Source organism: Paraburkholderia sp. UYCP14C (assembly GCF_004197395.1).
Lineage (GTDB): Bacteria > Pseudomonadota > Gammaproteobacteria > Burkholderiales > Burkholderiaceae > Paraburkholderia.
The window spans coordinates 1-55,246 of the sequence record NZ_SELS01000014.1 but is presented as its reverse complement, the minus strand read 5'-3'; the positions used below and the strand labels follow the sequence as shown (position 1 = coordinate 55,246).

Annotated in this window: 55 protein-coding genes, 1 other RNA gene and 1 riboswitch (1 of these 57 cut by a window edge); of the genes, 27 read left to right on the top strand and 29 right to left on the bottom strand. The window is 65.9% G+C overall.

Annotation, left to right across the window (positions count from 1 at the left end; all coding sequences use genetic code 11):
* Together EVC45_RS15200 and EVC45_RS15195 are read right to left on the bottom strand one after the other, a co-directional pair.
* Positions 1 to 2,059: the 5' portion of a translocation/assembly module TamB domain-containing protein gene (locus tag EVC45_RS15200; protein ID WP_129958800.1), read on the bottom strand. It extends 2,405 nt beyond the left edge of the window; 2,059 of the gene's 4,464 nt are visible here — the first part of the coding sequence; its start codon is at positions 2,057 to 2,059; its stop codon lies off the left edge, out of view.
* A gap of 57 nt (positions 2,060 to 2,116) precedes the next feature.
* A complete protein-coding gene (locus EVC45_RS15195; RefSeq protein ID WP_129958799.1) occupies positions 2,117 to 3,964 on the bottom strand; it encodes an autotransporter assembly complex family protein in 1,848 nt (615 codons plus the stop codon).
* 268 nt (positions 3,965 to 4,232) lie between these two features.
* Between EVC45_RS15195 and EVC45_RS15190 the strand changes: the two genes are divergently transcribed.
* The 4 genes from EVC45_RS15190 to panD all read left to right on the top strand — a co-directional run bounded on the left by EVC45_RS15190 (position 4,233) and on the right by panD (position 6,917).
* Positions 4,233 to 4,418 (top strand): DUF3460 family protein, encoded by a 186-nt coding sequence (locus tag EVC45_RS15190; protein ID WP_062126938.1) that lies wholly within the window; start codon positions 4,233 to 4,235, stop codon positions 4,416 to 4,418.
* A gap of 20 nt (positions 4,419 to 4,438) precedes the next feature.
* Positions 4,439 to 5,356: a ScpA family protein gene (locus EVC45_RS15185; RefSeq protein ID WP_129958798.1), complete on the top strand. Its 918-nt coding sequence runs from the start codon at positions 4,439 to 4,441 to the stop codon at positions 5,354 to 5,356.
* Between the two features lie 280 nt (positions 5,357 to 5,636).
* Positions 5,637 to 6,470: a pantoate--beta-alanine ligase gene (gene panC, locus EVC45_RS15180; RefSeq protein WP_129958797.1), complete on the top strand. Its 834-nt coding sequence runs from the start codon at positions 5,637 to 5,639 to the stop codon at positions 6,468 to 6,470.
* A 60-nt stretch (positions 6,471 to 6,530) separates the two neighbouring features.
* Positions 6,531 to 6,917 carry an aspartate 1-decarboxylase gene (gene panD / locus EVC45_RS15175; RefSeq protein WP_008924033.1) on the top strand — a complete coding sequence of 129 codons (387 nt, stop codon included), beginning with the start codon at positions 6,531 to 6,533 and terminating at the stop codon, positions 6,915 to 6,917.
* A 45-nt stretch (positions 6,918 to 6,962) separates the two neighbouring features.
* Here the strand turns inward: panD and EVC45_RS15170 are convergent, their stop codons facing one another.
* On the bottom strand, positions 6,963 to 7,601 hold the full coding sequence (locus tag EVC45_RS15170; RefSeq protein ID WP_129958796.1) for a ParA family protein: 639 nt from the start codon (positions 7,599 to 7,601) through the stop codon (positions 6,963 to 6,965).
* A 241-nt stretch (positions 7,602 to 7,842) separates the two neighbouring features.
* Here EVC45_RS15170 and EVC45_RS15165 point away from each other — a divergent pair, with 241 nt between their 5' ends.
* On the top strand, positions 7,843 to 8,262 hold the full coding sequence (locus tag EVC45_RS15165) for a PaaI family thioesterase (protein ID WP_129958795.1): 420 nt from the start codon (positions 7,843 to 7,845) through the stop codon (positions 8,260 to 8,262).
* 57 nt (positions 8,263 to 8,319) lie between these two features.
* Here EVC45_RS15165 and EVC45_RS15160 read toward each other — a convergent pair whose 3' ends face one another.
* Positions 8,320 to 9,801, bottom strand: a complete 1,482-nt coding sequence (locus EVC45_RS15160; RefSeq protein ID WP_211193422.1) for a cobyric acid synthase — start codon at positions 9,799 to 9,801, stop codon at positions 8,320 to 8,322.
* Positions 9,802 to 9,964: 163 nt separating this feature from the next.
* Here EVC45_RS15160 and cobU point away from each other — a divergent pair, with 163 nt between their 5' ends.
* From cobU to EVC45_RS15140, 4 genes are all read left to right on the top strand, one after another.
* Positions 9,965 to 10,519, top strand: a complete 555-nt coding sequence (gene cobU / locus EVC45_RS15155) for a bifunctional adenosylcobinamide kinase/adenosylcobinamide-phosphate guanylyltransferase (RefSeq protein WP_129958794.1) — start codon at positions 9,965 to 9,967, stop codon at positions 10,517 to 10,519.
* Entirely contained in the window at positions 10,519 to 11,460 is a 942-nt protein-coding gene (gene cbiB / locus EVC45_RS15150) for an adenosylcobinamide-phosphate synthase CbiB (protein ID WP_129958897.1), read from the top strand. The genes cobU and cbiB overlap by 1 nt, the downstream gene beginning before the upstream one ends.
* Before the next feature lie 33 nt (positions 11,461 to 11,493).
* A complete protein-coding gene (gene cobD, locus EVC45_RS15145; protein ID WP_129958793.1) occupies positions 11,494 to 12,570 on the top strand; it encodes a threonine-phosphate decarboxylase CobD in 1,077 nt (358 codons plus the stop codon).
* Between the two features lie 115 nt (positions 12,571 to 12,685).
* Positions 12,686 to 13,645 (top strand): cobalamin-binding protein, encoded by a 960-nt coding sequence (locus tag EVC45_RS15140; RefSeq protein WP_129958792.1) that lies wholly within the window; start codon positions 12,686 to 12,688, stop codon positions 13,643 to 13,645.
* Positions 13,646 to 13,700: 55 nt separating this feature from the next.
* Here the strand turns inward: EVC45_RS15140 and cobC are convergent, their stop codons facing one another.
* From cobC to EVC45_RS15110, 6 genes are all read right to left on the bottom strand, one after another.
* Positions 13,701 to 14,291 (bottom strand): alpha-ribazole phosphatase, encoded by a 591-nt coding sequence (gene cobC / locus EVC45_RS15135; protein ID WP_129958791.1) that lies wholly within the window; start codon positions 14,289 to 14,291, stop codon positions 13,701 to 13,703.
* Positions 14,276 to 15,052, bottom strand: a complete 777-nt coding sequence (locus tag EVC45_RS15130; RefSeq protein ID WP_129958790.1) for an adenosylcobinamide-GDP ribazoletransferase — start codon at positions 15,050 to 15,052, stop codon at positions 14,276 to 14,278. The genes cobC and EVC45_RS15130 overlap by 16 nt, the downstream gene beginning before the upstream one ends.
* A gap of 73 nt (positions 15,053 to 15,125) precedes the next feature.
* Complete coding sequence (cobT, locus tag EVC45_RS15125; protein ID WP_129958789.1) at positions 15,126 to 16,187, bottom strand: nicotinate-nucleotide--dimethylbenzimidazole phosphoribosyltransferase; 1,062 nt, start codon at positions 16,185 to 16,187, stop codon at positions 15,126 to 15,128.
* A gap of 39 nt (positions 16,188 to 16,226) precedes the next feature.
* On the bottom strand, positions 16,227 to 17,048 hold the full coding sequence (locus tag EVC45_RS15120) for an ABC transporter ATP-binding protein (protein WP_248295147.1): 822 nt from the start codon (positions 17,046 to 17,048) through the stop codon (positions 16,227 to 16,229).
* 29 nt (positions 17,049 to 17,077) lie between these two features.
* Positions 17,078 to 18,142: an iron ABC transporter permease gene (locus EVC45_RS15115; protein WP_129958788.1), complete on the bottom strand. Its 1,065-nt coding sequence runs from the start codon at positions 18,140 to 18,142 to the stop codon at positions 17,078 to 17,080.
* Positions 18,143 to 18,181: 39 nt separating this feature from the next.
* Positions 18,182 to 20,119, bottom strand: a complete 1,938-nt coding sequence (locus tag EVC45_RS15110) for a TonB-dependent receptor domain-containing protein (protein ID WP_129958787.1) — start codon at positions 20,117 to 20,119, stop codon at positions 18,182 to 18,184.
* A gap of 89 nt (positions 20,120 to 20,208) precedes the next feature.
* Positions 20,209 to 20,473: riboswitch (cobalamin riboswitch) on the bottom strand.
* A gap of 220 nt (positions 20,474 to 20,693) precedes the next feature.
* On the opposite strand from EVC45_RS15110, the gene EVC45_RS15105 reads away from it, so the two are divergent.
* The 5 genes from EVC45_RS15105 (at position 20,694) to EVC45_RS15085 (ending at position 23,205) form a co-directional block, all read left to right on the top strand.
* A complete protein-coding gene (locus EVC45_RS15105) occupies positions 20,694 to 21,053 on the top strand; it encodes an ATPase (RefSeq protein ID WP_129958786.1) in 360 nt (119 codons plus the stop codon).
* Entirely contained in the window at positions 21,050 to 21,364 is a 315-nt protein-coding gene (locus EVC45_RS15100; protein WP_018419691.1) for a cell division protein ZapA, read from the top strand. Before EVC45_RS15105 ends, EVC45_RS15100 begins: the two co-directional genes overlap by 4 nt.
* 78 nt (positions 21,365 to 21,442) lie before the next feature.
* A non-coding RNA gene (ssrS, locus tag EVC45_RS15095) (6S RNA) lies at positions 21,443 to 21,624 on the top strand.
* A 141-nt stretch (positions 21,625 to 21,765) separates the two neighbouring features.
* Positions 21,766 to 22,224 carry an EVE domain-containing protein gene (locus tag EVC45_RS15090; RefSeq protein ID WP_129958785.1) on the top strand — a complete coding sequence of 153 codons (459 nt, stop codon included), beginning with the start codon at positions 21,766 to 21,768 and terminating at the stop codon, positions 22,222 to 22,224.
* A gap of 255 nt (positions 22,225 to 22,479) precedes the next feature.
* Positions 22,480 to 23,205, top strand: coding sequence for an SIMPL domain-containing protein (locus EVC45_RS15085; RefSeq protein ID WP_129958784.1), 726 nt, complete (start codon positions 22,480 to 22,482; stop codon positions 23,203 to 23,205).
* A 105-nt stretch (positions 23,206 to 23,310) separates the two neighbouring features.
* Here the strand turns inward: EVC45_RS15085 and lgt are convergent, their stop codons facing one another.
* Positions 23,311 to 24,216: a prolipoprotein diacylglyceryl transferase gene (gene lgt / locus EVC45_RS15080; protein ID WP_129958783.1), complete on the bottom strand. Its 906-nt coding sequence runs from the start codon at positions 24,214 to 24,216 to the stop codon at positions 23,311 to 23,313.
* A 164-nt stretch (positions 24,217 to 24,380) separates the two neighbouring features.
* Complete coding sequence (locus tag EVC45_RS15075; protein ID WP_129958782.1) at positions 24,381 to 25,352, bottom strand: LysR family transcriptional regulator; 972 nt, start codon at positions 25,350 to 25,352, stop codon at positions 24,381 to 24,383.
* Between the two features lie 160 nt (positions 25,353 to 25,512).
* On the opposite strand from EVC45_RS15075, the gene ilvD reads away from it, so the two are divergent.
* Positions 25,513 to 27,186, top strand: a complete 1,674-nt coding sequence (ilvD, locus tag EVC45_RS15070) for a dihydroxy-acid dehydratase (protein WP_129958781.1) — start codon at positions 25,513 to 25,515, stop codon at positions 27,184 to 27,186.
* A gap of 113 nt (positions 27,187 to 27,299) precedes the next feature.
* Entirely contained in the window at positions 27,300 to 27,638 is a 339-nt protein-coding gene (locus EVC45_RS15065) for a c-type cytochrome (protein ID WP_129958780.1), read from the top strand.
* 63 nt (positions 27,639 to 27,701) lie between these two features.
* Here EVC45_RS15065 and EVC45_RS15060 read toward each other — a convergent pair whose 3' ends face one another.
* The 3 genes from EVC45_RS15060 to EVC45_RS15050 form a co-directional block, all read right to left on the bottom strand.
* A complete protein-coding gene (locus EVC45_RS15060) occupies positions 27,702 to 28,517 on the bottom strand; it encodes a DUF2486 family protein (RefSeq protein ID WP_129958779.1) in 816 nt (271 codons plus the stop codon).
* Between the two features lie 97 nt (positions 28,518 to 28,614).
* On the bottom strand, positions 28,615 to 29,031 hold the full coding sequence (locus EVC45_RS15055; RefSeq protein WP_129958778.1) for a DNA polymerase III subunit chi: 417 nt from the start codon (positions 29,029 to 29,031) through the stop codon (positions 28,615 to 28,617).
* Positions 29,032 to 29,083: 52 nt separating this feature from the next.
* Positions 29,084 to 30,595 (bottom strand): leucyl aminopeptidase, encoded by a 1,512-nt coding sequence (locus tag EVC45_RS15050; protein ID WP_129958777.1) that lies wholly within the window; start codon positions 30,593 to 30,595, stop codon positions 29,084 to 29,086.
* Positions 30,596 to 30,732: 137 nt separating this feature from the next.
* On the opposite strand from EVC45_RS15050, the gene lptF reads away from it, so the two are divergent.
* The 3 genes from lptF to EVC45_RS15035 are packed head-to-tail and all read left to right on the top strand — an operon-like array spanning position 30,733 to position 33,401.
* Positions 30,733 to 31,830, top strand: a complete 1,098-nt coding sequence (gene lptF, locus EVC45_RS15045; protein ID WP_129958776.1) for an LPS export ABC transporter permease LptF — start codon at positions 30,733 to 30,735, stop codon at positions 31,828 to 31,830.
* A 3-nt stretch (positions 31,831 to 31,833) separates the two neighbouring features.
* Positions 31,834 to 32,982, top strand: a complete 1,149-nt coding sequence (gene lptG / locus EVC45_RS15040) for an LPS export ABC transporter permease LptG (protein ID WP_129958775.1) — start codon at positions 31,834 to 31,836, stop codon at positions 32,980 to 32,982.
* A gap of 38 nt (positions 32,983 to 33,020) precedes the next feature.
* Complete coding sequence (locus EVC45_RS15035) at positions 33,021 to 33,401, top strand: sirohydrochlorin chelatase (RefSeq protein ID WP_129958774.1); 381 nt, start codon at positions 33,021 to 33,023, stop codon at positions 33,399 to 33,401.
* Between the two features lie 43 nt (positions 33,402 to 33,444).
* Here the strand turns inward: EVC45_RS15035 and cobA are convergent, their stop codons facing one another.
* From cobA to EVC45_RS15005, 6 genes are all read right to left on the bottom strand, one after another.
* Positions 33,445 to 34,200: a uroporphyrinogen-III C-methyltransferase gene (cobA, locus tag EVC45_RS15030; RefSeq protein ID WP_129958895.1), complete on the bottom strand. Its 756-nt coding sequence runs from the start codon at positions 34,198 to 34,200 to the stop codon at positions 33,445 to 33,447.
* 31 nt (positions 34,201 to 34,231) lie between these two features.
* The gene (locus EVC45_RS15025; protein WP_129958773.1) at positions 34,232 to 35,548 is read right to left on the bottom strand and encodes a sulfate adenylyltransferase subunit 1; all 1,317 of its coding nucleotides are present in this window, start codon (positions 35,546 to 35,548) and stop codon (positions 34,232 to 34,234) included.
* Between the two features lie 24 nt (positions 35,549 to 35,572).
* Positions 35,573 to 36,535 (bottom strand): sulfate adenylyltransferase subunit CysD, encoded by a 963-nt coding sequence (gene cysD, locus EVC45_RS15020; RefSeq protein ID WP_129958772.1) that lies wholly within the window; start codon positions 36,533 to 36,535, stop codon positions 35,573 to 35,575.
* Between the two features lie 100 nt (positions 36,536 to 36,635).
* The gene (locus EVC45_RS15015; RefSeq protein ID WP_129958771.1) at positions 36,636 to 37,382 is read right to left on the bottom strand and encodes a phosphoadenylyl-sulfate reductase; all 747 of its coding nucleotides are present in this window, start codon (positions 37,380 to 37,382) and stop codon (positions 36,636 to 36,638) included.
* Complete coding sequence (locus EVC45_RS15010; RefSeq protein WP_129958770.1) at positions 37,379 to 37,924, bottom strand: DUF934 domain-containing protein; 546 nt, start codon at positions 37,922 to 37,924, stop codon at positions 37,379 to 37,381. Before EVC45_RS15010 ends, EVC45_RS15015 begins: the two co-directional genes overlap by 4 nt.
* A 22-nt stretch (positions 37,925 to 37,946) precedes the next feature.
* Positions 37,947 to 39,626, bottom strand: coding sequence for a nitrite/sulfite reductase (locus EVC45_RS15005; RefSeq protein ID WP_129958769.1), 1,680 nt, complete (start codon positions 39,624 to 39,626; stop codon positions 37,947 to 37,949).
* Between the two features lie 242 nt (positions 39,627 to 39,868).
* Between EVC45_RS15005 and EVC45_RS15000 the strand changes: the two genes are divergently transcribed.
* From EVC45_RS15000 to EVC45_RS14980, 5 genes are all read left to right on the top strand, one after another.
* Positions 39,869 to 40,810, top strand: coding sequence for a CysB family HTH-type transcriptional regulator (locus tag EVC45_RS15000; protein ID WP_129958768.1), 942 nt, complete (start codon positions 39,869 to 39,871; stop codon positions 40,808 to 40,810).
* 49 nt (positions 40,811 to 40,859) lie between these two features.
* Positions 40,860 to 42,029, top strand: a complete 1,170-nt coding sequence (locus tag EVC45_RS14995; protein ID WP_129958767.1) for an ABC transporter substrate-binding protein — start codon at positions 40,860 to 40,862, stop codon at positions 42,027 to 42,029.
* Positions 42,030 to 42,078: 49 nt separating this feature from the next.
* Entirely contained in the window at positions 42,079 to 42,696 is a 618-nt protein-coding gene (locus tag EVC45_RS14990) for a DUF302 domain-containing protein (RefSeq protein WP_248295146.1), read from the top strand.
* A gap of 73 nt (positions 42,697 to 42,769) precedes the next feature.
* The gene (locus tag EVC45_RS14985) at positions 42,770 to 43,768 is read left to right on the top strand and encodes a zinc-dependent alcohol dehydrogenase family protein (protein WP_129958766.1); all 999 of its coding nucleotides are present in this window, start codon (positions 42,770 to 42,772) and stop codon (positions 43,766 to 43,768) included.
* A 90-nt stretch (positions 43,769 to 43,858) separates the two neighbouring features.
* The gene (locus EVC45_RS14980) at positions 43,859 to 44,629 is read left to right on the top strand and encodes a ParA family protein (RefSeq protein ID WP_129958765.1); all 771 of its coding nucleotides are present in this window, start codon (positions 43,859 to 43,861) and stop codon (positions 44,627 to 44,629) included.
* Between the two features lie 6 nt (positions 44,630 to 44,635).
* Here the strand turns inward: EVC45_RS14980 and EVC45_RS14975 are convergent, their stop codons facing one another.
* Entirely contained in the window at positions 44,636 to 45,400 is a 765-nt protein-coding gene (locus tag EVC45_RS14975; RefSeq protein ID WP_129958764.1) for a hypothetical protein, read from the bottom strand.
* Between the two features lie 55 nt (positions 45,401 to 45,455).
* A complete protein-coding gene (locus EVC45_RS14970) occupies positions 45,456 to 46,139 on the bottom strand; it encodes a bifunctional 2-polyprenyl-6-hydroxyphenol methylase/3-demethylubiquinol 3-O-methyltransferase UbiG (protein ID WP_129958763.1) in 684 nt (227 codons plus the stop codon).
* A 90-nt stretch (positions 46,140 to 46,229) separates the two neighbouring features.
* On the opposite strand from EVC45_RS14970, the gene EVC45_RS14965 reads away from it, so the two are divergent.
* Entirely contained in the window at positions 46,230 to 46,496 is a 267-nt protein-coding gene (locus EVC45_RS14965) for a hypothetical protein (RefSeq protein WP_129958762.1), read from the top strand.
* 42 nt (positions 46,497 to 46,538) lie between these two features.
* On the opposite strand, the gene EVC45_RS14960 is transcribed toward EVC45_RS14965, so the two are convergent.
* The 6 genes from EVC45_RS14960 to EVC45_RS14935 form a co-directional block, all read right to left on the bottom strand.
* Positions 46,539 to 47,690, bottom strand: coding sequence for a Gfo/Idh/MocA family protein (locus EVC45_RS14960; RefSeq protein WP_129958761.1), 1,152 nt, complete (start codon positions 47,688 to 47,690; stop codon positions 46,539 to 46,541).
* 52 nt (positions 47,691 to 47,742) lie between these two features.
* On the bottom strand, positions 47,743 to 48,792 hold the full coding sequence (locus EVC45_RS14955; protein WP_129958760.1) for a sugar phosphate isomerase/epimerase: 1,050 nt from the start codon (positions 48,790 to 48,792) through the stop codon (positions 47,743 to 47,745).
* 65 nt (positions 48,793 to 48,857) lie between these two features.
* Positions 48,858 to 49,820 (bottom strand): substrate-binding domain-containing protein, encoded by a 963-nt coding sequence (locus EVC45_RS14950; RefSeq protein WP_129958759.1) that lies wholly within the window; start codon positions 49,818 to 49,820, stop codon positions 48,858 to 48,860.
* A 100-nt stretch (positions 49,821 to 49,920) separates the two neighbouring features.
* Entirely contained in the window at positions 49,921 to 50,934 is a 1,014-nt protein-coding gene (locus EVC45_RS14945) for an ABC transporter permease (protein WP_129958758.1), read from the bottom strand.
* Positions 50,915 to 52,402: a sugar ABC transporter ATP-binding protein gene (locus EVC45_RS14940; protein WP_129958757.1), complete on the bottom strand. Its 1,488-nt coding sequence runs from the start codon at positions 52,400 to 52,402 to the stop codon at positions 50,915 to 50,917. Before EVC45_RS14940 ends, EVC45_RS14945 begins: the two co-directional genes overlap by 20 nt.
* 3 nt (positions 52,403 to 52,405) lie before the next feature.
* On the bottom strand, positions 52,406 to 53,494 hold the full coding sequence (locus EVC45_RS14935; protein ID WP_129958756.1) for a LacI family DNA-binding transcriptional regulator: 1,089 nt from the start codon (positions 53,492 to 53,494) through the stop codon (positions 52,406 to 52,408).
* Positions 53,495 to 53,781: 287 nt separating this feature from the next.
* On the opposite strand from EVC45_RS14935, the gene EVC45_RS14930 reads away from it, so the two are divergent.
* Entirely contained in the window at positions 53,782 to 54,435 is a 654-nt protein-coding gene (locus EVC45_RS14930; RefSeq protein ID WP_129958755.1) for a protein-L-isoaspartate O-methyltransferase, read from the top strand.
* Positions 54,436 to 54,523: 88 nt separating this feature from the next.
* Positions 54,524 to 54,847, top strand: coding sequence for a rhodanese-like domain-containing protein (locus EVC45_RS14925; RefSeq protein ID WP_013088667.1), 324 nt, complete (start codon positions 54,524 to 54,526; stop codon positions 54,845 to 54,847).
* Positions 54,848 to 55,246 lie beyond the last annotated feature (399 nt).

Sequence of the window (55,246 nt, the reverse complement as noted above, 5' to 3'; positions counted from 1 at the left end):
CGCGCGTCGTGAAGACCGGTGCGAGCACCCCGGCCGCCGTGAGCGTGGCGTTCACGCGTGCCTCGATCCGGCGCGCCGGCGCGGTCGCGTGCGCCGCTGCGCGGGGCGCATGGGCCGCGCGCGGCGCGGGCGGTGACGTCCTGCGCTCGAGCACTTCGGTCTGCACGGCGGCTTTCGCGGCGTTCTTCGCGATGGCCGCGGCCTGATCGCCGGGCGCCGCGCTCTTCGCGCCGGCGGTGCTGCCCGCGAGCGCCGCGGCCTGCGCTTGCCGCTCGCGCTGGCCGCCGCTCGCGGCGGGCGCGCCGGCGGTCGCGACTGGCGTGCGCGCCGGCATCTGCGAGGTCAGCGACAGCGGATCGAAATCGGTCAGCTGCGCCTTCAGGTTGTAGGTCGAGTTCGGATCGTGCTTCAGCGCGCCCGACAGATCGATGCGGCCGCGGCCCGACGTGACGCGCACGTCGTTGAAGCTGATGCGGGCCGGGTCGAACGTGATCTTGCCCTGGGCGCGCAGCGCGGCGGCGGGGTCGGCGAGATCGAGCGTCAAGGTCTGGATGTCGTCGTTCAGGCGGATGCCGATCGGGCCGGACAGTTGCGTCGGCCGCACCGTCGCCTGCAGCGCGTTCAGGTCGAGCCGCGCGACCTTCAGATCGAGCTGGCCGTGCCGGCCGCTCAGCGCGCCGCCGCCGGTGAGCGTCGCGTTGCGCACGAGCCGCACGTTCAGGTTCGAGATGCTTTGCGTGTGCGCGTCGAGGCGCACGTCGGCGTTCGCGTCGATCAGCGGCAGCAGTTTCTGGTCTATCGCACCGGGTTTCGCGTTGACGATCGAGATGTGGCCGGCGACGGCGAAACCCGCCGCCGGTGTGGTCGGCGCGGGGTGGCCGCCGAAGAGGTGGTGCGGATGGCTGGCGGCCGACGGTTTGGCCGCGCTGGCCGTGCTGGCCGTGCTGGCGGGGCTGGCTGGGCTGGCGGGGCTGGCGGGGCTGGCTGGGCTGGCGGGGCTGGCGGGGCTGGCGGGGCTGGCGGGGCTGGCCGTGCTGGCCGCGCCGGGCACGCTGGCCGCTCCGGCCGCGCTCGCCGCGCCGGGCTCCACCGGCTGCAACTCCGCGCGCACCGCCAGGTCGGCCAACGGCGCCCCCGGCGCAAAAGCCTGCGGATTCACATGATCGAAGCTCAGCGTCGCGCGCTGCAACGGCACCGCGGCGAACGGCGCCGCTTCGACCCGCGCGTGACCGGCGAGCTTCATGCCGCTCGCATCGAGTTCGGCGATGAGCTGCTCGAGCGTGCCGCTCAGGTGACCGTCCACCTGCACCGCTTCATCGTTGACCTTGCCCGCATAACCGACTTCGCCACTGAGCGGAAACGGCTGCACGCCATCGAGCTTCGCCGCTGCCGTCAGCGCCCCGAACGGCGTATCGAGCCGATCGATCGCCGCCTCGTGATGACGCCCGTCGCTACGTCCATGAAACGCGAAGCGCGACAGCTCCGTCGTCGATCCGCCCTGGTGCAGCAGCAGCCGCTCGACCTGCACATCGCGGATCTCCAGCTGCATCGGCAGTTGCAGATCCTTCGGCAGTTTCAATGGCTCATTGCTGCTCGACGACGACGGCCCCACGCGCGCGTCGATCGTGCCGACGTGCAGGAAGTCGATCGTGAAGCGCCACGGCTCGCGCGCGAGCGCCCAGCTGCCGGCGATGCGGTCGATCTCGATGTCGGTGCCGCTGCCGTCGAGGCTGCGCCAGCGCACGTCGCGCAGTTGCACGCCGTGCGCGAGCGTGCCGCCGTCGAGCGTGCCGGCGAGCCGGCCGCCGAGCAGCTTCACGGCCGCGTGCCACGCGTACGCGGTGCCGCGCTCGGTCGTCAGCGCGCCGTACAGCAGGCCGAGCGCGAGCGCCGCGAGCAGTATCAGCACGGTCACCGTGCCCGCGACCGTTTTCAGCAGCAGCCAGCCCCAACGCCGCTTCGGCGGCGGCGTGTCGGGCGGCGGCTGCCCGTCCGGCGGCTCGGGCGGCGTGGCGCCGGGCGGCTGCGCGGGGGGCGGGTCGGTGACGTCGGTGGTCATGCGTGAATGCGGTGCCGGATAACGTGGCAATTAAGGTAGCGGGTTATCGTCATCACGTCAGAACGCGATGCCGAGCGTGATATACGGCCGCACGCTGTTATTGCGGATGCCGTAAGCGAGATCGAGATTGACCGGGCCGACCGGGCTGCGCCAACGCGCGCCGACGCCGACGCCCGGATAGAAGATTTTCTCGCCCCAGGTATCGGTCGCGGTGCCGATGTCGAAGAACGTGGCCGCGCCCCAGTTGTGCGAGAACCAGTGCTGGTATTCGATCGAGCTCGTCACCAGGTATTTGGTCGGCAGGATCGAGCCGGCGACGTCATTACCGATGCTCTGGAAGCCGTAGCCGCGCACCGAATTCGAGCCGCCCGCGCGGAACAGCAGCGATGCCGGAACGCCGCTCGAGCTACCGCTCGTGAAGACGCCGCCGAGCTCCGCGCGGAACACCACGATGTCGTCGACGCCGATCGGGAAATACTGCTGACCGCGCGCGTAGCCGCGAATGAACGACTGGTCGGCGAGCACCCCCTTGACCGCGAAGCCCGCCTCGACGTGGACCAGGTTGCCGCGGCGCGGGAACAACGGGTCGTCGGTGTCGCGTCGCGTCCACGACCAGCCCGGCACCAACGCGTGCGCGCGGCTCGGCGGCGCCGCGTTCTGGTTGAGCTGGTCGTTGTAGAACAGCAGCGAGTAGCTGTAGTCGAGAAACTGCGACGTGCGCGAGCGCTGTATGCCGCCGCGAATGCTGTAGATGCGCGTGTCCGAGACGTCGGTGGTGGTGTACGACGCGAGCACGCTGTTGGTCCAGCCGCGCGGACCCGGCGGCATCGACAGCTGGACCTGCCCCCATTGCTGAATCTGGTCGGCGCGTCCCTCGATCGTGAACGGCCACGCCGCACCGAAGGTGTTCAGATAGGTGTAGCCGCCCTGCACGAGCGCGCCGTTGTCGGTCGAATAGCCGACGCCGCCGCGGAAGCTGTGATACGGAAACTCGGACACCTTCACATGCACGGGTGTGTCGAGCGGTTTGGTCGGGTCGTTGTCAAGGTCGATCGCGACGCTCGCGAAGTACGGCGTGTTCTGCAACTGCCGCTGCAGCTCGGCGACGGTGCGGGTGTCGTAGATGTCGCCCGGCGAGATCGGATTGACGTTATGGACGATGCGTTCCGGATAGCGCTGTGTGCCCTGCACGTCGAGTTGGCCCATCGTGAAGGTCGGCCCGCTGTCGTAGACCACCGACAGCTTCGCCGTGTGCGTGCGCGGATCGATCAGCGCCTCGGAGTGGTAGATCTTCGCGGCGAGATAGCGGCGCGATTGCAGCTCGCGCAGCGACGCGTTCTTCGCGTCGTCCCAGTCGCCCTGCGAGAACGGCTGGCCTTCGTGCAGCGAGAACGCGAAGCGCGTCGCGTTCTCGCGCGACGGGTCTTCGGTCAGCACCGCGCCGCGAAACGACAGATCGACCGACGTGACCTTGGTCTGCGCGCCCGGCTCGACGCGCACGGTGACCTGCCGCACGTTGTTGACGGTGCGCACGTCGGTGCTGACGAGCGGCGAGAAATAGCCCTGCGTCGCGGCGAGATCGCGCACCTGCTGCGGTGTCGCGGTGATCAGGAACGAGAACTGGTCGTCGGTGACGTCGGACCGCTTCGCGAAACGTGAGATATCGAGGTGCTGTTCGAGCAGCCGGCGCAGCGCGCGCGGCTCGGCAACCACCTCGACCTTGTAGCTCGGTGCCTTGCTGGCCGCGTGAGCCTCACCCACGGCGAGCAGCAACATCAGGAGGCCGAAGGCGAGCGACACGCGTAGCCAGCACCGCGCGAGCGCCTCGCGCTCACGCGCGCGCCCGTGCGTCTGGCCGGTCTCGCCGCGCCACGCACGCGGCTTGTCGATCGTACCTCCCGCCAAACAGGACCTCCGGCCTCAATGAGTGAATTCTGGCGCCCCGGCCGCGTTGCGCGATCGAGGCATGCTATTTGACCACAACGCGACCCTGATCGGCCCCTCTCATGCCCTCGGCGAAGCCCCACGCTACATCTCGAAAATGGGCGCCGCGCGGCGATTTTCGACCGCGCGCGACGCATGCGGTAAAATCGCGGACGACGGCGCCGTCCTCGCGGCACCGCGCAGCGGCCAGCCCGAGAGCCGCCACCTTACCCACCACGGACGTCGAGCCATGTATCAATCGGACATCACCCAGTTCCTGAACCAGCTCAAGCAACAGAAGCCCAGTCTGGAGGCCGAGCAACGCAAAGGCCGCGCACTGCTGTGGGACAAACAGCCGATCGATCTGGAAGAGCGCGCCGAGCAGAAAGCTTCGCGCGTGGAACAGACGCCTTACTCGTACTACCAGAACTTCTAAGCGCCCCAGTCACGCCGACGATGAGTCACGCCGACGAGGTACATGGTCCGCTTCACGGTCCGCTTCACGGCCCAGTCCACGGCCCGGTCCACGGCCCGGCACCGTCCGACACTGCGCTTTCCACGCCTGCCACCGACTCGACGCCCGACACGGTCGACGGCGTCGCTTTCGCGCGTCTGTACGGCGAGCCGCTATTCAAGCTGCCGAACGACCTGTACATCCCACCGGACGCGCTCGAGGTGTTCCTCGAGACTTTCGAGGGACCGCTCGACCTGCTGCTGTACCTGATCCGCAAGCAGAACTTCAACGTGCTCGACATCCCGATGGCGGATGTCACCGAGCAATATCTCGGCTACGTCGAACAACTGCGCAAGACCAATCTCGAACTCGCGTCCGAGTATCTGCTGATGGCCGCGATGCTGATCGAGATCAAGTCGCGCATGCTGCTGCCGGTGAAAAAAGCCGACACCGGCGAGGAAGCCGAAGACCCGCGCGCCGAACTGGTGCGCCGCCTGCTCGAATACGAGCAGATGAAGCTCGCCGCGCAACGCATCGACCAGTTGCCGCAGCTCGGGCGCGATTTCCTGCGCGCCGAGGTCTACATCGAGCAGAGCGTCACGCCGCGTTTCCCGGACGTGAACAGCGACGACCTGCGCGCCGCGTGGGCCGACGTGATCAAGCGCGCGAAGCTGGTTCAGCATCACAAGATTTCGCGCGAGGAGCTGTCGGTGCGCGAGCACATGAGCCTGATCCTGCGGCAGTTGCAGAACGCGCGCTTCATCGAGTTTTCCGATCTGTTCGACACGAGCCGCGGCGTGCCGGTCGTGGTCGTGAACTTCATCGCCGTGCTCGAGCTGTGCCGTGAATCGCTGGTCGAAATCACCCAGGCGGAACCGTTCGCGCCGATTTACGTGCGGCTCGCGTATCTGCCGGCTTGAGGGCCGGACCACCGGTTTCCGACGGCCTTACCACGGCCGGACCGTGGGAAAATCGCTACAAACTGCCTCAACGAAGCCTGGCGGGCGTCACCGGGAAGTCCGTGGCAACTGCACGGCGCGCCGCTCTAAACTGACGCCTCGTTTCGGTGCGTCCGCTGCCCAAATCCACTACAATCCGCGCTCCCAACCCGTCATTTGCCGGTGAAGCAATGGCCCGCGCGATTCCGCAGGTCTTGCGCCAACCGGATCGCGCGCCGCGCGAGCCTATCCCTGTCCGATCATGAAAGTCATCAGCTCGATCCATGAATTGCGCGACCAGTTGCGCGGCCAGAATCGCACGGCCTTTGTGCCGACGATGGGCAACCTGCACGAGGGTCATCTGTCGCTGATGCGCCTCGCGCGCCAGCACGGCGACCCGGTGGTGGCGAGCATCTTCGTCAACCGTCTGCAGTTTGGCCCGAACGAGGATTTCGACAAATACCCGCGCACGCTCGAAGCCGACATCGAGAAGCTGCAGAAGGAAGGCGTCTACGTGCTGTTCGCGCCGACCGAACGGGACATGTATCCGGAGCCGCAGGAGTATCGCGTGCATCCGCCGCACGATCTCGGCGACATCCTCGAGGGCGAATTCCGCCCCGGCTTCTTCCACGGCGTCTGTACCGTCGTGATGAAGCTGATGTCGTGCGTGCAGCCGCGCGTCGCGGTGTTCGGCAAGAAGGATTACCAGCAGCTGATGATCGTCCGCCAGATGTGCCACCAGTTCGCGCTGCCGACCGACATCGTCGCCGCCGAAACCGTGCGCGACACCGACGGCCTCGCGCTGAGCTCGCGCAACCGCTTTCTGTCGGCCGCCGAGCGCGCCGAGGCGCCGACGCTGGCCGCCGAACTCAATAGAGTGCGCGACGCCGTGCTCGCGGGCGAGCGCGACTTCGCGAAGCTCGAAGAGGCGGCCAAAGCTACGCTGGCGACACGCGGCTGGAATCCCGATTACATCGCGATCCGCAAGCGCTCGAACCTGATCGCGCCGGGCGCGCAGGACGCCGACGCACCGCTCGTCGTGCTGGCCGCCGCGAAGCTCGGCGCGACCCGGCTCATCGACAACCTCGAAATCTGACGCCGCAACCGCCCGCGCAAACACAGTTACACTGCGCAGTCACACAGGATTGGATTGATCATGCAACGCAATATGCTGAAGTCGAAGATTCACCGTGTCGCGGTCACGCACTGCGAGCTCCACTACGAGGGCTCGTGCGCGATCGACGAAGACCTGCTCGAAGCGGCGAACATCGTCGAAAACGAACGGATCGACATCTGGAACATCAACAACGGCGAGCGCTTCTCGACCTACGCGATCAAGGGCGAGCGCGGCAGCGGCATGATTTCGCTGAACGGCTCGGCCGCGCGTCGCGCGCAGCTCGGCGATCTGGTCATCATCGCGGCGTTCGCGGTGGTCGACGAGGCGGAGCTGAAGGCGGGCTGGAAGCCGGACCTCGTGTTCGTCGATGAAAACAACAAGATCAAGGGCAGCCGCGACCACGTGCCCACCCAAGCCTGGAACTGAGCGACGCCCGGCTCGACGCCTGACTGATGGCGGGCGGCCTCCGCCTCAGCCCTTCTTCCCCGTGCCGTTCGTCCAGTCGACGATCGGCTGCCACTGCTCCAGATCCTTCTCCACGCGGCTTTTCGCGACGTCCCACAGCGTCAGGCCGTGCGCCGCGAGCTGCACGTAGTTCTGCGTGTCGCGCAGAAAGCCCAGCACCGGCAGCTTCAATCCCTCGACGAAACGATGCAGCTGCTCGGCCGAGCGGGTGCGAGCATCGACGCGCATGCCGACCACGCCGACCTCGATCGCGCCCTTCCTGACCGCCTTTTCCTTCGCGAGCCGCTCGAGAAATTCCTGGGTCGCGAGAATATCGAACAGCGACGGCTGCAGCGGCACGATCACCTTGTCGGCGAGATCGAGCGCGATGTTCAGGCGATTGCCGTGCAGGCCCGCCGGCGTATCGACGACCGCGTGCTCGAGGCCCTTCGGCGGCTTGGCCGGCGTGTCGGGATTGACTTCCCAGCTCTCGATGGCCGGCAGCGTGTCGGGCCGCAACTCGAGCCACGCGTGCGCGGAGTGCTGCTTGTCGAGGTCGGCCAGCGCGACCCATTCGCCCGCCGCGGCGAAATAGCCGGCCAGATTGGTCGATAGCGTGCTCTTGCCCACGCCGCCCTTCGGATTCGCCACCACGATCACCGACATGAAATCTCCCGGAAAGAAGGCTGGCCAACGCCAGCCGGTTTGCCGCGCAATTGCACCGTTGCCGCCGGTCCACCATGACCGGCGCCGGCGGGCTCCAATCGCTGCCGTTCGAAGTGCGGTCTCCAGGTACGCCCACCGGTTCAGCCGTTGATAATATCGGCAAATCAGCGCGGCCGAAGCCCCCGCATCGCGAATCGGCCGCTCCAACCCGCCGTTTTTTTCCGACAAGGACCTGAATCTCATGAGCAAACTGCGCCCGGAATTTACCGTCGAACGCCTGCAGGAGCGCCAGAAGGGCAAGCTGCCGGACCTGCTGGGCCTGCGCGTGCTGAGCGTCGACGAGGGCACGCTGGTGGCCGAGCTGACCGTGCGCGAGGAGCTGCTCGCGCCGAACGGCTTCCTGCACGCGGCCACCGTGATCGGCCTCGCCGACACCGCCTGCGGCTACGCGTGCATCGCGCATCTGCCCGAAAACTCGCGCAACTTCACGACCATCGAGCTGAAGAGCAACTTCCTCGGCACCGCGACGCAGGGCACGATCCGCGCGGTCGCGAAGGGTGTGCACCTTGGGCGCAGCACGCAGGTCTGGGACGCGACGGTCACCGGTCCGGATGGCAAAACCATCGCGCTGTTTCGTTGCACGCAGATGGTGCTGTACTGAGCGCACCGCCCGTGCGGCAACTGCTTTCAAGCCGGTGAAATAATCCGGCGCAAAGCGTCACCCCAGCGCGGCGAACAGCCTGCGCATATCGACGTGCCCGGCGAGCGTATCGGCCAGCCGTTCCAGCGACGCCTCGCGCAACGCCGGATAGTCGAGCGCTTCGGCATCGCTCAAACCCGCCCACGCGAGTAGCGCCGCGCACGCGGCCGGCGTGTCGAACAGCCCGTGCACGTAGGTCGCGAGAATCTGGCCATCGGCGGACAACGCGCCGTCGGGACGGCCAGAGTCCGCATCACCCTGATGCGAGCCAGCACGCTCGAGTCGCAGCGCCGGCGTGTCCAATGCAGGTCCGCGCGTCTCGCCCATATGAATCTCGTAGCCGGCCACGTCCGGCGCGCCGGGCAGCGCGAGGCGCCCGCTCACGTTCTTCAGCGTCTTGTCGCGCGTGAGCACCGTCGCGAAGTCCAGCCAGCCGAAGCCCGCAAAGGTGCCGGGTGCGCCCTCGACGCCATGGGGATCGGCGATCTCGCGGCCCAGCATCTGCATGCCGCCGCAAATGCCGATCACCCGGCCGCCGTAGCGCAGATGCCGCGCGAGCACGTCGTCCCAGCCCTGCGCGCGCAGAAACGCGAGGTCGTCCGGCACGTTCTTCGAACCCGGCAGGATGATCAGATCGGCGGCCGGCGGCGGCGTGCCGGCGCGCACATAGTGAAAATCGACCTGCGGATGCGCGCGCAACGCGTCGAAGTCGGTGTGATTGCTGATGTGCGGCAGCACCGGCACGACCACCCGCAGCAGCCGGCGCGAAGCACCGCTCGCCGCCGCGCGCAGCTCGGGCGGCAGCATGTCCTCGGCGTCGAGCGTCAGGCCATGCAGATACGGCACGACGCCGAGCACCGGCTTGCCGGTCTTCGCTTCGAGCCAGTCGAGCCCGGGCTTCAGCAGGCCGATGTCGCCGCGAAAGCGGTTGATGATGAAACCACGCACGCGCGCCTGCTCGCTGTCGGACAGACACGCGAGCGTGCCCGTCAGATGCGCGAACACGCCGCCGCGATCGATGTCGGCGACCAGCACGACCGGGCAATCGACCGCCTCCGCGAAACCCATATTGGCGATGTCGCGCTCGCGCAGATTGATCTCGGCCGGACTGCCCGCGCCTTCGACGAAGATCGTGTCATACGCCGCGCGCAGCCGCGCATACGACTCCAGCACCGCCTCGAACGCCACCGGCTTGTAGTCGTGATACGCGCGCGCGTCGAGATTCATGCGCGCCTTGCCGTGGATGATCACCTGCGCGCCGCGATCGCTGGTCGGCTTCAGCAGCACCGGGTTCAGATCGGTGTGCGCGTCGATGCCCGCGGCGAGCGCCTGCAAGGCCTGCGCGCGGCCGATCTCGCCGCCGTCGACCGTCACCGCGCTGTTCAACGCCATGTTCTGCGGCTTGAACGGCGCGACCCGCGCGCCCGCGCGCCGCGCGAGCCGGCACAGTCCCGCGACCAGCGTGCTTTTGCCCGCGTCGGACGTGGTGCCCTGGATCATCAGCGTGCCGCGCGGCACGGGCAAAGCGTCGGAGGGAGTGGGCGTTCGGGTCACGGGGATGCGGGTGGAAGGTGGAGAGTGACGTTGCCATGCCGCGCGCAGCGAGCCGCGCCATGCGATGCAATCGAGCGGCATTATCCCATCGCGCCGGTACAATCACACGATGACTCCCCGCGACCTCACCTTCGTCCTCGGCGGCGCCCGCTCGGGCAAGAGCGCGCATGCCGAGCGGCTCGCCAGCGACAGCGCGCTGCCCGTCACCTACATCGCCACTGCCCGCATCACCGACGACGCCGAATTCAGCGCGCGCATCGCGCATCATCGCGAGCGGCGGCCCGCGCATTGGGGGCTCGTCGAAGCGGGCGACGACCTCGCGGGCGCGCTCGCGCAACACGACGCGCCGGGCCAGTGTCTGCTGATCGACTGCCTGACGCTGTGGCTCGCGAACCTGCTGTGCCCCGCCGACGGCACGGCGCCGCCGCTGTCGCACTACTACGAGCACGCCGCCGCGCTCGAAGCGGCGCTCGCCGGCGCGCGCGGCAAGATAATCGTCGTCAGCAACGAGATCGGCCTCGGCGTGGTGCCGCTCGGCGAAGCCACGCGTCTTTACGTCGACGAACTCGGACGCCTCAATCAGCGCATCGCCGCGTTGAGCAGCGCGGCCACGCTGATGGTCGCAGGATTGCCGCTCGCGCTGAAAAGCGCGAGCCGCGCGTGATGCCGCCGCTCACGATGCCGCTGATCGCGACGCTCGCGGTCGCGGGCGTCGCCGTCGATCGCTGGTTCGGCGAGCCGAGCCGCCGGCATCCGCTGGTCGGCTTCGGCAAGTTGGCAACCCGCCTCGAGGCACGCTTCAATCATGACCGGCGTCTGCGGCTCAAGGGCCTCGCCGCGTGGGCGCTCGCGGTGCTGCCGCCGGTGCTGATCGCGTGGTGGCTCGTCGCCGTGCTGCCGTTGTTCGCGGCCTGCGCGCTGCATGTCGCGCTGCTGTGGTTCGCGCTCGGCGCGCGCAGCCTGCGCGATCACATCGCGCCGATCGGGCATGCGCTTGGGCAACATGATCTCCCCGCCGCTCGCGAGTTGACCGCGCGGATCGTGTCGCGCGACACCTCGCAGTCCGACGAACCCGCGCTCGCGCGCGCCGCGGTCGAATCGGCGCTCGAAAACGGCAACGACGCGATCTTCGGCGCGCTGTTCTGGTTCGCGCTCGCAGGCGGCCCGGGCGCGCTCGGCTTTCGCCTCGCCAACACGCTCGACGCGATGTGGGGTTATCGTACGCCGCGCTATCTGCGCTTCGGCTGGGCCGCCGCGCGCATCGACGACGTGCTGAACTGGATTCCCGCCCGGCTGACCGCCACGAGCTACGCGCTGCTCGGCGACACGCTGGCCGCCTGGCGCTGTTGGCGCGAGCAGGCGCCGCGCTGGGACAGCCCGAACGCCGGCCCGGTGATGGCGTCCGGCGCCGGCAGCCTGAACGTGCTGATCGGCGGGCCGGCCGTGTATCACGGCACGCTCGAACATCGGCCCACGTTGGGCTTCGGTCATCCCGCCGAGGCGCGTCACGTGGGCGCCGCGTTGATGCTGGTCGAGCGCACGGTGATTCTCTGGCTGGCCGTGCTGATCGTGCTGGCCTTGTTGAGCGTGCCGTTTCATGGTTGAGCGCAACCACGCGCGTGAGGATGGGATGGGCGTATGACCGACCCGACACAACCGCGCGAGCACGCCGCAGGCGCGCCGATCACACACGGCGGCAACCTGCACGAAGCCGCGGCACGCTACGGCATTCCGTACGCGCAGTGGCTCGATCTGTCGACGGGCATCAATCCGCACGGCTATCCGGTGCCGCCGCTGCCCGCCGATGCGTGGCGCCGTTTGCCCGACGAAGGCGACGGCTTTGCCGGGCGTGCCGCGCGCTATTACGGCGCGCCCGATGCCGCGCACGTGCTGCCGGTCGCCGGCAGCCAGGCGGCGATTCGCGCGCTACCGGCGTTGCTGCCGCCCGCGACGGTCGGCATCGCGCCGCTGACCTACGGCGAGTACGCGCCCGCGTTCGCGCGCGCCGGACACGAGGTCGTGCCGTTCGACGCGCATCGCGACACGTTGCCCGCCGCGCTCATGCACGTCGCGATCGTCAACCCCGACAATCCGACCGCCACGCATCTCGATGCCGCCAGGCTGCTGCACTGGCACGCGCAGTTGCGCGAACGCGGCGGCACGCTGCTCGTCGACGAAGCGTTCGCCGATACGCTGCCGGCCGCGCGCGCCGCGTCGCTGGCGGCGCATACGCATCTTGTCGGGCTCGTCGTGTTGCGCTCGCCCGGCAAGTTCTTCGGGCTCGCGGGGGTGCGCGCGGGGTTCGTGCTGGGCGCGCCCGCATTGCTCGCCGCGTTGCGTGACAGGTTGGGCGCGTGGACCGTCAGCGGTCCCGCGCGTCATGCGGTGAGCGCCGCGTTCGCCGATGCCGCGTGGCAAACGCGGATGCGCGAGCGGCTGATCGACGAAAGCGCGCGGCTTGCCGGGCTGTTGCATGCGCACGGTTTCGGGACGCGCGGCACGCCGCTTTTCGCATGGACCGACGATGCGCGCGCCGCCGCACTGCATGAAGCGCTCGCGCGGCGCGGCGTGTGGACGCGACTCTTTCCGCCATCGCTTCGGGTGCCATCCGCCAGCGTGCGCTTCGGGCTGCCGGGCGACGCAGCCGAATGGAGCCGCTTCGAACAACAGTTGCAACAGGCGGTCCGCTCGCTCGATGCTGCACCGACCCGATAGCGCGACCAGCCGGCCGCGTGGAAGTGAAGCGACTTTGCGGCGCGTTCACGCATTCCGCTTCGCGAGCGTTATTCACGCTCTGTGCTCTGAACGCTTCAAGAACCGCCCTCACCCGATGACCCGCACCGCTCGCACCATCAGCCTTGCCGCGCACGCGCGCCGCCCGATCCGCTGGTTCAGCACCGCATCGCTCGCGCTGATCGCACTGTGCGCACAGATCGCGCACGCCGCGATCACCGTCACCGACGACACCGGCGCAACCGTAACGCTCGCCGCGCCCGCGCAGCGCGTGATCAGCCTCGCCCCGCACGTGACCGAATTGCTGTACGCGGCGGGCGGCGGCCCGAAGATGGTCGGCGCGGTGTCGTACAGCGACTATCCGCCCGAAGCGAAGCAGCTGCCGCGCGTCGGCGACAACAAGTCGCTCGACCTCGAACGCATCGTCGCGCTGAAGCCGGACCTCATCGTCGTGTGGCGGCATGGCAATGCGCAGCGTCAGCTCGAGCGCTTGCGCGAGCTGCATGTGCCGCTCTTTTTCAGCGAGCCGCGCCGTCTCGACGATATCGCCGTGTCGCTGACGAAGCTCGGCCGGCTGCTCGGCACCTCGGCGAGCGCGGACGCGGCGGCGGCCGCCTATCGCGACGATATCGCCCGTCTACGCGCGCAGTATGCGAACCGCCCCGCCGTCAGCGTGTTTTACCAGGTATGGGACCGGCCGCTGATGACGCTCAACGGCGAGCACATGATCAGCGACGTGATCACGCTATGCGGCGGCCGTAACGTCTTCGCGGACCTGCAGCCGCTGGTGCCGACCGTGTCGACCGAAGCGGTGCTGGCGGCGAATCCGCAGGCGATCGTCACCGCCGCGCCCGGCGCGACGCGGCCCGACACGACGCTGCCGCAACTCGACACATGGCGCGCGTGGCCGGGTCTCGCGGCCGTTGCGAACCACAATCTGTTCGCGATCGACGGCGATCTGATCAACCGTCCCGCCCCGCGCATTGCGCAAGGCGCGCGGCAACTGTGCGACGACCTCGAGCTGGCGCGCTCACGCACCAGACAGCCCGCGCCATGACGCGCCGCGTAATACGCCCCAAAAAAAAGATCAGTTCTCCAGATGACCACGCGGGTCACGCATTCCATCGCACCAGCGACCATTGCAGCGTCTCGTCGTCACGCCGCAACCAGACGATCCCCGTCATATCGAGCGACCATTGCAGGCAACGCGCGAACGGCACCTCCAGCACCCACGACGCGATCGCGCGCATCACGCCCGCGTGCGTGACCACGTAGGCGGGCGATAGCTCGCGCGTCAGCGCGAACGCATCGAACCACGCTCGCACGCGCGCGACGAATTGCGCGACGCTCTCACCGCCATGCGCGCGCGCATGTTCGAAATTGGCGGCCCAGTCGTCGAGCAGCGCGCGATCGATCGTGTCCCAGCGCTGCGCTTCCCAGTCGCCGAAATCCATTTCCTTCAGACGCTCGTCGTGGCTGACCACGCAGCCGAAGTCGTGCGCGATCTCGGCCGCGAGCGCGGCGCAGCGCGTGAGCGGGCTCGTGATCAGCACGCGTGGCGCCGGCACCTGCAAGTTCGCGAGCTTCAACGCCAACGCATTGGACGTAACCTCGGCATTTTCCGCCAACGCGACGTCGCTATGGCCGTAACAGATACCCGCATCGAGCGCGACAGCGGGATGGCGAATCAGGACGATATCCATGCAAGCCCCACCAGATAGATGCTCAATTCGAAGATCTGCTGCGCGAAGCCGAGGCAGTCGCCGGTATATCCGCCGATGCGTCTGACGAAATAACGGCCGATCGCGAAGCGCAGCGCGGATAGCACGAAACACGTAAGCGCGGCAAAACGCCAGTCGGGCGCACCAGGGCCGTTCGGCCACAGCAGCCACGGCAGCCCGAACAGCGCCGCGCACGACAGCGCCGGCCCGCTCAGACGCTGCGCAACCGGCTTCGCCTTGCCAGCGGCGCGCACGTAGTCGAGCGTGGCCAGATAACTGATCGCGCATGCGCGGCTCGCGCCGTGCGCCGCAATCATCAGGCTTGCGGCGCGCAGCGGCGGCAACGCCGCGAGCGTTTGCCACTTGATCGTCAAAGCAATCACGAGCGCGATGGCACCGAAAGCACCGATGCGCGAGTCTTGCATGATGCGCAACGCATCATCTCGCGTATAGGCGCCACCGAACGCATCGACACAATCGGCCAGACCGTCCTCGTGGAACGCGCCCGTCACCAGCAGCGACGCGGCCATCGACAGCAGCACCGCGACGCCCGCCGGAAACACGCGCAGCGCGGCCAGATAGACGAGCGCGCTGAAGCCGCCGACCAACGCGCCGACGAGCGGAAAATAGCGCGCCGCGGCGTTCAGATAATGCGGCTCGAAGCCGACCCAGCGCGGCACCGGCACGCGTGTGAAATAGCCGAGCGCCGTGAAGAAATAGCGAAGTTCCGCGAGCGGGTTCATGCGCGTGTCGAGTGCATGTTCACAGCGATACGGGCCGAGCTTCGCGTGATCGCGAAGCGTGTGCTCATGCGCGTCACGGTTCGCGATCCGCAACGCCCGCCGAATCGAAGCTGGCCATCTCGTTGACGAAACCCACCGCCGCGCGCAGCAGCGGCACCGCGAGCGCGGCGCCCGTGCCCTCGCCGAGCCGCATGTCGAGCGACAGCAGCGGCTGCGCGCCGAAATGATCGAGCATGCGCCGATGCCCGGCCTCGTTCGACGCATGCGCGAACACGCAGTACTCGCGCACGTCGGGCGACAACGCATCGGCGACCAGCAGCGCGGACGTCGCGATGAAGCCGTCGACGAGGATCGTCATGCGTGCCTCGGCGGCCGCCAGATACGCGCCCGCCATCATCGCGATCTCGAAGCCGCCGAAGGTCGCGAGCACGTCGAGCGGCGCGGATGCGTCGGCATGGCGCGCGAGCGCCGACGCGAGCACGTTGCGCTTCTTCGCGAGCCCGGCATTGTCCAGACCGGTGCCGCGGCCGACGCAATCGTCGATCGGCACGCCGCACAGGCGGCTCATCAGACACGCGGCCGCCGACGTGTTGGCGATGCCCATCTCGCCGAAGCCGATCACGTTGGTGCCAAGCGCCGCGTGATGACGCACGCGCGCGGCGCCCGCCTGCATCGCGGCGAGCGCTTCGGCGTGCGTCATCGCGGCTTCGTGCGCGAAGTTGCGCGTGCCGGGTCCGACCGGAATGTCGATGAGCCCGTCCGTGGACGGCAACGGCGTCGCGATACCCGCGTTGACCACTTCGAGTTCGAGACCCGCGACGCGACTGAGCGCGTTGATCGCCGCGCCGCCCGCGATGAAGTTCGCGACCATCTGCGCGGTCACCGCTTGCGGATACGGGCTCACGCCTTCGGCGGCGATACCGTGATCGCCCGCGAACACGATCATCGCGGGACGCTGCACGGTGGGACGCGTACTGCGCTGGATCAGGCCCATCTGGCGCGCGAGCGTTTCGAGCCGGCCGAGGCTGCCGGGCGGTTTGGTGCGCGTATCGATGATCCGTTGCAGCTCGGCGCGTAGCGTCTGATCGAGCGGCGCGACTTCGGGCAAACCGGCCGGGAGTGGGGTGCGAGTCATAGGTGTGATCGGAACAAGGTAAATGGTCGGGGTAAATAGTCAGCCTGACTGTCCGTTATGACCGGCAGGCGATTCGTGGCGCACGCGCGGCGCGGGAATCAGCGCCTCGTGCTCGCCGTCGCGAATCAGAATCAGCGGATAGCCGAACGCGCGGCTCGTCAACGCGGGCGTCAGCACCTCGCGCACCGGCCCCGCATGCGCGCCGCCGGCGCCGTCGAGCAGCAACGCGTGCGTCGCGAAGCGGCGCGCGAGGTTCAGGTCGTGGCACGAGAACAGCACACTGCGCGGTATCTTGCGTCCCGGCTCGCGCGTCCACTGAACGAGCGCTTCGAGACAATCGATCTGATGATGCAGGTCGAGATGCGACAACGGTTCGTCGAGCAGCAACAGCGGCGCGTCCTGGCACAGCACCGCCGCAAGCGCGACGCGCTGGCGCTCGCCGCCCGATAGCGACAGCACGTCGCGCGCGGCGAAGTCCGCGAGTCCGAGCCATTCGAGCGCCGCCTGCGCGGCCGCGAGATCTTCATCGCGCTCCCAGCCCCAGCCGCCCAGATGCGGGAAGCGGTTCAGCAGCACGATGTCGCGCACGCTCGCGTTGAACGCATCGGCCGCGCTTTGCGGCATCAGCGCGCGGCGCCGTGCGAGCGGCAGCGGCTGCCAGTCGGCCACGCGCACGCCATCGAGCTCGACATGGCCCGCCGCCGGATGCAACAGGCCCGCCAGCGTCGACAGCAAGGTCGTCTTGCCCGCACCGTTCGGCCCGGCGATACACCAGATTTCGCCCGCCTGGAAAGTGTGCGTGAACGCGTCGAGCAAGGTGCGTGCGCCGGCACGCAACGTCAGGCGTTGCGTGCTCAGCATGGCAGAGATGGGGTTGGGTTCGACTCGCATCATCGGCGGCGTTTGAGCAGCATCCACAGGAACACTGGCACGCCGACCAGCGATGTGATCACGCCGACCGGCAATTGCGCGGGCGCGATCACGGTGCGCGCGATCAGATCCGCGCCCATCACCGCGACACCGCCGCCGAGCGCGGCCGCCGGCAGCAGCATGCGCTGGTCGTTGCCGAACGCGAGCCGCAGCATGTGCGGCACGACGAGACCGACGAAGCCGATCGTGCCCGCGGTCGTCACCGCCGCGGCCGCCGCCAGCGACGCGACCAGGTACACGCGCAAGCGCAGCGGCATCACCGCGACGCCCAACGCCTGCGCGGCCGTGTCGCCGCGCAGCAGCACGTTCAGACGCGGCGCGGCCGGCACGATCGCGAACAGCGCGAGCGCGAGCGCGATCAGCGCGGTCCACGGCAGCGCGCCGCCGTTGAGGTCGCCGGTGAGCCAGAACAGCATGCCGCGCAGACGGCTGTCGGGTGCGAGATTGAGCAGCAGCGTGATCAGCGCGCCCCACCCGGCCGCGATCACCGCGCCGGTCAGCAGCAAACGCGGCGACGTGTCCTGCGGCTCGCCGCGCCACAGTTCGCGACGCGCGAGGCCGAGCACCAGCAGGATCGATACGAACGCACCCGCGAACGCGCTCGCATCGACGATCCACCATGCGCCGCCCGCGATCATCGCGACCAGCGCGAAGCTGGCCGCTCCGCCCGACACGCCGAGCACATACGGCTCGGCCAGCGGATTGCGCAGCAGCACCTGCAGCAGCGCGCCGGCCAGCGCGAGCAGCGCGCCGCACGCGAAGCCCGCGAGCGCGCGCGGCAAGCGCAACGTGCGCACGATTTCGCCGGCGAGATCGTCGCTGCCCGTGCCACCGAATGTGTGGGTCGGCACGAGCGCCGCAAGCACGCGCGACGGTGCGAGCGGCACGCTGCCGAGCACCAGCGACGCGCCGAGCAACGCGACGGCGGCGAGCGCGAGTCCGAGCCAGATCGCGGCCGCGCGTTTCGCATTCATCGGACGCGGGGTCTGCATCATGGCGGACAACGAACCGGACGCGCGACTCATCCGCGTGCGCTCACGCATGACGCCAATTCACCGCGCGCGTCATTGCTGCTGCCAGCCGAGCGTGAGATACGCACCGCGTCGCGGCGAGTTATACGAGTAGGCCGTTTCATAGTCCTTGTCGAACAGATTGTCGATTTGCGCGCTGACGTACCATGCCTTCGTGATGTTGTAGCGCGCCGACAGATTCACGATGCCATAACCGCCGAGGTTGCCGGTGCTGTCGGTGCGCGGTCCAACGACGAGCCACTCGCCGCCGACGCGCCATCCACCGATGCTGCGATTCGCGACGAACGACCCGAAGCGTCGCGCGCGCCTCACGAGGTCGGTGCCGTTGTCGAGATCGACCGGGTTCTGCAGCGTCAGCGTCGCGCGCACGTCGGTCTCGCCGACATGACCGCTCCACGATCCTTCGAGTCCCTGCACCTTCGCATGGCCGACGTTCTCCGCGAGGTAGATGCCGGGGATCGTCTGCACGTAGTCGATCAGATTCGTATAGCGCGTCTGGAATGCGTTCAGACGCATCACGCCGAGCGCATCGGTCGCGTACTGCAAGCCGGCTTCGACCGAATGACTGCGCTCGGGCTGGATCGACGGATTGCCGCTGATCGGATAGTACAGATCGTCGAAGCTCGGCGCGCGAAACGCATCCGAATAGCTTGCGGTTACCTTCCAGCGCGACGTGATGTCGAAACCGTAGCCGAGATAGTAACTGTTCGCTCCACCGAAATCGGAGTACTGGTCGCGTCGCACGTTGACCTGAATCTGGTTGCGGCCGAAGCGCGCGCTGTAGCCCGCGAAGACAGAATCGACGTGGCGGTCGGGCGCGGCGAACGTATCGGAGTCGAGCGTCTCGTCGAGATGCTCGTAGCCGACTTGCAGCTTCTGGTTCGCGGCGAGCGCGAAATCGTTCTGCCACGTGTACTGACGATTGTCGGTATCGAAGCGGCCGTTGTAGATGCCATTGGTGTTCGACACGCTGCGGTCGTCGCCCTGGGCGAGCGTGAAGTGCGTGGTCCACCAGTCGGTCAGCTTGCCGTTCGCGAACACCGACACCTGACGCACCTTGCTATAGAGGTTGTTCAGATCGGTCGGCACGCCGTACGCATTGTCGTAGCTGTTGTTGTTGTTCGTCTGGAAGTAGCTGACGCCGGCGTCCCACCTGTCGGTGAACTTGTGACGCAGCGACGCGCTGATGCTCTCGTTCAGATTGCCGTTCGCGTTCGGATTCGCGGCCGGCGCCTCGAGCGGATTGAGCGACGAGAAGCCGTCGTCCTTCGTGCGCGCGAGCGAGATGTTGAAGGTCGTGCGGCCGTCCTGATCGAGCGCGCCGTTCACGCCGGCCGTTTGCGTCTGCGTGTGATAGCTGCCATAGCCGACAGAAAAGTTGAAACGCGGCGGATGATCGCCGCCGTCTTTCGTGAACACCTGCACGACGCCGCCGATCGCGCCCGAGCCATACAACGCAGACACGTTGCCGTTCACTACTTCGACGTGATCGACCTGATCGAGTGGAATCTGCGCGAGTTGAGCGGAGCCGAGACTCACCGAATCGACGCGCACGCCGTCGATCAGCAGCAGCGATTGCGTCGACGACGCGCCGCGCAGAAACAGGCTGGTGGTCGAACCGGGGCCACCCGTGCGCGAGATTTGCACGCCGGGTGCGAGCAGCAGCAGGCCGGGCAGATCGGTCGCGGTCGTGTCGGCGATGTCCTGCTGATCGAACTGGGTAGTCTGCGGGATCGCATCGCGCAACGCTTGCGGTCCGCGCTGCGCGGTCACGACGATCGGCGACAACAGATCGCCCGACGCATCGGCTGACGGGGTATCGACGGCGTCGACAACGTTTGCGGCATTCGCCGTGCTTGCATCCGTAGCGGACGATGAAGATGCGGACGCGGGCTCGGCGCTTTGTGCATGCACGACGAGCGGCAGGCTCGCGAACGCGAGCAGCGTTGCGCGGGCGATGGGGGACAGCATGGGATGACATTCCTGTGGCTAGCATGCGCGGCCTGCTTCCCCGCGGGCCGACGCGTCACGAGGCGTCCCCCTGTTTAACGTTTTCGCGGGGGACGTCCCTCTTTTCTGGCCGGTATCCGGGCTACGACACATCGATCCCGCCTTCCCACGCGTGACGCGCAGTGGCACACTCGCACGTTGAACTTCCAACCTTGCGATCAGGACCGACCTGCATGAGCACATCACATGCGGTCGCTTACCGTTGCGGGGGCAGCGCAGGTTCGCGCATCCGGTTTGGCACCGCGCGCGCCCTGCTTCCCGTTTAACTGCACGCGCCGGAATGCGCGTGCGGGCACCAGAGTGCGGGAAGTTTAGGAGCGGCCTCGCGGGGCGTCAAGAAAGGTCAATCGGAGCGCAATCCGTTCTGTTGAATGCAGGTTATTGTCCGATGGATTGCCGGTTTTTTATCTTATGGTCGACGACACGACACGCAATGAACGTGCACGAAGCGATGCTGTTACGTCTCGAAACGAGACAATTGTCGGAACCTGTAATATTCCGCGCTAAAATGCGATGTCTTTAGAGGACGCAGCACATGCTCACCGAACTCGAATCACTCTCCCAGAACATCGGCAAGCTGATTGCGATCAGCCAGCGCCACAACGAAGCGCGGCTCGCGCTCGAAGAGCAACTCGCGCAAACGCGTGCCGAAGTACAAGCCACGCACGCGGAGCTCGCGCAATTGCGCGAAGAGCGCGACGCACTGCAGGCGGAACGCGACGCGCTGTCCGCCAAGATCGACGACGCTCAGGTGCGCCTGAATGCGATTCTCGAAAAATTGCCGCGCGCTCGCGCGAGCAGCGAACCGGATAACCAGCTCGATCTGCTCGGATCCGCCGAGCCCGAACACGAGGCAGCGGACAGCGACGTGAGCCGACACGGAGAAAGCGCATGACCACCAAGCAGATCGAAGTCTCGATTCTCGAAGTACCGTATCGTCTCGCCTGTTCGCCGGAAACCGAAGGCGCGCTGCTCGAGGCGGTCGCGCGCGTCGACGCGGAGATGAAGAAAATCCGCAGCGGCAGCAACGTGCGCGGTACCGATCGCATCGCGGTGATGGCTGCTTTGTCGCTGGCATCGGAACTGCTTAAGCTGCAAAGCAGCGTGCGGCACGGAGAAGCATTTCCTGCTGAAGAAATCCGGCGTACAATGCAGCAAATGAACGAACAGCTAGGTACTGTGATCGAGCAGTACAGCTTGCAGTAAGGAGTAGTGGGCTCAATAGCGGGCCGGTTTCGAACCGGTCAAGTGTTCAACGGTTTGAGTTGTAGCTTCATCGGTTTAGCTTCCCTGCCTGGTTCGCCAAGGTCATATATTCCTTGAACCAATGCCATGTGCACGGTTGCGGAAATTTGTAGCACGGGTGTGCGCGTCACTCTGTCTGATGTACCCGAAGTGTTGCTTACTGCGACCAATTCTGAACCCTCGGTTCAGGATGCCGGCCTAGCGGCTAAGGCGGGGACCTTATCTGGAACGGCGTCGGACTTCGGTTCGGCGCCGTTTTTCTTTGGTCGTCGTTTTTTCGTTTGAGCGCCTTTTTCAGGGGCTTTTTCGCACGCGCCGGCTGTTGCCGCGCGTCGTTCAATCTCACACGTTCACTCCGATTCATGCGCTACTGGCTGATGAAGTCCGAACCGGACGAAGCAAGCATCGACGACCTCGCCAACGCACCGCATCGCACCTTGCCGTGGACCGGCGTGCGCAACTATCAGGCGCGCAACTTCATGCGCGACGCGATGCAGGTCGGCGACGGCGTGCTCTTCTATCATTCGAGCTGTCCGGAGCCCGGCATCGCGGGCATTGCGGAGGTCTCGTCGAGCGCGTACCCGGACCCGACGCAGTTCGATAAAAAGAGTCCGTACTTCGACGCGAAATCGACCCAGGAAACGCCGCGCTGGTTGCTCGTCGACGTCGTGTTCAAGAAGAAAATCGCGCTGATTCCGCTTGCCGCGCTGCGTGAGCATGCCCAATTGCAGGACATGCGCGTGCTCGCCAAAGGCAACCGTCTGTCGATCACACCGGTGACCGACGCCGAATGGCGTTTCATAACTGAACGGCTCGTTTAAAGATGAATGCGCGGCGTGGCATCTGAAGTGATCGCGCCAGGGCATCTTTTCCGATGCGGCGGCGAAGCACTAATTGGGGAACCAAGCCGCGGTAAAACACGCCTAATCGGTCGACGAAAGCGTGAGCTCGAACCGACCGCTCGACGGCAACCCGATTCATTCGCCAGCGCATCCGTCAACCCGCTCGCCACCATCGCGCCAGCACGCGGTGCTCGCGTCGAACGTGCACAACCTGTTCAAACAAGGATTCCAGCCATGACGACAAAAACCGCACGGGCCCTAGCACTCGCGCTCGCCTTTGGCGCGCCTGTGGCACTCGCGCTGAACCCGGCGCCCGCTCGCGCGCAGACCATGATGCAGCAGCCTTCGGGCGTGCTGTCGCTGAATGCGCAGGCAAGCGCCGAAGTCCCGCAGGACGAAGTCGAAATCACACTGTTTTACGAGCAGGAAGCGAGCGAGCCGTCGGCGCTGACGTCGACGCTGAACGAACGCGCCGACGCCGCCTTGCAGAAAGCGCGCGGCGTCGCCGGCGTGACCGCGCGCTCTGGCGCGTTCTCGATCTTCCCGTCGACCGACCGCGACGGACGCATCTCGGCGTGGCGCGGCCGCACGGAAGTCGTGCTCCAGTCGCGCGACTTCGCCGCGGCATCGAAGCTCGCGGGACAGATGGCATCGATCATGCAGGTTGGCAACGTGCACTTCTCGCTGTCGCCGGAAGCGCAGCGCGCGGCCGAACAGAGGCTCAGCGGCGAGGCGATCAAGTCGTTTCGCGAGCAGGCCGCGTCGGCCTCGCAGGCGTTCGGCTTTAGCGGCTATTCGATTCGCGAGGTCAACGTGAATCACAGCGGCGTGATGCCGCGTCCGATGATGATGATGAGCGCACGCGCGATGGGCGCCGACGCGAAGGGCGCGCCGTTGCAGCTTGAAGGCGGCACGTCGACGGTGACGGTCAACGTATCGGGATCGGTGCAGATGAAGTAACGCGCAGGCGCGTACGCAAACGCCAGCTCAAACAGAAACGCCACGGCATCAAGCGATGCCGTGGCGTTTTTTCATGCAGCGCTCGCTACGCGAGCCGGGCGCCGCTCAGTTCGCGCCGACCGCCTGCGCCGGCTCGCGACGCCCACGGCGATACGCCCACACCATCAGGCCGATGCCCGCGAGGATCATCGGCAGCGACAGCCATTGACCCATCGACAGACCCATCGCGAGCAGGCCGAGGAAATCGTCCGGCTCACGCGCGAATTCGACCGTGAAGCGGGCGAGGCCGTAGCCGATCAGGAACATCGCGGAAATCGCGCCGAGCGGCTTCGGCTTGCGCGAGAAGAAGATCAGCACGAAGAACAGCGCCACGCCTTCGAGCGCGATCTCGTACAGCTCCGACGGATGCCGCGGCAGCATGTGATATTGCGCAAACACTTCGTTCAGATGCCATTGCGCGGCCAGTTGCGGATGCGCGGCGAGCCACGCGGCGTCGTCGGGCGCGGCGCCGGGAAACAGCATCGCCCACGGCGCGGACGGATCGGTCACGCGGCCCCACAACTCGCCGTTGATGAAGTTGCCGAGGCGCCCCGCCGCGAGGCCGGTGGGCACCATCGGCGCGACGAAGTCGGTGACCTGCAGCCACGAGCGCTTGCGCTGATACGCGAACAGCACCATCGCAAGCGTCACGCCGAGAAAGCCGCCGTGAAACGACATGCCGCCTTCCCACACCTTGAAGATGTCGAGCGGATGCGCGAAATAGAAGCTCGCCTTGTAGAACAGCACGTAGCCGAGCCGGCCGCCGAGGATCGTGCCCAGCACGCCGAAGAACAGCATGTCGTCGATATCCTTCGCGGTCCAGCCTTGCGCGGCGACGTACGGCAGCCGCAGCCGCAGCCGGGCGACGACGATCGCCGCGACGAACGCGACGAGGTACATCAAGCCATACCAGCGCACGGCGAGCGGCCCCAGATGGATGGCGACTGGGTCGAAATTGGGGTGAATGAGCATCGTGTAGTTATGGGCAGTTCAGGTTCGAAAGCAGTTTTTACAGCGGATCAAAGGCGATCACCAAAGGGCCATGAAGCGCAGCGGGCGCGCCGTGAGCACGAAGGCCCGGCTTTGACGCCGTCCCTCGCCGAGCGTTCGCATCATTTTTCACATCGCAGGCGACCTCACACCCGCGACGCCACGCTCGCCGCATGCGCGCGCACGATCTCGATGAAGCCCGCCAGCACCGGGCTGACCTCGTCGGTGCGCCAGACGAGGCCGGTCTCGATCGCGGGCACCGACTCGGACAGCGGCCGGTACACCACGCCGGTGCGCCGCAGGTTACGCAACGATTGCGGCACCAGTGCGACGCCCATGCCAGCGGACACGAGACTGACGATGGTCTGCATCTGGATGGCCTCCTGGCCGATCCGCGGCGCGAGGCCGGCGACGCCGTAGCAATCCATAATGATGTCATAAAAGCCTGGCGCGAGACGTCTTGGGAAGATCACGAGCGGCGCTTCGGCGAGATCGCGCAGGCTGACGGGCGTGTCGATCCATTCGGCGGCGGGGTCTTCACCAGTCTTGTTCAAGCTGCCCGGCAACCCTTGCGCCATCTCGCTCGACATCGCGATCACGAGCGGCTCGCGCGCGATCGGCAGCCACGACAGCCGCGCCGCATGCCGCGACGGCAGCGGCGCAATCACCAGACCCGCGTCGATACGCCCGGCCACCAGTTCCTCGACCTGCACGTCGCTGGTCGCCTCGGTCAGCTCCAGGCGCACGCGCGGATGCCGCGCGCCGAAATCGCGCAGCAGGAGCGGCAGCAGACCGTAATCCGCGGTCGACACGAACGCGAGCGACAACACGCCCGCCTCACCGCGCGCGAGGCTCTGCGCGAGCGGCCTCAAGCCTTCCGCGGCCGCGAGCAGCCGCTGCACCTCGGGCAGCAGATCGGCGCCGACCGCCGTCAGTTCGACCGAGCGCTTGGTGCGCGCGAACAGCTCGACACCGAGCGTCTCTTCGAGCGCGCGGATCGCCTGCGACAGCGGCGGCTGCGTCATCGACAAACGCGCGGCCGCGCGTCCGAAGTGCTTTTCCTCGGCGACGGTGACGAAATAGCGCAACTGGCGCAGATCGGGAATCGTCGGCAGCATGATTAATATATTTTGCGACCTAAACAGCCACGAATAATACACGCGACACGCGTCACGCAAAACCGCCTGTTTGCCCGGTCCCGCGGAACTACACTGAACGGATGCGCGCGCGGACGCCCGCCGCGCGCATCCGTCAGAACAGCCAGACTTGGAGCTCCCCATGGCCTACAACCGTCGTTCGAAGAACATCACGCAAGGCATCGCGCGTTCACCGAATCGCTCGATGTACTACGCGCTCGGCTACCAGAAGGAGGATTTCGACAAACCGATGATCGGCGTCGCCAACGGCCACTCGACGATCACGCCGTGCAACGCCGGCCTGCAACGACTCGCCGACGCGGCCGTCACCGCGATCAAGCGCGCCGACGCGAACCCTCAGACCTTCGGCACGCCGACGATCTCGGACGGGATGTCGATGGGCACCGAAGGCATGAAGTACTCGCTGGTGTCGCGCGAGGTGATCGCCGACTGCATCGAAACCTGCGTGCAGGGTCAATGGATGGACGGCGTGGTGGTGATCGGCGGCTGCGACAAGAACATGCCGGGCGGCATGATCGGGCTCGCGCGCATGAACGTGCCGGGCATCTACGTGTACGGCGGCACGATCCGCCCGGGCAACTGGAAGGGCACCGATCTGACGATCGTGTCGTCGTTCGAGGCGGTCGGCGAGTTCACGGCGGGCCGCATGTCGCAGGAGGATTTCGAGGGCATCGAGCGTAACGCGTGTCCGTCGACCGGTTCGTGCGGCGGCATGTACACGGCCAATACGATGAGCTCGTCGTTCGAGGCGCTCGGCATGTCGCTGATGTATTCGTCGACGATGGCCAATCCCGACCAGGAGAAGGTCGATTCGGCTGCCGAATCGGCACGCGTGCTCGTCGAAGCGGTCAAGCGGGATCTGAAGCCGCGCGACATCATCACAAAGAAATCGATCGAAAACGCGGTCGCGCTGATCATGGCGACGGGCGGCTCGACCAACGCGGTGCTGCACTATCTGGCGATCGCGCACGCAGCCGAGGTCGAATGGACGATCGAGGACTTCGAGCGCATGCGCAAGAAAGTGCCGGTGCTCTGCAATCTGAAACCGTCGGGCCAGTACGTCGCGACCGACCTGCACAAGGCTGGCGGCATCCCGCAGGTGCTGAAGATCCTGCTCGACGCTGGGCTTCTGCACGGCGATTGCATCACGATCACCGGCAAAACCATCGCCGAGGAGCTGAAGGACGTACCCGGCAAACCGCGCAGCGATCAGCAGGTGATCTTCCCGATCGATAAGGCGCTCTACGCGGAAGGCCACCTCGCGATCCTGAAGGGCAACCTCGCCGAAGACGGCGCGGTCGCCAAGATCACCGGGCTGAAGAACCCGGTCATCACGGGCCCGGCGCGCGTGTTCGACGACGAGCAGAGCGCGCTCGAAGCGATCCTCGCCGACAAGATCGTCGCCGGCGACGTCGTCGTGCTGCGCTATCTGGGCCCGAAGGGCGGCCCCGGCATGCCGGAGATGCTCGCGCCGACCTCGGCGATCATCGGCAAGGGGCTCGGTGAAACGGTCGGGCTCATCACCGACGGCCGCTTTTCGGGCGGCACGTGGGGCATGGTGGTCGGGCACGTCGCGCCGGAGGCGTTCGTCGGCGGCACCATCGCGCTCGTGCAGGAAGGCGATTCGATCACGATCGACGCGCACCGGCTGCTGCTGCAACTGAACATCGACGACGCCGAGCTGCAGCGCCGCCGCGCCGCGTGGCAGGCGCCGAAGCCGCGCTACACGCGCGGTGTGATGGCGAAGTATTTCGCGCTCGCGCAGTCGGCGAATCGGGGGGCGGTGACGGGGTAGTCACCGCGGGCGGCGACGCAAAAACCGCAATGGGGCGCACGAAAAACCGTGCGCCCCATTGCTCTTATAATGCGTGCACCACGAGCCGGGCATCTGCACTGGCGGAGACCATAATGAAATCGATGTCGTACGCAGCCGTAGCAGCCACTGTTGCGCTCGCCGCCGCATTGAGCGCCGCCAGTCCCGCAGCCCGCGCCGAAGCATCCGGCCTCGCGCTGGCACAGCAGAAAAACTGTATGAGCTGCCACTCGGTCACGCGCCAGTTCATGGGGCCGTCGCTGCACGACGTTGCGGCCCGCTATGCGGGACGTGAGGACGCCGCGACCTACCTGAAGCACAAGATCCTCGAAGGCGGCAGCGGCGTATGGGGAACCGTGCCGATGCCCGCGAACACGCAGCTGACGCCCGATCAGGCGGCCACGCTGGCGGCATGGGTGCTGTCGCTCAAATAACGGAAGTCTCGTGTCGCCGATGAAGTCCGCGCGCGACTCGAACGCGGCCTTCAATGGGCGGCATCAACGCGAGCGCCGCGCGATTTCTTCTTCCACCGCTTCGCGTACCCAATCGGTCATCTCGGCTTCGAGCGTCTGCGCGACTTCGCGCGTGATCTGACTCACGAGCAGGCTCGTATGCTGCTGCACTGCATCGCGGCAACGCGCCTCGATGATGCCTTGCCCCTCGCCCGTCAGAAAACTCTGGAAGCGTCCATGCAGACTTGCGGCGATCGCGTCCGCGTCGAGTGGGGGCTCAGCGGCAGCGGCTTCGTGCGCGCTTTCATGGTCGAGATCCGGCGGTACGGTCGAGCCGGCTTCGAGCGGGATGAACGGCTCGGTTCGATCGAATACGCCGGGCGACACCTCGACGTCCTCATGCAGGTCGTCACGCCCATGTCGCGCATGAATGCCGTGATGCGGCCGCGCGTGTTTTCTCGCGTGCGTGTGATCGGCGACGCGCGGCTGATGAAACCCGGCCTGCGCGAGAGGCTCATGCTCAGCCGCGGGCGCCGCTTCACGCGTCGGCAGCGGCTCCGGCACGAACACGGGCTCCGGTGAACTCAGTTGCTCGGGTGTGGGCACCGGCTGTGGCGCAAGGACCGGCTCGGGCGCAAGCGTCGGTTCGGCCTGACGCGCGGCCGGCGGCACGAACGCAGGCTCGCTGCGCAATGCAGGCTCGTGCGCCGCCGGTTGCGTGGTGGACGGGGGTGCGGGCTCGGCGCCCGGTTGGGGAGCGGGCCCGGCGGCCTCGTCCGACGCCTCGCGCGTCTCGTGCGCGCGGCCCGGCACGAGGACCTCGTTCAGGATTGGGATCGAATTGTCGTGGGGATCGGACACGTGGCTCTCCGTGTTTGAGTCGAAGCCAAGGCGGTCTGCATGATGCGTGCCCCGATGGGCTCGACGTTCGTCGGCCCCGACGCGCAGCGGAACGAAACTAGCCGCCCTGCTTGTAGTTGTTCAAAGCATAGCCGCGATCGCGATAGAAGCGATAGCGCTCGCGGCCCGCAGCGAGTTCCTCGTGTGCGTTACCGACCACTTCGAGCAACCTTTCGAAGCGCGCGAACTGCGCCGGCACCGTTACGCCCAGATTCAGCAGCACCTGATGATGCGGCGCGTCGTCGAGATTCGAGGTCAGCACGACGGGCGTGTCGGCGGCGAGCGGCGTGCCCGCCATGCAGTGCGGCACGAAGTCGAGGGGCGAGAAGGTCCACAGCATTTCGTCGAACGCGCGTAGGCGCGCGGGCTCGGCCAGCACGACGAGCGGCTGGCCTGCCAGATACGCCTTGCGCACGAGGCGGCACGCGTACAGCAGCGAATCGCCGACGTTCGAGTGAAAGTCGATTCTCGTCATCGGCCGCTCCGCCCCGCTCGACGCGCGCCGTGTGCGCGCTTACTGGACTGCGTCATTGGCCGGCGCGGTCGATCAGGAACTGCGCGAGCAGCGGCACCGGACGACCCGTCGCGCCCTTCGCCGCGCCGCTCTTCCACGCGGTGCCCGCGATGTCGAGGTGCGCCCACGGGTACGCATCCGTGAAGCGCGACAGGAAGCACGCAGCGGTCACGCTGCCCGCCGGACGCCCGCCGATGTTCGCGACGTCCGCGAAGTTCGACTTCAGCTGATCCTGATACTCGTCGTCGAGCGGCAGGCGCCATGCCGGGTCCGCCGCTTCGCGCGACGCGTCGAGCAGTTCGCCCGCGAGCGCGTCGTCTTTCGAGAACAGGCCGCTGTTGTGATGGCCGAGCGCGATGATGCAGGCGCCCGTCAGCGTCGCGATGTCGACCACCGCGGCCGGCTTGAAACGCTCAGCGTAGGTGAGCGCGTCGCACAGGATCAGGCGGCCTTCGGCGTCGGTGTTCAGCACCTCGATCGTGATGCCCTTCATGCTGGTGACGATGTCGCCCGGCTTGGTGGCCGTGCCCGACGGCATGTTCTCGACGGCCGGGATGATGCCGACCACGTTGATCTTCAGGCCCATCTCGGCGACCGCGCGCAGCGTGCCGAGCACCGAGCCCGCGCCGCACATGTCGTACTTCATCTCGTCCATGCCCTCGCCCGGCTTCAGCGAGATGCCGCCCGTGTCGAACGTGACGCCCTTGCCGACCAGCACGACCGGCGCGGCCTTCACGGCGGCGCCCTGATACTGCAGCACGATGAACTGCGCCGGCTCGACCGCGCCCGCGGTGACCGACAGGAACGAGCCCATCTTCAGCGCTTCGCACTGCTTCTCGCCGAGCACTTCGACCTTCAGCTTCCAGTCTTTCGCGAGCTTCTTCGCGGTGTTCGCCAGATAGGTCGGCGTGCAGACATTGCTCGGCAGATTGCCGAGGTCGCGCGTCAGGTCCATGCCGTTGGCAAGCGCGGCGCCCTGCTTGGCCGCGAGCTTGGTCGCCTTCTCGTCGCCGGTGTTGACGCTGAACACGATGCGCTTCAGCGCGCGCGGCGTGTTGTCCGCCTTGCTTTTCATCTGCGTGAAGCGGTAGGTCAGCTCGCGCAGCGCGAGGATCGCGGCGCGCACGCACCAGTCGGCCGTGCGTTCGAGCACCGGCAGTTGCGCGAGGGTGAACGTGACCTGCACGATCTTCGTGCCGAGCAGCGCGCGCCATGCGGCGCGGACCGCCTCGCCGTAAGCTTTCTGGCTGAAAGCATCCTGTTTGCCGAGGCCGACGAGCAGCACGCGCGACGCGCCGATGCCGGACACTTCGTGCAGGAACAGCGTGGTACCCGCTTTGCCGTCCATGTCGCCCGCCTTGATGATGCGCGTGAGCAGGCCCTTGGTGGCCGCGTCGATCTCCAGCGCGGCGCCCGACAGCGTTTGCGACTCGAACACGCCGATCACGATGCAATCGGATTTCCCGGTCAGGAAACCGTTCGTCGAGCCTTTGGTCCAATCACAGGCTTTTATGCTAAAGTCCATCGCGCTTGTCCTCGGATAAAATCTGGGCTTAGGATGAAAGCCGCAATTATCCGCTATTTTTCCCGCGGCGGCTGCACCGGAGGCGTGACGGGACCGAACCCGCGCGTCGCTGTGAGCGCCCCCTCTCGTCATCAATAATGATCTTTGAACGCTCCCTCCAGCGCGAACTCGCGTACACGGCTGGCGCCGTGTTCATGGTTCTCCTCACGCTCGTGCTGACGACGATGATGATCCGCATCGTCGGCTTCGCGGCCTCGGGTGAGATCGATCCGCGCGACGTGCTGGTCCTGATCGGCCTCACCGTGATCGGCTATCTGGCCATCATGCTCGTCGCGACGCTGTTCGTGTCGATCCTGTTCGTCCTCACGCGCTGGTACAAGGACTCCGAGATGGTCGTGTGGCTGTCCTCGGGCGTGAGTCTCACGCAATTCATCAAACCGATCGGCATTTTCGCCACGCCGATCATCATCCTGATCATGTTCTTCGTGTTCATCGGCTGGCCGTGGTCGAACCAGCAGAGCAAGCTGATCCGCGCGCGCTTCCAGCAGCGCGACGAAGTCTCGCTGCTCGCGCCCGGGCAGTTTCGCGAATCGCCGACCACGCATCGCGTGTTCTTCATCGAGAAGATGTCGCCCGACCAGGGGCACGTGGAAAACGTGTTCGTGACGAGTACCGAGGGCGGCAAGGTCAACGTCGTGGTGTCGAAGAACGGCCACGTCGAGACGCACAAGAACGGCGACCGCTTCGTCGTGCTGGAAAACGGCCGCCGCTACGACGGCGAGCCGGGCCACCCTGATTTCCGCATCATGGAGTTCGAGCGCTACGGCGTGAAGATCCAGAGCCAGCCGGTCGTCAATACGCCGACCACCACCGGCTTGCCGACGCTCACGCTGCTGCGCAATCCGACCAAGGAGAACCTCGCCGAATTCGCGTGGCGTGCGGGCCTGCCGTTGATCGCGATCAACCTGATGCTGCTCGCGATTCCGCTCGCTCACCAGAACCCGCGGCGCAGCCGCACGATCAACCTCGTGATGGCCGTGTTGATCTACCTCACCTATTCGAATCTGCTGAACGTCGTGCAGTCATGGATCGAGCAAGGCAAGATGTCGTTCGGCGTCGGGCTCGTGATCCTGCACGTGATCGTGCTTGGAATCGTCGCGTTCATCTTCTGGATGCGCGTGCGCAACCGGCCGCTGTTCACGCGTGCCATGTTCAGCCGTTCGCAGGGAGCCTGACCGATGCGCATTTATGAAAGGTACTTCGCGCGTCAGATCTACCTCACGTTCGTCTTCATCCTGTTTGCATTCTCGGGTCTGTTCTTCTTCTTCGACCTGATCAATGAGCTGAATTCGGTCGGCCACGGCAACTACAAGTTTCAGTACGCGGTGCTGCGCGTCGCGCTGCAAACGCCGTCGCGTTTCTACGAAATCATTCCGGTCGCGGCGCTGATCAGCGCGATCTACGTGTTCGCACAGATGGCGGCGAACTCCGAATACACGATCTTCCGCGTGTCGGGCCTCGCGACGAATCAGGCGCTGCGCTCGCTGTTGAAGATCGGCATTCCGCTCGTGATCGTCACCTATCTGATCGGCGAAGTGGTCGGCCCGTACACCGATCAGCTGTCCGAGCGTGTACGGCTCGAGGCGCTCGGCTCGTCGGTGTCGACCAACTTCCAGTCGGGCGTGTGGGTCAAGGACACGCTGACCGAGCGCGCCGACGGCGAACAGGTCACGCGCTTCGTCAACGTCGGCGAGCTGAAGCCCGACGCGACGATCAGCAACGTGCGTATCTACGAGTTCGACTCGAAGTTCCGTCTGTCGAACGTTCGTATTGCGCAAAGCGGCCGCTATCAGCCGCCGGGCCACTGGCTGTTGACCGGCGTGACCGACACGCAGCTGCTTGACGTGGCCCCCGCTCCTAACACGCCGGCCGATGCGCTCAATCCGGTTTATCGCGCGAATCAGGTCACGCTGCCCGAGTATTCGCTGCGCTCGGAACTGACGCCGCAGATTCTGTCGGTGCTGCTGGTGTCGCCGGACCGCATGTCGATGTTCAATCTGTTCCGCTATATCCAGCATCTGACCGAAAACCATCAGGACACGCAACGCTATGAAATCGCGCTGTGGCGCAAGGTGCTCTATCCGTTCGCGGTGTTCGTGATGCTGGTGCTGTCTTTGCCGTTCGCGTATCTGCATACGCGCGCGGGCGTGGTCGGCGTGAAGGTGTTCGGCGGCATCATGCTCGGCATGAGCTTCCAGCTGTTCAACACGCTGTTCTCGCACATCGGCACGCTCAATACCTGGCCCGCGCCTCTGACCGCGGCGACGCCGGGGCTCGTCTACCTGGTGCTCGGGCTCGTCGGGTTGAAGTGGGTCGACCGGCACTAAGGCCCGGGCGTTGACGGGCATCGTCAGGAGCTGACGCGATGGCTATGCACGGACTGATTCTGTTTGGCCACGGCGCGCGCGATGCGCGCTGGCGCGAGCCGTTCGAACGGCTCGCCGACAAGCTGCGCGCGGCGCGCGCGGCGACGGGCGAAGCGCAGGCGGTCACACTTGCGTTTCTCGAACTGATGGAACCCGACCTGCCGACGGCCGTCGCGCAACTCGTCACGCAAGGTTGCGGTGCGATCACCGTGGTGCCGGTGTTCTTCGGGCAAGGCGGACATATCCGCCAGGATTTGCCCGCGATCGTCGATCGATGCCGCGCCGCGCATCCCGGTGTCGAGATTCGCTGCGCGGTGGCCGTGGGTGAGGATGATTCGGTGCTGGATGCGCTTGCGCAGTATTGCTTGCGGCAAGTCTGATCTATTCGTTCTGGTGGCTCAGATTCACCGCTGCCGGGGAGTGTCAGGCTGCGACCAGCAGCCCATTCGACGAGCGCGTCGCCTCGCTCTGCCGCGCCGCGAACGCCTCGCCGATCATCAACAAACTCGGCTGCGACGCATCGACCCAGCGCTGCGCTTCGCCGTTCGCAAGATCTTCCAGTGTCAGCGTCAGCATGCGTTCGCGCGGCGTGCTGCACGCCTCGACGATCGCCACGGGCGTCGCCGCGGGCTTGCCGGCATCGATCAGTTGCTGCGCGATCTCGACGCCGCTGTCACGGCCCATGTAGAACACCAGCGAATCGGCGTTGACCTGCTCGCGGATCTCGTCGGAACCGGGTGCGCGGCTGAACGTCGCGAGCGCGACGCTGCGCGACACGCCGCGCAGCGTCAGCGAACGCTTGAGCGTGGCTGCGCTGGCCAGCGCGGCGGTGATGCCCGGCACGACTTCATACTCGATGCCCGCGGCTTCGAGCGCACGCATCTCTTCGTCGGCGCGGCCGAACAGCATCGGATCGCCGCCCTTCAAACGCACGACCACGTCGTGCTCCAAAGCCGCGTCGACGATCTGCTTGTTGATGAACTGCTGGGCCGTCGAGAGCTGGCCGCAGCGCTTGCCGACCGCAATGCGCTTCGCGCGCGCGGGCGCGTAGTCGAGCATCGCCGGCTCGACCAGCGCGTCGTGCAGCACGACGTCGGCGGCGCCGAGCAGCCGCGCGCCGCGCACCGTAATCAGGTCCGCGGCACCGGGTCCCGCGCCGATCAGATAAACCTTACCCATTGACATCGACCTGTTGGTTGGAGCGACGTGCTCAGGCGGAAAACGCCCGGATCATGCCGGCCGCGACCGTGTGGTTGGTCGCCTCGTCGATCAGCACGAACGCGCCGGTGCCCTGATGCGCGTCGTACGCGTCGCACACGAGCGGCTTCTGCAAGGTCAGCGCGACACGACCGATGTCGTTCATCGCCAGTTCCTTGCGATCCGTCGCCTGCGACAGCGTATGCACGTCGAGCACTTCCTTGATCGCGCCGATCTTCGCGAACACCGTGTTGGTGGTCTGCTTCAGCAGATACTTGCGCTGCGTCGACAGCGGCGTGTCGTCGAACCAGCACAGGTCCGCTTCGAGCTTCTTCGCCGGCTCCGGCGCCGCTTCGCGCAGCACGAAGGTGTCGCCGCGCGACACGTCGACGTCTTCGGCGAGACGGATCGTCACCGTCTGACCGGCGAACGCGCGGTCCACCTGCGCGGTGCCGCCGACCACCGGCGCGATGATCTCGGCCACGGTCGCTTCACGATTGGCCGGCAGCACGACGATCGTGTCGCCGAGCTTCACTTCGCCCGATTCGACGCGGCCCATGTAGCCGCGGAAATCGTCGGCCTGGCTGCCGTCCTGGCGCGCGACCCACTGCACCGGGAAGCGCAGCGCCTCGCCGCTCGCGGATTCGACCGGCAGCGCTTCGAGCACGTCGAGCAGCGGCTGGCCCGCATACCACGGCATGCGCTCGCTGGCGGTGACGATGTTGTCGCCCTTCAGCGCCGACACCGGCACGAAGCGCACGTCCTGCAGACCGAGGTGACGCGCAAGCTCGACATAGGAGTCGCGGATCTCGTTGAAGCGCGCTTCGCTGTAGTCGACGAGGTCCATCTTGTTGATCGCGACGATCACGTGCTGCAGACCGAGCAGCTTGACGATCGCGCTATGACGCTTGGTTTGCGGCAGCAGTTGCGCGACGCCGTTCTCGAACGTGACGCGCGTCGCGTCGACGAGGATGATCGCCGCATGCGCGGTCGACGCACCCGTCACCATGTTGCGCGTGTACTGCTCGTGGCCCGGCGTATCGGCGATGATGAACTTGCGCTTGGCGGTCGCGAAGTAGCGATACGCGACGTCGATCGTGATGCCCTGCTCGCGCTCGGCTTCGAGACCGTCGGTCAACAGCGACAGATCGATTTCGTCGCCGACCGTGCGCTTGTTCTTCGCGCGCGACAGCGCCGACAGCTGGTCGGAAAGCACAGCCTTGCTGTCGTACAGCAGGCGGCCGATCAGCGTGCTCTTGCCGTCGTCGACGCTACCCGCGGTGATGAAACGCAGCACGCCGAGGTCTTCTGGTTGATGAATACTGCTCATGATTTCGTTACCCTCGTCGTGTGCTTAGAAATAACCCTGCTTCTTACGCTGTTCCATCGCGGCCTCGGACACCTGATCGTCCATCCGCGTCGCGCCCCGTTCCGTGATTTCGGTGACGGCCGTTTCGGCGATGATCTTCTCGACGTCGTCCGCGTCGCTTTCCACCGGGCACGTGCAGCTGATGTCGCCGACCGTGCGGAAACGCACGAGCGCCTGTTCGCTCGTCTCGCCTTCGCGCATCGGCGTGAGCGGCGTGACCGGCACGAGCAGGCCGTTGCGGCGCACGATCTCGCGCTGGTGCGCGTAGTAGATCGACGGCAGTTCGAGCTGTTCACGCGCGATGTACTGCCACACGTCGAGCTCGGTCCAGTTCGAGATCGGGAACACGCGCATGTGTTCGCCGTTGTGCAGACGCGCGTTGTACAGGCTCCACAGTTCCGGGCGCTGTGCCTTCGGATCCCACTGGCCGAATTCGTCGCGGAACGAGAAGATGCGCTCTTTCGCGCGGGCCTTTTCTTCGTCGCGGCGCGCGCCGCCGATCATCGCGGTGTAGCCGTACTGCTCGATGGTTTCGAGCAGCGTGACCGCTTGCGCGGCATTGCGCGAATCCGTTTCGCGACGCAGACGCACGGTGCCGCGCTTGATCGAATCCTCGACATGGCCGACCACCAGTTCCGCGCCGATTTCTTGCGCACGGCGATCGCGGAAGTCGATCACTTCGTCGTAGTTATGGCCGGTGTCGATATGCACGAGCGGGAACGGCAGCTGCGTCTTGCGGTTCGCGCCGAGGCCGAAGGCCTTCAACGCGAGCGCGAGCACCACGACGGAATCCTTGCCGCCCGAAAACAGCAGCGCCGGCTTGCTGCATTCGGCGACCAGTTCGCGCAGGATGTGAATCGACTCGGCTTCGAGCCAATCGAGGTGATCCATCCGGTTGACCGTGTTGGCAAGCGGAGCGTTGACAGCGGAATCGAGCGTGGTGCTCATAGCGGGTCCTTCGTTGGTTCGTCCGGCAAGCGCTTCTCGCCGGACGAAAGTATTCAGATCGGTTTCGGCGGTACTGCGCCGCAAGCTCTATGCGCGGCGCTCAGGCCGACGCGTTTTCGTTGCGCTCGACCGCAATCGGGGTAATCGCCGTGATATGCAAGCCGCATTCCTTCGTATCGCGCGACTCCCACCACCAGCGCCCCGCCCGGCTGTCTTCGCCGGGGCGGATCGCCCGTGTACACGGTTCGCAGCCGATGCTCGGATAACCACGCGCATGCAACGGATTGACCGGCACATCGAACGCCTTAAGATAATCCCAGACGTCGGCTTCGGTCCAGTCCGCGAGCGGATTGAACTTGGCGATGTTGCGCGCGCCGTCGTGCTCTTCCTCGTGCAGTTCGGCACGGGTGACCGACTGCTCGCGACGCTGCCCGGTCACCCAGGCGCTGACGTCGGCGAGCGCGCGATTGAGCGGCTCGACCTTGCGGATCTCGCAGCAGCGCTTGCGCAGCTCGACGCTTTCGTAGAATGCGTTCAGGCCGTGTTCGCCCACGTACTGTTCGATCGCGGCCGCCTGCGGATGAAACTGCTCGATGTCGTAGCCGTAGCGCTCTTTCACGCGGTCCAGCATGCCGAGCGTTTCCGCATGCAGACGGCCGGTGTTCAGCGAAAAGATGCCGATCTTCACGCCGCGCGACAGGATCGCGTGGGTGAGCAGCATGTCTTCGGCCGCGAGGCTGCTCGCGAGCTTCACGTTCGTGTGACGCGTCGCGATCGAGTCCAGCAGCGCGTCGAGACGCTCGACCTTCGCTGCCAGCTGCGGGCTCAACGATTGGACGGTGCTCATGCCGAAACCTTGTCGGCGCCGGCTTGCGCGGCACGGCGGCGGAACAGCGGCGACGGGTCGTCGACGGCGCCCTGGTACTGCACGGTGAAATCGTCGAACGCCTTCAGCGCGTCGCTGATGTCCTTGTCCGCGCGCACCGCAAACGCGTCGAAGCCGCAGCGGAACATCAACCTGACCTGGTCGCGCAGCACGTCGCCGATCGCGCGCAGTTCGCCCTTGTAGCCATAGCGCTCGCGCAGCAGACGGCCGATGCTGTAGCCGCGGCCGTCGCGGAACACCGGGAAGTCCACGGCGATTACAGCGAGCTCGTCGAAGTCGCCGGCGATATCCGCCGGTTCGCTATCCGGCGCGAGCCACACGCCGAGGTCGGCCGCGCTGCGCGCGGCGGCGAGCGCCTCGCGCTCGGCCTGCCACAGCGCCAGCGGCACGATGACCTTGCCGGCCGGCAGTTCGCTCACCGACGGCAAAGCGCCGTCTTCCGCGGCACGCACGACGCTCCAGTCGTCGTTGACGATCGCGCGGTTCTTGATGATAGAAGCCATCTGTTCAGTATCCTTTGCGCGGTTACGCGTGAGCCGGTTGACGAGCGGCGTACACGCGCTCCTTGAACGGCGCGATGCCGATGCGGGCGTACGTATCGATGAAACGCTCGCCTTCCTGGCGGTTTTCCACGAACGTATCGATCACCTTCGTCATCACGTCGGGCATTTCCTCGGCCGAGAACGACGGGCCGATCACGCGGCCAAGGTGAGCGCCGGTCGCGCCGGTGCCCTGCTCGCCGCCGAGCGTCACCTGGTACCACTCGGAGCCGTCCTTGTCGACGCCCAGAATGCCGATGTTGCCGACGTGATGATGACCGCACGCGTTGATGCAGCCCGAGATGTTCAGCGACACGTCGCCGAGGTCGTACACGTAGTCGAGATCGTTGAAGCGTTCCTGGATCGCGAGCGCGATCGGAATCGACTTCGCGTTCGCGAGCGAGCAGAAGTCGCCGCCCGGGCACGCGATGATGTCGGTCAGCAGGCCGATGTTCGGCGTCGCGAAACCTTGCGCCTTGGCCTTTTCCCACAGCGCGAACAGGTCGCGCTTCTTGACGTCGGCGAGGATCAGATTCTGCTCGTGCGACACGCGGAGCTGGCCGAACGAGTATTCGTCGGCCCAGTCGGCGACCGCTTCCATTTGCGCGTCCGTCGCGTCGCCCGGCGCGACCCTGGTCGGCTTCAGCGACAGCGTGACCGACGCGTAGCCCGCGACCTTGTGCGGACGCACGTTACGCTCGACCCAGCGCGCGAACGCGCGGTTTTCCAGCAGATGCTTTTCGAACGACGTATCGGTGTCCGGCAGCTTGTCGTAAGCGGGCGGCGCGAAGTACTGCGACACGCGATCCACTTCGGCCTGCGTCAGCGTCGACGGACCGTCCTTCAGGTGCTGCCACTCTTCCTCGACCTGCGCGGCGAACTTCTCCGGCGACAGCGCCTTCACCAGGATCTTGATACGCGCCTTGTACATGTTGTCGCGGCGGCCGTAGCGGTTGTACACACGCAGCACGGCTTCGCTGTAGGTCAGCAGGTGCTGCCACGGCAGATCGCGGCGGATGATCGCGCCGACGATCGGCGTACGGCCGAGACCGCCGCCCGCCAGAATGTCGACCACCAGTTCGCCTTGCGCGTTCTTCTTCAGATACACGCCCATGTCGTGGATCTGCACGGCCGCGCGGTCTTCCTTCGAACCCGACACGGCGATCTTGAACTTGCGCGGCAGCCACGCGAATTCCGGGTGGAACGTCGACCATTGACGCAGGATTTCGGCCCACGGACGCGGATCGACCACTTCGTCGGGTGCGACGCCGGCGAATTGATCGGCGGTGATGTTACGAATGCAGTTGCCCGAGGTCTGGATGGCGTGCATCTGCACGGATGCAAGCTTGCGCAGGATTTCCGGCGTTTCTTCGAGCTTGATCCAGTTGTACTGGATGTTCGAGCGCGTCGAGAAATGGCCGTAGCCGCGGTCGTGTTCACGCGCGATCTGCGCGAGCACGCGCATCTGGTCGCTGCGCAGGTTGCCGTACGGAATCGCGATGCGGTGCATGTACGCGTGGCGCTGGTAGTACAGGCCGTTCTGCAGGCGCAGCGGACGAAACTCCTCTTCGCTCAATTCGCCCGACAAGCGGCGGCGAACCTGATCGGCGTACTGCGCGACCCGTTCATCGACGATGGTCTGGTCGTACTGATCGTATTGGTACATTCGGGGACCCCAATTTTTTCGAAACTTGCGTGACACACGGCAGTCCGGCGGCCGGCGCTCCGGTTCCGCCGCGGCTCGAATACCCGTGTTTGTCAGCTGTCGCAAGCAAGCGTTTAGACCCATCGCTCATTTGCTTATAACAAATACAGATATCCATATTGAAAAAGATGGACAGATCGTAATAAACTCGCCTTATATTTCAAACGACTAAAAAATTCTTTTTATATGCGGCGAGGTTATATATGAACCTGCACCAATTCCGCTTCGTCCGCGAGGCTGTGCGGCAGAACTTCAACCTCACGGAAGCGGCCAAGGCGCTGTATACAAGCCAGCCGGGCGTCTCGAAGGCGATCATCGAGCTGGAGGATGAACTCGGCGTCGAAATCTTCACCCGCCACGGCAAGCGCGTGCGCTCGCTGACCGAGCCGGGCCGCATCATATTGCAATCGGTCGAAAAAATCCTGCAGGAAGTGGAAAGCCTGAAGCGGGTCGGCAAGGACTACGCGGCGCAGGACCAGGGCAACCTGACGATCGCCGCGACCCACACCCAGGCGCGCTACTCGCTGCCCGCCGCGATCGCCGAGTTCAAGAAGCGCTTCCCGAAGGTCCACCTTTCGATTCTGCAAGGCAGCCCTACCCAGGTCGCCGAAATGGTGCTGCACGACCAGGCCGACCTCGCGATCGCGACCGAGGCCATCTCGAACTACAAGGATCTGGTGTCGCTGCCCTGCTTTCAGTGGCACCACGTCGCGGTGATGCCGCTCGACCATCCGCTGCTCGAGCGCAAGCAGCTGTCGCTCGACGACCTCACCCAATACCCGCTGATTACGTACGACAACGCGTTCGCCGGCCGCACCAAGATCAACGAGGCGTTCCGCCTGCGCGGGCTGCATCCGGACATCGTGCTCGAGGCGATCGACGCCGACGTGATCAAGACCTACGTCGAGCTGGGGCTGGGCGTCGGCATCATGGCCGACATCGCGTTCAACGCCGAGCGCGACCGCCATTTGCGCTCGATGCCGGTCGGCCATCTGTTCGGCAGCAACGTCACGCGCGTCGCGCTGAAACAGGGCGCGTATCTGCGCAGCTATGTGTATACGCTCGTCGAGCTGCTGTCGCCGAGTCTGAACCGCAAGCTGATCGAGCAGGCGCTGAAGGGCGAACACGAAACCTACGAGCTTTGAACGCTTCTATACCGCTTCCATACCGTCCTCTCGCTACGGAGACCTCCTGATGAAGTTGCATAACAATAAAGTACGCAACACCCTGCGCGGCCTCGCGGCCGCCGCGCTGCTCGTCGCCGGCGCGGCGCACGCCGACCTGAAAGTCGGCATCGATCTGTCGTACACGGGGCCGGCCGCCGTGATCGGCATCACCAGCAAGAACGCGATGCTGATGTGGCCGCAGACCATCGCCGGCCAGAAGGCCGACTACATCTTCCTCGACGACGCGTCCGACCCCGGCAACGCGGTGCGCAACATCCGCAAGCTGATCAACGAGGACCACGTCGACGTGGTGGTCGGCCCGAACATCACGCCGGCCGCGATGGCCGCGCTCGATCCGATCGCCGAAAGCCAGACGCCGATGATCACGCTGATCGGCTCGGCAAGCGTCGTCGAACCGCAGGAAGGCAAGAAGATCTGGGCCTACAAGATGGCGCAGACCGATAGCGCGATGGCCGACGTGATGACGCGCTACATGTCGAACCACAACGTGAAGACGGTCGGCTTCATCGGTTTCGCGGACGGCTACGGCGAAAGCTGGCTCAACGAGTTCAGCAAGTTCGCGGCGCTGCGACATATCCAGCTGGTCGCGACCGAGCGCTATAACCGCACCGACGCGAGCGTGACCGGTCAGATCCTGAAGCTGATGGCCGCGAAGCCCGACGCGATCCTGATCGCCGGCGCGGGCACGCCGACGGTGCTGCCGCAGCGCACGCTGATCGAGCGCGGCTACAAGGGGGCGATCTATCAGACGCACGGCATCGCGACGCCGGAGTTCATCAAGCTCGGCGGTAAGGACGTGGAAGGCACGCTGTTCCCGACGCAGCCGGTGGTCGTCGCTCGCACGCTGCCGGCCGATCACCCGTCGAAGAAGGCGGCGCTCGCGTTCGTCGATGCGTACGAGGCGAAGTACGGCCCCGGCAGCGTCACGCAGTTCGCGGGCGACGCGGCCGGCGTGTACCCGCGTCTGCAGGACGCCGTCGCGCGTGCATTGAAGACCGCGCAGCCGGGCACGCCGGCGTTTCGCGTCGCGTTGCGCGACGAGCTCGAGCATGCGCATGAGCTGGTGGTGCCGAACGGGGTCGTCAACACGAGCCCGAAGGATCACGTCGGCCTCGATCAGCGCGCAAGCGTGATGGGCACCATCAAGAATGGCCAGTTCGTTTATCTGAGCCAGTAATCTGGTATCGGGGCGTCGATAACGCTCCTTTTTGACGGCGGCTTCACGGATGGAAGCCGCCGTTGCTTTGGCGGGGCGCCCTTACGCCTCGTTCGGCTTCCATCAGCCTCCGCCCGCTCCCATCCGCCTTTCGGTAGAACTTCCCTCACCGCGTGTCGGCACAATCGGCCACGCCGCAGCAGCGAACGCCTACACTGCAGTGGTCCGCTTTACCGTCGGCGCTTTGCCGGAACACCTCGTCCGCACCGGAGGCAGGATGGCCACCGCTTCGATCGCAGAGAACGCCAGCAAAGGCATCGTCACCGTTGCAAGCGCCCATGCGGGCGACGCGACGGCCGAGCGTCTTCAGTCGTTGATTCGGGAGCGAGGGCTGACGGTTTTCGCGTCCATCGATTTCAGCGGTGACGCCGCGTGTGCGGGACTGACGATGCCGTTCAGCCGGCTCGTGATCTTCGGCAATCCCAAAGCCGGTACACCGTTGATGCAACTCGCGCCGACCGCCGCGCTCGATCTTCCTCTGAAGGTGCTCGTCTGGGAGGATGCGGACGGCCGCGCGTGGCTATCGTTCAACTCGACGGACTATCTGCGCGAGCGGCATGGCCTGCCGGACGACCTGATGAAGCCGGTGAGCGGTGTGGCCGCCCTCGTGGATGCCGCCGCGCAGTGACGCGTTCAACGATGCGGGCCTTGCGGCACGCTCGAACCGATTCAAACGACATTAGCCGCACGAGGAGACCGCCATGTCCATGCACGCTGTGGTGCTGAGCCACTATAACGGCCCGCTCGAATACACGACGCTACCCCGCCCGGAACCCGCCGCCGGCCAGGTACTGGTGCGCATCGCCGCGAGCGGCCTCAATCCGCTCGACACCAAGATTCGCGCGGGTCAGGCCGCGCATGCGCGGCATCCGCTGCCGCTCGTCCTCGGCATCGATCTCGCGGGCACGGTGGAGGCGCTCGGCGACGGCGTCGGCGGGTTCGCCGTCGGCGATAGGGTCTATGGCATGACCGGCGGCGTCGGCGGCATCCAGGGATCGCTCGCCGAGTACGCGGCGGTCGATGCCGATCTGCTCGCCCATGCGCCGCGCAATCTGTCGCTGCGCGAGGCGGCCGCGTTGCCGCTCGCGTTCATCACGTCGTATGCGGGTATCGTCGATCGCGCGCATCTGCAAGGCGGGACCCGGGTGCTGGTCCAGGGCGGGGCCGGCGGGGTCGGCCACATTGCCGTGCAACTGGCGCGCGCGCTCGGCGCCGACGTGTATGCAACCGCCAGCGCACACCATGCCGAGCTGGTTCGGCGGCTCGGCGCGACCCCGATCGACTACCGCGCGCAGACGGTCGAACAGTACGTGGCGACCCTGACCGATGGCGAGGGATTCGACCTGGTCGTCGATACGGTAGGGGGTGCGTCGCTCGATGCGTCGTTCGCCGCGGTCCGGCACTTCGGGCATGTGGTCAGTGCGCTCGGCTGGGGCACGCATGCGCTTGCGCCGCTGTCATTTCGGGAAGCCAGCTATTCAGGGATCTTCACGTTGTATCCGTTGCTGACCGGACGACATCGCGCGCATCTTGGCGAGACGATGCGCGAAGCGACGCGTCTCGCGGAAAGCGGCGCGCTCGCGCCCGTGGTCGATCCGACGCGGTTCGATTTACGCAGCGCGGACGAGGCCTATCAGCTCGTCGGCAGTGGAACTGGACGCGTGAAGGTGGTGGTCGACGTGGATGCCGCGCAACGCTGAGCTGGCCGAAACCACCCGTCGAAATCTGCGCGGTCTCCCGACTCAGGTATGCTCGTCCCTTTTGTAACCGCTTCCGTTCAAGGGGAGACCATGCGGCGCGTTGTATTCAATCAGAAAGGTGGTGTAGGCAAATCGACCATCGTCTGTAATCTGGCGGCCATCAGCGCGAGCGAAGGCCTGCGAACGCTGGTAATCGACCTCGATGCCCAGGCGAATTCGACCCAGTACCTGCTCGGCCCGCAGGCGGGCGAGGTCAGCCCCACCGTCGCAGGCTTCTTCGAAACCGCGCTCGGCTTCAGCTTCAAACCCGTGGAAGCCACCTCGTTCATCCATCCGACGCGCTTCGAGAATCTCGACGTGATGCCCGCGCATGCCGACCTCGACACGCTGCACGGCAAGCTCGAATCGCGCTACAAGATCTACAAGCTGCGCGACGCGCTGAACGAACTCGACATGTACGACGCGGTGTACATCGACACGCCGCCCGCGCTGAACTTCTACACGCGCTCGGCGCTGATCGCCGTCGAGCGTTGTCTGATTCCGTTCGACTGCGACGACTTTTCGCGTCGCGCGCTCTACACGCTGCTCGAAAACGTGAAGGAGATCCAGCAGGATCACAACGAAGCGCTGCAGGTGGAAGGCATCGTCATCAACCAGTTCCAGCCTCGCGCGAGCCTGCCGCAGAAGCTCGTCGACGAACTGATCGGCGAAGGCTTGCCGGTGCTGGGCTCGCGGCTGTCATCGTCGGTGAAGATCCGTGAGTCGCATCAGCTGGCGACGCCGGTCATTCACCTCGATCCGGGACATAAGCTTTCGCAGGAGTATCGGGCCTTGCATCGGGAGTTGAGCGAGTCAGCCTGAGCGACGTCATTGGCCCAGCGACCTCAGCAGCCGCGCGAGATTCTGCGGCTCCACATGGATGATCCCGCCTCGCGGACTGTCGATGTCCGCGATCAGCATCAGCGACAGCGCAACCGTCACGGGCAGCACGATGATCAGTATGCCTTTTCGAACGCTGCCTTTCGCCCCATAGCCCTGCACGACGCACGCAAATAGTCCGATCAGGATCATCAGCGCCCATGCGCCCAGCGGAATCCGGTTCAACAGCGCCGCCTCGGAATAGTCCTGCGAGTTGAGGACGTCGTTCATGCCAGTCATCACGGCGGCGCCTATTGGGTTGGGCTGATCCTTCGCGACCTGCGTCGCCAGGCGCCAGAGTTCGGCCTGGGAGTTCGCCGTGTCCTGCTCGACGCGAGCGATTTGCTGCGCGTCCCGCGTTTTATAGTGGGTGAATCTCAATTGCGTGTAATGCGTCAATTCGGCCTTTATCTTCGCGCTGATGGGCGGCGCGACCACATCGGCTCGGGCGTACTCGGTCCCGATCGCGTTGGCTTCATTTTCCTCGAGGTTCTTGCGCTGGTCGTAGCGATTCACCGCCATCGACAGGTTGAAGCCGATCAGCAGCGCGAGCAACGTCAACGTTGACGTCACCACGAGCGTGAAATCTTCGCGCTCCTCGAGCTTGAGCGGGAAAACGCGTCGCAGCGCCAACGCGCCAAAAGCGATCGCCGCGGTAAAGCCAACAAACAGTACGACGAACAGGGTGCCTGGATGATCGACGAATGCTTGCATGCAATGCCTCCGTTTTCGGACATCTCTGCGAGACGCGGTAGCCCGCGTCTCGTCGCTACCCCGTCGCCCGCGCGCGAAAAATCACCGACGCCGGTTTGCCGGTTCGCGGATGCAAAGGCTCCCGCATCTCACGAAGCAGCAGCCCGCTCGCCCCAATCAGTTCGATCCACGTCTGCAAGGTCCGAAAGTACCACGGCGGCGCATCGCTGAATGCATCGCCGAAGCCGGCCCACGAACCCGCTCGCCAGCCGTCGACGTACGGCGAGTCTCCGCATGCGACCACAGGATGCAGTGTCTGTATGACCAGCGATCCGCCGCGCGTGAGCAGCGTCGGCATCGCACGCAGAAGTCCGTCGACCGACTCCTTGCCAAGCAGCGAAAAATTGCAGACGACGACGTCGGCGCGCAGCTCGAGCCGGCCTGCCGCGATTGCTTCATACGACAGCGTTCTCGCGTCGATCACGCCGGCGTCGGTCGCCGCACGCACCAGGTCGGCGATCACGTCCACCGCCGTCACCTGGACGCCGTGGCGCTGAAGCGCGAGCGCAAGCCACCCTTCTCCACAGCCCAGATCGAGGACCGTGGCCGGATTGCACGCGAGGACCGCGTCGAGCACGGCCTGATCGGTGACCAGTCGCCGGCTGTCGATTTCGCCCGCGCGTACCGCATTCGTCCACGGCGACGCGTTGCGCTGCCAGCTGTCGATGATCTTGCCGTCGCTGAGCGGGTCGAGGTTCATCGCGTGTTTTCGTTGATGGGTGCCAACCGCACACCGTTGGCAAAATTGTTAAAGTAACGCTCTCGTCAATCAGCCGCCGCAGTTCCCATCATGCGCACCACCCGAGCCATCCACGCCGTCGAGCGCCTGAAAACGCGCACCGGCAACCCGCGCTTCGCCGCGATCAGTCTGTCCGGCGGCCTGTTCTACCTGGTCGACAAATCGAGCGGAGTCGACAAGAAAGTGTCCGATCCGCTGACGCTCGACGACTTCGTCAAATTCGTCGACGCCTACGGCCCGCAGAAACCGCGCAAGGCCAGCAAGCTCGATATCGCGTTCGAAGCGCAGATCAAGAAAAGCAAGGGCGGCAGCGATTGACGCCTCGGCAGCTTCGCCCGCCTGGCGCCTGGTTGCAACGCTTCAGGCGCCGTCGATCTCCACCCACCGTCCATCCGCCGCACTGCTTTTCAGCACCGCCTCGATAAAGCGCAGACCGTCGACGCCATCGTCCACCGTCGTCAGCAACAGGCTCTCCGTTGGCGCCGCGCGACCATCGTTGAACGCATCGATCTGCAACGCCGCATCCTTGTACAACTGCGCGAACGCTTCCAGATAGCCTTCCGGATGCCCGGCCGGCACGCGCGTCGCATGCGCGGCAACCGCACTTTTCACCCGAGCGCGTGTCAAGCGCTCGGCAGCGCCGCCCAACGGCGTGAACCACAACGCGTTCGGCTCCTCCTGATCGAACGCGAGCCCGGCCTTCGTGCCATACACGCGCAAACGCAGCGCGTTCTCCGCGCCGCTCGCGACCTGGCTCGCCCACAACATGCCGCGCGCGCCGTTCGCATAACGCAGCATCGCCTGCACGTGATCGTCGACGCGACGCCCTGGCACGAACGTGTGCAACTCGGCCGACAGCGCGCTCGGCATCATCCCCGTCACGAACGCGGCCAGCTGATACGCGTGCGTGCCGATATCGCCGAGGCACCCGGCCGGCCCCGCCAACGCCGGATCGGTACGCCAGCCCGCCTGCTTGTTCGCGCCGCCGGTTTCGAGCGGCTCGGCGAGCCAGTCCTGCGCGTACTCGACCTGCACGACGCGAATCTCGCCCAGCTCGCCACGTTCGATCAGCTCGCGCGCATGCCGCACGAGCGGGTAGCCCGAGTAGGTATGCGTCAACGCGAACAGCCGCTTTTTTGACTGCGCGAGCTCCGCGAGCGCTTCGCCTTCGGCGAGCGAAACCGCGAGCGGCTTGTCGCAGATCACATGAATGCCCGCTTCGAGAAACGCCGTCGCGACCGGCGCATGCAGATGATTCGGCGTGACGATCGCGACCGCGTCGATGCCGTCGTCGCGCGCGGCCTCGGCGCGCGCCATCTCGCGCCAGTCCGCGTAGCTGCGCGCGATGCCCGCTTCGACGGCGCTCGCCCGCGCGCGTTCGGGATCGGACGACAACGCGCCCGCCACCAGTTCGAAACGATCGTCGAGCCGCGCGGCGATCCGGTGCACCGCGCCGATGAACGCGCCCTGCCCGCCGCCGACCATGCCCAGCCTGAGCCTTCTTCGCTGCATTGCTTGCGCTCCCATGTGTTGCGTCGCCGTATGTGGCGTCGTCATGCGTCGTTCAGATGCCCAGCACGCTCTTCAGCTGCGCGGTATCGACCCCGCTGCCCGCGAAGTCATCGAATGCATGTTCGGCCACGCGGATGATGTGCCGGCGGATGAACTCCGCGCCTTCGCGCGCGCCGTCGTGCGGATGCTTCAACGCGCATTCCCATTCGAGCACGGCCCAGCCCGGAAAATCGAACTGCGCCATCTTCGAGAAGATCGCGCCGAAGTCGATCTGCCCATCGCCGAGCGAGCGAAAACGCCCCGCGCGTTCGACCCAGCCGCTATACCCGCCGTACACGCCCTGCCTGCCGGTCGGACGAAACTCCGCGTCCTTCACATGAAACGCCTTGATGCGCTCGTGGTAGATGTCGATGAACGCGAGATAGTCGAGTTGTTGCAGCACGAAGTGGCTCGGGTCGTACAGGATGTTCGCGCGCGGATGCTGCTTTACCACCGAAAGAAAGCGCTCGAACGTCACGCCGTCGTGCAGGTCTTCGCCCGGATGCAGTTCGTAGCAGACGTCGACGCCGGCCGCGTCGAACGCATCGAGAATCGGCGTCCAGCGGCGCGCGAGTTCGTCGAACGCGGCTTCGACGAGACCGGCCGGCCGCTGCGGCCACGGGTAGATATACGGCCACGCGAGCGCGCCCGAAAACGACACGTGCGTGCTCAGGCCCAAACGTCGCGACGCCTGCGCCGCAAGCTTCATCTGCGCGCTCGCCCACTCCGTGCGTGCCGCCGGATTGCCACGCACGTGCGGCGCGGCGAAGCCGTCGAACAGCGTGTCGTACGCCGGATGCACGGCGACCAGTTGCCCCTGCAGATGGGTCGACAGTTCGGTGATCGCGACGCCCGCTTTGTCGACGGTCTCGCGCAGTTCGTCGCAATACGCGTCGCTCGTCGCTGCCTTGTCGAGATCAATCAGCCGCGAGTCGCACGGCACCTGGATGCCCTTGAAGCCGAGACCCGCGGCCCACTCCGCGAGATGCGCGAGGTTGTCGAACGGCACGTCGTCGCCCATGAACTGGGCGAGAAAAATCGCCGGCCCTTTGATGGTTTTCATCGATCGTTTCCTCGAATTTTGCGCGCGGGCCGCACCCGCGCGCCGGACGATGCCCGGAGTGCCCGTTAGAACGGCGAGTCCGGGAAATAGAACTGCTGCGCGTTTTCCTTCGTGATCAGCACCGACGGAATGATCGTCGTGGGCGGCAGCTTGTCGCCTTTCAACCGCGCTTCGGCCGTCAGCTTGATCGCGTCGTAGATGAATTTCGGCGAGTACGACACGTCGGCCTTGATCATCGGCGCGCCGTCCATCACGTTCTTCACCATGCCCTTCGAGCCCGCGCCACCGAACACGATCTTGATGTCACTGCGCTTGGCCTGATCGATCGCCTTCAGCACGCCGACCGCCATGTCGTCGTCGGCGGCCCACACGGCGTCGATGTGCTTGAAGCGCGTCAGGTAGTCCTGCATCACCTTGAACGCGTCGTCGCGATTCCAGTTCGCGTACTTCGCGTCGAGAATCTTGATGTCCGGATAGTTCTTCAGCACGCCGGTGAAAGCGGTCCAGCGCTCGTTGTCGAGCGTGGTCGGAATGCCGCGCAGCGCGACGATGTTGCCCTTGCCGTCGAGCGCCTTCGCCAGATACTCGGCCGGAATCTTGCCGAACGCGGTGTTGTCGCCGGCCACGTAGGCATCCTGCGCGCTCGTGTTCGTCAAACCGCGATCGACCACCGTCACGTACACGCCCTTGCGCTTCACCTGCTCGACCGGCTGTGTCAGCGTCGCCGATTCATACGGGAAGATCACGAGCGCATTGATCTTGTTGACCGTCACGAGATCCTGCAACTGGTTCGCCTGCTCGGGCGCGTTGGCCGCGGTCTTCACGATCACTTTCAGATCGGGATGGGCCTTTTCCAGATCTTCCTTCGCCTTGTTCGCCCACCAGACGATGCCGCCGGTGAAGCCGTGATCGGCCGTCGGAATCGCGACGCCCAGCGTGACCTTGTCGTCGGCGCGCGCCGCGCCCGCCGTGCCCAGTATCCCCAACGCCAGCACGCCGGCGCCGATCGCTCGAATGACTTGCTTCATGGTGTGTGTCTCCAATCGTGAGGCGTTCGCTCGCCCCGATTTTTCGGACCTGCCGTTGGTTTACCGCGCCTGCCTTGCTACCCCTCTTTGCAACGCACTTCTACCGTCGTCCGCGCTGCACGAACGCGACGAAAATAATCACGACGCCCTGCACCGCCGCGTTCAGATACACGCTGATGATGCTGGTCAGGTTCAGGATGTTGGCGATCACCGACAGCAGGATCGCGCCGATCACGGTGCCGATCACGCGTCCCTCGCCGCCCTTGAGCGCGGTGCCGCCGACCACCACCGACGCAATCGCTTCGAGCTCCCACAACAGGCCCGTGGTCGGCGTGGCGGAGCCGAGGCGCGGCACGTAGAGCACGGTGGCCACGCCCACGCAAATGCCGAGCAGCACGTACGTGACGATCTTGACCGTATCGACGCGAATCGCCGCATAACGCGCGACCTGTTCGTTCGAGCCGATCGCCTGCACGTGCCGGCCGAACGCGGTGCGATTGAGGATCAGCGCGCCGCCCGCCGCGACTACGAGAAACACCCAGATCGGCACCGGCACGCCGAACAGGCTCGCGTAATAGACGGGACCATACAGATCGGATAGCGAATCGTTGAGCGTCAGCGCGCCGCCATCGGCGAGCCATGTCAGCACCGCGCGAAAAATCCCCAGCGTGCCGAGCGTGACGATGAACGGCTCGATGCGCCCTTTGGTGATCAGCAACCCATGCGCGCAGCCGAACAGCGCGCCGAGCACGAACGCGGCGACGATGCCGATCGTCACGATCAGCAACGGCGGCAGCGCATGACCGGACGCACCGGCCGCGAGCCCGTTCATCAGCCAGATCATGATGCCGGCGATCAATGCCGCCATCGAGCCGACCGACAGATCGATGCCGCCCGAGATGATCACGAAGGTCATGCCGACCGCGATGATGCCGATGAACGACGTGCGCGTGAGCACGTTCATCAGGTTGTCGAGCGTCGCGAAGTCGCGATTGAGCAGCGTGCCGACGATGCACAGCAGAATCAGCCCGGCGAGCGGCCCGAGCGTATAGAGCCGCTGCGCGACGCGCAGCGCGCGGCGTGATTGCACGGCTTCAGTGGGTGCCGGTCGCATGAGCGATCAACTCCTCTTCGGTCAGATGCTCGAGCGTCAGCGTCGCTTGCAGGCGTCCCGCGCGCATCACGGCGACGCGATGACACAAGCCGATCAGCTCGATCAGTTCGGATGAAATGACGATCACCGCGCGGCCCTGCGCGGCGAGACGATGAATCAGGAAGTAGATGTCGCGTTTCGCGCCCACGTCGACGCCGCGCGTCGGCTCGTCGAGCACGATCACGTTCGGGTCCGGCTGCAGAAACTTCGCGAGCGCGAGCTTCTGCTGGTTACCGCCCGACAGCATGCGCGCGCGGCTCGACAGGTCGCCGGTGCGGATGCCGAATTCGCCGACGGCCTTCTGCAAGGCCGCGCGTCCCGCTTTCATGTCGAGCAGCGGATGCGCAAAGCGTTCGAGCGTCATCAGCGTGACGTTGTCCTGCAGGCTCATGTTGACGTGCAGGCCCTTGCCCTTGCGGTCCTCGCTCAGATACGTGAGACCGTGGCGCATCGCGTCGCGCGGGCTCTTCAGGTCGACGGGCCGGCCGGCGATTTCGATCGTGCCGCCGGTGCGTTTGCGCAAGCCAATGATCGCCTCGAACGCTTCGGTGCGGCCCGCGCCGACGAGGCCCGCGAAGCCGAGCACTTCGCCCGCGCGCACCTCGAAGCTCAAGTCCTCGACCCAGTCGGGCACCGTGAGGCCGCTCACGCGCAACGCGATCGGCGTGTCGGCGGGCACCGTCTGCTTGTCGGGGAACATGTCGGACACGTCGCGACCGACCATCAGGTTCGCCATCTGCTGACGCGCGAGCCCCGAGGTTTCGCCGCGCGCGACGAAGCGGCCGTCGCGCATCACGATCACTTCGTCGGTGATGCGCTCCACTTCATCGAGCTTGTGCGAGATGTAGACGATCGTCACGCCGTCGGCCTTGAGCTTCAGCATCAGCGCGAACAGACGTTCGGTTTCGGCGGGCGTCAGCGTCGCGGTCGGCTCGTCCATGATCAACAGACGCGCGCGGCGCGACAGCGCCTTCGCGATCTCGACCATCTGCTTCTCCGCCACGATCAGCTCGCGCACCTTCGTGTCCGGCGTCCGTTCGAGCCCGACCTGCGCGAGATAGCGCGCGGCTTCGCTGCGCATCGAGGCATCGTCGACGAACCAGCCGCGGCGCTTCTCGTGACCGAGATACATGTTCTGCGCGATCGTCAGATGCTCGGCCAGGTTGAACTCCTGATGGATCAGCACGATGCCCTGTGCCTCGGCCTCGCGCGAACCGGCGAAGCGCTGCGCGTGGCCATCGACCAGCACACTGCCCGAGGTGGCCGTTTCATAACCGGCGAGGATTTTCATCAGCGTCGACTTGCCCGCGCCGTTCTCGCCGAGCAGACCGTAGATGCGGCCGGGCGCCAGCTCGAAGCTCACGCCGTGCAGCACGCGCACGGGCCCGAAGTCCTTGCGGATGTCGTCGAAGCGGATCGCGAGGCTCATGGTTCACGCGCTCCCACGAATCACGAGACGATGCGGCAGCAGCACGCCAGGTACGTTGGCCTGCGGATTCGCGAGGCGTTGCAGCAGCAGACGCGCGGCGGTTTCGCCGAGCTCGCGCATCGGTTGCGCGATCGTCGTGAGCGGCGGATCGATCTGCGCGGCGAGCGAGATGTCGTCGAAGCCGGCCACCGCGACGTCGTCGGGCACGCGCTTGCCGACGCTGCGCAAGCCGTGAATCACGCCGATCGCGAGCGTGTCCGACACCGCGAAGATCGCGCTCGGCGCGTCCGGTTGCCGCATCAACTCGGCCGCGGCCGAGGCGCCCGCCTCGTAATCGAGGCTGTTCAGATTCATGCGCCAGCGCGGATCGGGCGCGATGCCCGCGTCGCTCAACGCGTCGAGGTAGCCCTGCTGACGCTGGCGCGCGTACAGATAGTCGACGTCGGAGTTGATGAGGCCGATGCGCCGGTGGCCGCGCGCGAGCAGATGACGCACGGCGTCGCCGGCCGCGCGATAGTTGTCGATGCCGACGTACGGCACGCCCATCTCCGGATCGAACTCGCAGCACGCGACCCACGGCAGCGCCTGCGACGCCTCGCCGAGCGCCTGCTGGATCGTCGCCGGGTCGAGGCAGATCGCGCCGTCCGCGCGGCGGCGGCGCAGCATGTCGAAGTAGCTGCGCTCACGTCCCGGGTCCGCGCCGGTGTCGCATAGCAGCATGAAATAGCCGTGCTGACGCGCGACGCTGTCGATGCCGCGCACGATCTCCGCGTAAAACGGATTGCCGAAGTCCGGCACCATCGTCAGTAAGAGGCGGCTTTCGGCGGTGCGCAGATTGCGCGCGAGTTCGTTCACGCGGTAGCCGCTCGCATCGATCGCGGCGAGCACCCGGTCGCGGGTGGCGGGCCGCACGTTGTCGTGACCGTTCAGCACGCGCGACACCGTCGCGACCGACACGCCCGCCTGCTCGGCCACGCCGGCGATCGACGGGCCGTCGGCCGCGATCGGGAACGGCCTCGGCGTTTGAGCTCGAGGTTGGCTGCCCGCGCCCGGCGACACGGGCGGCGACGATCGGGACGGCGTTCGGGACACACGACCTCGCAGCAAAAATGTAATCGATTACATTTTGTGTCGATGGAGAAGCGAATCGCAAGGACGGATCGCTAGGGATTAACACGGGGGCCACCCGGCCTGGCGCTTGTCCGCGAGCGTCCGGCGCGAGTCCGCCATTTGGTACAATTCCGCAGTTCCCCTGACGCGGCTCGCAATGCGAACGCCTTGCTCCGAAGCCGCGGCCACAGGCAATCCGCCGGGGGCCGGGTCAGGACAAAAGTCAGCGGCAACCGCCCGCTCGCCAAACCAAAACCGCCGAATCCACCATGAATATCGAGCAAGCGCGTTTCAACATGATCGAACAGCAGATCCGCCCCTGGGAAGTGCTCGACCAGGACGTGCTGAATCTGCTGTCGATCGTCAAACGTGAGAATTTCGTCCCCGCCGCTTACCGCGACCTCGCTTTCGCCGACTTCGAAGTGCCGCTGCCGGCCGGCCAGCACATGCTGGCGCCGCGCGTCGAGGCGCGCGTGCTGCAGGAGCTGGCGGTGAAGAAGCACGAAAGCGTGCTCGAAATCGGCGCGGGCTCGGGTTACATGGCGGCGCTGCTCGCGCATCGCGCGCAACACGTGCTGAGCGTCGACATCGAACCGGAACTGGCCGAACTCGCGAAGAGCAACCTGATCGCCAACGGCGTGCTGAACGTCGAAGTCGCGACCGGCGACGCCGCGCGCGGCTGGACCGGCGCGGCACCGTACGACGTGATCTGCGTGTCGGGCGGTTTGCCGGTGCTGCCGCAGGAAATCCTCGAACAGCTGAAGGTCGGTGGCCGTCTCGCGGCGTTCGTGGGCAGCGCGCCGGTGATGAAGGCGCAAGTCATCACGCGCATCGACGAAAAGCAATTCCGCATCTCCGACGTGTTCGAAACCTACGTCGAGCCGCTCGCCAATGCGGTGCAGCCGGCGCGGTTCAGGTTCTAAGCGGCGTCTTTCGCTGCGCTTCGAACTGTATTGTTGATCCGGACGGGCGGCGAGCAAGCCGCCGTCCTTTGAACTGGATGTTCCACTGATGCAAAACCTGACCGCTCCCGCACTCGCCGAATGGCTCGCCGATACCTCGCGCCCCGCACCCGTGCTGCTCGACGTGCGCGAGCCGTGGGAACTGCAAACCGCGTCGATGGCGGGCATCGTGTCGATCCCGATGCGCGAGATTCCCGCGCGCAGCGAAGAGCTCGATGACGACGCGCAGATCGTCTGCATCTGCCACCACGGCGCGCGCAGTGCCCAGGTCGCGATGTTCCTCGAATCGCGCGGCCACACCAACGTGTTCAATCTGCAAGGCGGCATCGACGCGTGGTCGCGTCAGGTCGATCCGTCGGTTCCGACTTACTGAGATTTACCGCGGGGTAGCACTTTAAGGCGGCGCAAGGGCGGCAGTCCTTGCGCCGCTTGTCGTTGGTGTTGCGATGGAAACGGTGGGATCACCCCGTAAGGTCAATGACCTTGCGGGGTTTTGTTTTTCCTGGCCCATCATTCAACCCATCGCTTGGCAAGGCCTGACAGTTCTTTGCCGATTTACCGGCAGAGCGACGGCCTTCGAGTACTCGAATATCCCTGTCATATCTTTTTTTTGGGGTATCCGTACTCCGCGATAGATTTGTCTGTGCGGTGCAGTGAAAGCAGCGGGACGCAGGCTGGCTGTGGGGGGCGCAGAACGGCCGAGGCCGTGTAAAAACATACAGAACAGCCGGTTGGTGAAGGCCAGTGGGGAGCACGATTGCGTTGGACAGAG

Coding starts and splice junctions, on each gene's coding strand:
- EVC45_RS15000 (WP_129958768.1), top strand. CDS start 39,869: ATGAACCTGCACCAATTCCGCTTCGTCCGCGAGGCTGTGCGGCAGAAC.
- EVC45_RS15165 (WP_129958795.1), top strand. CDS start 7,843: ATGAGCAAACTGCGCCCGGAATTTACCGTCGAACGCCTGCAGGAGCGC.
- EVC45_RS14975 (WP_129958764.1), bottom strand. CDS start 45,400: ATGCAAGCATTCGTCGATCATCCAGGCACCCTGTTCGTCGTACTGTTT.
- EVC45_RS15085 (WP_129958784.1), top strand. CDS start 22,480: ATGACGACAAAAACCGCACGGGCCCTAGCACTCGCGCTCGCCTTTGGC.
- EVC45_RS15105 (WP_129958786.1), top strand. CDS start 20,694: ATGCTCACCGAACTCGAATCACTCTCCCAGAACATCGGCAAGCTGATT.
- EVC45_RS15190 (WP_062126938.1), top strand. CDS start 4,233: ATGTATCAATCGGACATCACCCAGTTCCTGAACCAGCTCAAGCAACAG.
- EVC45_RS15065 (WP_129958780.1), top strand. CDS start 27,300: ATGAAATCGATGTCGTACGCAGCCGTAGCAGCCACTGTTGCGCTCGCC.
- EVC45_RS15035 (WP_129958774.1), top strand. CDS start 33,021: ATGGCTATGCACGGACTGATTCTGTTTGGCCACGGCGCGCGCGATGCG.
- EVC45_RS14970 (WP_129958763.1), bottom strand. CDS start 46,139: ATGAACCTCGACCCGCTCAGCGACGGCAAGATCATCGACAGCTGGCAG.
- panC (WP_129958797.1), top strand. CDS start 5,637: ATGAAAGTCATCAGCTCGATCCATGAATTGCGCGACCAGTTGCGCGGC.
- EVC45_RS14945 (WP_129958758.1), bottom strand. CDS start 50,934: ATGCGACCGGCACCCACTGAAGCCGTGCAATCACGCCGCGCGCTGCGC.
- EVC45_RS14955 (WP_129958760.1), bottom strand. CDS start 48,792: ATGAAAACCATCAAAGGGCCGGCGATTTTTCTCGCCCAGTTCATGGGC.
- cobT (WP_129958789.1), bottom strand. CDS start 16,187: ATGACTCGCACCCCACTCCCGGCCGGTTTGCCCGAAGTCGCGCCGCTC.
- EVC45_RS15140 (WP_129958792.1), top strand. CDS start 12,686: ATGACCCGCACCGCTCGCACCATCAGCCTTGCCGCGCACGCGCGCCGC.
- EVC45_RS15120 (WP_248295147.1), bottom strand. CDS start 17,048: ATGCTGAGCACGCAACGCCTGACGTTGCGTGCCGGCGCACGCACCTTG.
- cobA (WP_129958895.1), bottom strand. CDS start 34,200: ATGGGTAAGGTTTATCTGATCGGCGCGGGACCCGGTGCCGCGGACCTG.
- EVC45_RS15110 (WP_129958787.1), bottom strand. CDS start 20,119: ATGCTGTCCCCCATCGCCCGCGCAACGCTGCTCGCGTTCGCGAGCCTG.
- EVC45_RS14965 (WP_129958762.1), top strand. CDS start 46,230: ATGCGCACCACCCGAGCCATCCACGCCGTCGAGCGCCTGAAAACGCGC.
- EVC45_RS14925 (WP_013088667.1), top strand. CDS start 54,524: ATGCAAAACCTGACCGCTCCCGCACTCGCCGAATGGCTCGCCGATACC.
- cysD (WP_129958772.1), bottom strand. CDS start 36,535: ATGAGCACCACGCTCGATTCCGCTGTCAACGCTCCGCTTGCCAACACG.
- lptF (WP_129958776.1), top strand. CDS start 30,733: ATGATCTTTGAACGCTCCCTCCAGCGCGAACTCGCGTACACGGCTGGC.
- EVC45_RS15075 (WP_129958782.1), bottom strand. CDS start 25,352: ATGCTGCCGACGATTCCCGATCTGCGCCAGTTGCGCTATTTCGTCACC.
- EVC45_RS14950 (WP_129958759.1), bottom strand. CDS start 49,820: ATGAAGCAAGTCATTCGAGCGATCGGCGCCGGCGTGCTGGCGTTGGGG.
- lgt (WP_129958783.1), bottom strand. CDS start 24,216: ATGCTCATTCACCCCAATTTCGACCCAGTCGCCATCCATCTGGGGCCG.
- cobC (WP_129958791.1), bottom strand. CDS start 14,291: ATGGATATCGTCCTGATTCGCCATCCCGCTGTCGCGCTCGATGCGGGT.
- cobU (WP_129958794.1), top strand. CDS start 9,965: ATGACTCCCCGCGACCTCACCTTCGTCCTCGGCGGCGCCCGCTCGGGC.
- ilvD (WP_129958781.1), top strand. CDS start 25,513: ATGGCCTACAACCGTCGTTCGAAGAACATCACGCAAGGCATCGCGCGT.
- EVC45_RS15005 (WP_129958769.1), bottom strand. CDS start 39,626: ATGTACCAATACGATCAGTACGACCAGACCATCGTCGATGAACGGGTC.
- EVC45_RS14960 (WP_129958761.1), bottom strand. CDS start 47,690: ATGCAGCGAAGAAGGCTCAGGCTGGGCATGGTCGGCGGCGGGCAGGGC.
- cbiB (WP_129958897.1), top strand. CDS start 10,519: ATGCCGCCGCTCACGATGCCGCTGATCGCGACGCTCGCGGTCGCGGGC.
- lptG (WP_129958775.1), top strand. CDS start 31,834: ATGCGCATTTATGAAAGGTACTTCGCGCGTCAGATCTACCTCACGTTC.
- EVC45_RS15130 (WP_129958790.1), bottom strand. CDS start 15,052: ATGAACCCGCTCGCGGAACTTCGCTATTTCTTCACGGCGCTCGGCTAT.
- EVC45_RS15010 (WP_129958770.1), bottom strand. CDS start 37,924: ATGGCTTCTATCATCAAGAACCGCGCGATCGTCAACGACGACTGGAGC.
- cobD (WP_129958793.1), top strand. CDS start 11,494: ATGACCGACCCGACACAACCGCGCGAGCACGCCGCAGGCGCGCCGATC.
- EVC45_RS15160 (WP_211193422.1), bottom strand. CDS start 9,801: ATGATCCAGGGCACCACGTCCGACGCGGGCAAAAGCACGCTGGTCGCG.
- EVC45_RS14990 (WP_248295146.1), top strand. CDS start 42,079: ATGGAAGCCGCCGTTGCTTTGGCGGGGCGCCCTTACGCCTCGTTCGGC.
- EVC45_RS15185 (WP_129958798.1), top strand. CDS start 4,439: ATGAGTCACGCCGACGAGGTACATGGTCCGCTTCACGGTCCGCTTCAC.
- EVC45_RS14985 (WP_129958766.1), top strand. CDS start 42,770: ATGTCCATGCACGCTGTGGTGCTGAGCCACTATAACGGCCCGCTCGAA.
- EVC45_RS15025 (WP_129958773.1), bottom strand. CDS start 35,548: ATGAGCAGTATTCATCAACCAGAAGACCTCGGCGTGCTGCGTTTCATC.
- EVC45_RS14995 (WP_129958767.1), top strand. CDS start 40,860: ATGAAGTTGCATAACAATAAAGTACGCAACACCCTGCGCGGCCTCGCG.
- EVC45_RS15170 (WP_129958796.1), bottom strand. CDS start 7,601: ATGTCGGTGATCGTGGTGGCGAATCCGAAGGGCGGCGTGGGCAAGAGC.
- EVC45_RS14940 (WP_129958757.1), bottom strand. CDS start 52,402: ATGAGCCTCGCGATCCGCTTCGACGACATCCGCAAGGACTTCGGGCCC.
- EVC45_RS15050 (WP_129958777.1), bottom strand. CDS start 30,595: ATGGACTTTAGCATAAAAGCCTGTGATTGGACCAAAGGCTCGACGAAC.
- EVC45_RS14930 (WP_129958755.1), top strand. CDS start 53,782: ATGAATATCGAGCAAGCGCGTTTCAACATGATCGAACAGCAGATCCGC.
- EVC45_RS15015 (WP_129958771.1), bottom strand. CDS start 37,382: ATGAGCACCGTCCAATCGTTGAGCCCGCAGCTGGCAGCGAAGGTCGAG.
- EVC45_RS15100 (WP_018419691.1), top strand. CDS start 21,050: ATGACCACCAAGCAGATCGAAGTCTCGATTCTCGAAGTACCGTATCGT.
- EVC45_RS14980 (WP_129958765.1), top strand. CDS start 43,859: ATGCGGCGCGTTGTATTCAATCAGAAAGGTGGTGTAGGCAAATCGACC.
- EVC45_RS15115 (WP_129958788.1), bottom strand. CDS start 18,142: ATGAGTCGCGCGTCCGGTTCGTTGTCCGCCATGATGCAGACCCCGCGT.
- EVC45_RS15090 (WP_129958785.1), top strand. CDS start 21,766: ATGCGCTACTGGCTGATGAAGTCCGAACCGGACGAAGCAAGCATCGAC.
- panD (WP_008924033.1), top strand. CDS start 6,531: ATGCAACGCAATATGCTGAAGTCGAAGATTCACCGTGTCGCGGTCACG.
- EVC45_RS15055 (WP_129958778.1), bottom strand. CDS start 29,031: ATGACGAGAATCGACTTTCACTCGAACGTCGGCGATTCGCTGCTGTAC.